This window comes from Hungatella hathewayi WAL-18680, from assembly GCF_000235505.1.
Lineage (GTDB): Bacteria > Bacillota > Clostridia > Lachnospirales > Lachnospiraceae > Hungatella_A > Hungatella_A hathewayi_A.
This window is the reverse complement of record NZ_JH379028.1, coordinates 81,358-139,028: the sequence shown is the minus strand read 5'-3', so window position 1 is coordinate 139,028 and position 57,671 is coordinate 81,358. Positions and strand designations below refer to the sequence as shown.

Here is a 57,671-nt window from a genome sequence, read left to right as displayed (position 1 = left end):
TACACGGTTGCTGTCAGTTCTTCTGGCAAGTCCAGTTCAGACTCCAATGTCCCCACCGGAACAGTCTGGTTTGCCACACCACTGTCCAGCGCTGCGAAGGATTGGATCGCTCCGTCCTCCGGCACGGCGGTTTCCGCCATTGCCACCGCTGGAAGCTGTGTCACTACCAGCGCGACGGACAGAAGCATCGCCCACAATCGTTTTTTCTGTCTAAGCATTTCTTTACCTCCTCTTGGATTCATACGAACTATTTTTGAAAGCTGCCTTCAACTGCCTTTACTCCGACTCCGTGGGCTTGGACTGCGATACAGCGGCTGCCACGGCATCCTGCAGCTCAGTGATGCGATAGGGCTTCGTCAGGTAGGCCGCGCCGCCCGCCTCCAGCCCCTCCCGCTTGAGCGAGAGTTCGGCGTGGCCGGTGAGGAAGACCACTGGGATGTCCGAGGTCTCCCGCAGCTTCTGGCAGAAAGCGATCCCGTCGCCGTCCGGCAGGTCCACATCCAGCACCATGGCATCCGGAGCGGTCTTTTCCAGCAGCTCACTCGCCTCCCGTAGTGTGGAGGCGGTGAGCAATTCATAGCCCTCCGACTTTAACACACGCTGGTTGATTTGCAGGATCTCCTTGCTGTCGTCCACCAGCAGGACCTTTTTCCCTTTGAATCGCATGGCGTCGGATTCCTGCGGGCAAGGCAGCCGCTTCATGCGGAGCTTTTTCAGTTCCCTCTGGCTCACCAACCCGGAGATGAAATTGGACAGCACCCCGAACAGCACGGAGATATGTTCCAGCTTCTCCGCCGGTGGGTTGTCCGCCCCCAGTAAACCGTGCATCTGCCCCTCGGTTAGCAGGGGGCTGAGGACAATGGAGCGGATGCCCTGGGGAATCAGGAACTCGTAGAGCAGCGGTTCCTCACACCGGATGGTCTCAATATCCTCCAGAATGATTTGCCCGCCGCTGGCGAGCTCCTGGTACCAGGGTTCCAGATCCTTTTTCTCCACATAGGGAAGCTGATCGATCCCGGAGGAGATTCCGGCCCTGAGCCATTCATAAGTGTTGCTGATGTGCAGGCGGTCCATTTCCTCAAACACGTAGACCCGGTCGCACCCCAGCCTCTCGCCCAGGTGCCGCAGGACGTCCCACAGCGCCGTCTCGGTGTCGGGGGCCGCGTGGATGCGCGCCAGACATTCCCCAGCCAGCGTCTCGTTTTGCAGCGCCAGCTCCCGCCGGCGCCACTCCTGCTCCGTGATACTTCCATTGAGTTTCATGTGCCATTCCTCCTTTCGCTCTTTTCCCGCCGAGAGGATCAAGCGATGGGAAAACGAATTTCAGTTTTATTACGAATCAATAACGCTTACTTCCACCATAAAATTCGCGTGGGAGATGCGATAGGATGTCCCATCGCAAATCAGTTCGATCCTGCCGTCCCACCAGCAATCGAAGTCGCCTGTCGGAACCGCGGCAAGAGAGATTTGCAGCATCCCCCTCTCATTGGATTGCAGGGAGATCTGCTCGGGCTCGATCCCGGAGTTCACGCCTTCGACGGCATTGGCCTCTGCCGGCGCTATCGACACACCGTCGGAGAGGGTGAGGGTGGGACTGGTCGAGATTGGATGGGGTTTATTGGGGAGCATCGACTTTGTTTGGAACAAAAATTTGCCGAACCGGTCTCCATCTGTCGGGAATTTCGCCCCGTCCGCCCGCATCTTGCCCACCGTGGTCGCCGCGCCGAACAGGTGGGAAACATCCAGCGTTACCGGGTCGCTGGTCACGCCGTTGTAGGTGGCGGTGAACGTAACGCCCACATAGGTCAAATCCGTTTCGTCAACGACATCCTGTGTATGGAAAGCCAACGTTTTGCCTGTGAGCTCTGCGTCGAAATCCACCACACTGCCGGGGCTGGCCGCGCCCGCCCGCACCTCGACCAGCGCGATGCCGGCGCCGGAGGTCAGCGTATCGTATCCCCCGGCATTGAAACAAAGGTGGGAAGAGTCGTTGTTTCCCACTGCAAAGCCTGTGATCTTCGCGGCCTCGGCGTTGGACGCCGCAAGGCTCCCCACGCGCACGGTGCAGGTGTCGGTTTGACTGCCGTCCGCCGTTGTCACGGTGATCGTGGCCGTGCCGGCGGAGTGCGCAGTGACAAGGCCGGTATCGTCCACATTTGCAACATCCGGCGCATCGGACGACCAAGTCACGCTTTTATCCGTGGCGTCGGACGGAGAAACGGTGGCGGTGAGCTGCCAAGTTTCAGGCAGGGACTGGCTGCCGTCCACCGACAGGGTCACGGCAGCGGTGTCCAGCGTCACGCCGGACGGGGCAATAGGCGCCACCGAAACGGTGCAGATGCCGTATTTCGTGGAATCGTAGGTGGAGGTGGCGCGGATGACCGCCGTGCCTATCGCGGCGTCCGCCGCCACGTTCAGCTTGCCGTCCGCATCTACCGTCACCTTGCCCGTGCCGGTGGTCCCCGCGTCATGCACAGACCACACCACGTCCTGAGACGCGCCGCCGGTCACACTCACGTTTGCCGTCAACTGCTGACCAATAATCGCCGTGCCCACCGTAGCGTCCACCGTCCCGGGCGTCACCGTTACGCTGTTTACCGAGGGCGTTGTCGGAGTGGCGCTGACCGACACGGTGCAGATGCCGTATTTCGTGGAATCGTAGGTGGAGGTGGCGCGGATGACCGCCGTGCCTATCGCGGCGTCTGCCGCTACGTTCAGCTTGCCGTCTGCATCCACTGTCACCTTGCCCGTGCCGGTGGTCCCCGCGTCATGCACGGACCATACCACATCCTGAGATGCGCTGCCGGTCACGCTCACGTTTGCCGTCAGCTGCTGTCCGGTAATCGCCATGCCCACCGCAGCAGTCACTGTCTCGGGCGTCACGGTCACGCTGTTCACTGAGGGCGTTGGATGCGTTGGGGTATATCCGCCGCCGCTTCCGGAAGAACTGGAATGAGATGAGTCACTTTTTTGTGGGAGCTTCAGCGTTTGACCCTCAAGAGTCAAATTGGGGTCTGTGATATTGTTGAGGTACACAATCTCGGCCACGGTGCAGCCGTGAGATGCCGCGATCCCCCAGAGCGTATCGTTTTTGCTTACCACAAAGTTGGTGTATTGTTTGCTCTCTGGCGCCACAGGGTCGATTTTTGTGAGTTGGCCCCTGTCGTCAAAATGGTAGGTGGTGCCATCGATGGTCTTGATGCCGACAGTGGGCTTGCCGCCCACATAGTACATCCATTTACTGGAATCGTTGCGATCCCAGCTCTGAGCCGTCTGTGGGTCGATGACCAGTTCCACATAACGATGCAGGACGGCCGAGACCTCAGCTCTTGTGGCAGTACCAGTGGGGTCAAAGCAATTGCCGTCTTTGCCCATCAGGACGCCCGCCATCTGCATGGCTTTCACGGCGTCCGCCGCCCAGCTTACGATAGAGGCGTTGTCCGTGAAGGTCACGGCCTCGCGGGTGCGTGGCAGGGTGTAGCCCATGATCTTAGCGTAATTGACCATGATAGCCGCCATCTCCTGGCGGGTCACGTCCTGGTCGGGGGCGAAGGTAGTGGCCGTGGTGCCGTTCACAATGCCCTTGGAGGAAGCCCACTTGACCGCACCGGCGTAGTAGGCGTCGGCAGAAACATCGGTGAAGACAGAACCTTCACCAGCGGTTTGCGGGGAACCCGCAAGCCTATAAAGCGCCGTCGCAAACATCCCACGAGTCATGCCAGTGTTGGGCGAGAATACCTTTTCGCCGGTGCCGTTCAAAAGCCCACGGCTGGCGGCAAACAGAATATCGTCCTTGGCCCAATGGCCCGCAATGTCGTTAAATACCGTGGGCTTCCGGGTGATACCGAACACAGTGAAGTGGTTGGTCCGGCCGATCATGGTGCTGCTGTCTGCATCGTAACTGGAATCGGTTATATACTGGACATTCCCCTCATCGTCCACCCAGACCATCTGAAGATTGCCGCCCTCTTCGTCCGCCTGGAGTGTATATGGCAGGGTGACGGTCACATAGCCGCCGAAGCTGGAGATTGTCTTCCCACTGCTGATGACAGTCAAGTCGTAAGCCGGGTAATTGCCCAAGACTGTTTTGGCAGCTTGGGTCAACTTGCTCTGGTCCACCACTACCGCATCGATGGTCACGTCACCACCGGAAGCATTATAGATGGTTTTCAGCGTCTCCAAGTCTAGTGATAGGGATATCTGAGGGGTCTTGATGCTCATGTAGTTGACAGCCGCATCCACCAGCTTTTTGTACGCTGACCTGCTCAAAGTCAGGGGAAGCTTGTTGAGGTCTGTGGATACGGTGATGCCGTTTGCCTCCTTGCCATCCTTCTTAGATTGGGCTGCCGCTATTTCGATGGCGTCCTGAATGTCCTGATCCGTGATCACTGCCTTGACGTTTCCGTTGTTGTCCACGGTGCCTGAGGGCTTGACGATGCCCTCAGTGGGTGCAGTGATACCCATTTCCGCCATTGCCACCGCCGGAAGCTGTGTCATCACCAAAATTGCCAATAGAAGCATCACACATAACCGTTTCCTTTTCCACTTCATTTTCGTTCCTCCTTTTATTTGGCGCAGCCATTGAAAGCCGCATAGTTTTGTCATCCACCGCGTTAGCTACGGCACTCTGCAATTCCTCCATCTGGTAAGGTCCTTCTGGCGCAGTCCTTCCTCCGCATCCGGAGCCGTTCTGATTTTCTTTAAACATTCCCCCACAAACCGCTCGTTGCGCACGGCACTTTTAAGTTCCATTTTTTCCTCCTCTCCCATTTACACAGAGGTATTCTGTCAAGGCGTTTTGTACAGTTTTCCTTTATTTTATGGTAACAAAAAAAAACGGCAAAAACGCGAAACTGACTAAAATGTCAGGTTCATGTTTTTGCCGTCCATATGTTTTTTTATTTCTCCTGCTTATCCTCCACAATTTCCAGAAGATAACCTTCGTTCCGAAAATTCATAAGGGAAACCCTCCCCTCGGAAACCGCCAGTTTGTTCTTCAGCCTTGACATACATTTCCAGAGGGCACTGGCATTCCCGGACATGGGCTGTTTCCATATTTCCTCATAGATTTCCGCCGCCGGAAGTATCCTCCCTTCATGTTTCAACAGATATAGGAGAACACTAAACTCTCGCGCCGTAAGCAGCATATCCTGTCCGCTCAAAAATGCTCTGAGCGCTACGGTGTCCAGCACCAGCGGTCCATGTTCCCATGTCTTTGCCTGCTCCATACCTTTCCGGGCTATCTGTGCAAAACGGAGCTGAGCCTTGACCCGGGCCACAAATTCATCCACGTCATAAGGCTTTGTGATATAATCACTGCCGCCAGCCACCAGCCCCTCAATGATTACGCTCTTTTCGTCCCGAGCCGTCAAAAACAGCACCGGTGCGGAGGTGGTGGAGCGGATTTTTTCGCAGAAAGCAAGACCGCTTCCATCCGGCAGCATAATGTCCAGCACCAGCACATCCGGCGTGTGTGTCCGAAGCAGCTCCCGCGTCTCTGCAAGTGTCCCGGCACACAGCACCAGAAAGCCTTCCCGCTCCAGGATACGGCGGTTGATCCGCTGGATATTTTTATCATCTTCCACCAGAAGAATTGTTCCCGTCCCGTTCATGCTCCACCTCCTTTACCGGCAATGTGAACCAGACCTCGGTTCCTTTGCCTTCCTTACTTTCAATTCCGATTTCACCGCCATGCTCCTCGATGATTGTCTTACAGATGGTAAGTCCCAAACCCGAACCTCCATCTTCCCCCCGCTGGAACCGCTCGAACACATGGGACAGCAGTTCCGGACTGACACCATCCCCGTTATCAGTGACGCTCACCCGTACCCTGTTTTCCTGGGTCCTTGCCTGAACCAGAACCACTCCGTTCCTGGTGTGCCGGTTCGCGTTGCTGAGCAGATTAATGAGCACCTGTACTAGCTGGTCGGCGCTGCCCTCCACAGGAGGCAGACCCGCCTCCGTATCCGCTGTCAGAATATTCCCCTGCCGCTCAAACATGGACTGATAAATGCGTACGGTTTCCTCCACCAGCGAATCCATGGCCAGAATCCGGTTCCCGGAATCAGCTCCCTGCATACGTCCAAGTCCCACCAGGCCTGTCACCATCTGGGCCAGCCGCCTGGCCTCCGTCGAGATGGCGTTTAAGTCCGTCACCGTCTCCTCATCTACCGCACCGACGCCGATGTTCTGAGCAGCAAACTGGGCATTGACTGAGATGACCGTCAGCGGAGTTTTCATCTCATGAGACATATCGGTGTAAAACTGGTTCTTCATGCGGTTCATCTCCACCAGCATTTCCTTTTCAACCGCCATGCGGGCCTCATTTTCCCTGGCCTGACGTACCTCCCGCATGGTATTGAAGAACAGAGCCGTCATGGAAAAGAGGACGAACACCGCCATTGCCATTTCGGAAATTGCAAAGCGTAAAGCAGGCAGCAGATAGATGTCCCGGTGATACAGCATATCCCACAGGGCCGCAAACAGCAGGAAAGCAACCCCCAAAAGTACAGCCAGCTGCCCAGTATCCGGCCGCCTCCAGCGAAGGAGGAGCCGGGCAAAGAAAAACAGGCCAATCAACCCTAATATCGCGACACGCCATACCATTGTGTGGGATATCAGCAAGGTGGGGCCGAATACGTCCACGGCGGCAAAAACACCACACAAGAAACTGGCGGCAGGTGGAAACCATTTTGGCAGCACGCCGGGAAAGAGCAGATATAAAAGCCACACCAGCAGGATACCGCTCAGAGGCATCGTTAAATATTCCAGACGGAAAATAATCGTCCATGGCAAGTCCGGCAGAATTGCTCCAAGCACTCGCTGGCCGGTTGCCCCGGTGCGTACAAACCAGGTCAGGCAGAACAGGGCAAACAGCAGGTTGGGCTTGTAGTCCCGCATGATTAAGTAAAAGATTAGATGGACCAAAAACAGCACCAGATAGCCGCCCATGAACAGCATTTCCGGCCAGAGATTCCGGGATACATATTGATTAATCTGTTCCGGCATGCCTATGTAGAGGGTTCCGTGAGTGCCATTGTCCTTATGAGTAAAGTTGGATACCTGCTGCACAATGACAATCTCTCCGTTTGCGTCAGGCGACACCGGAAGCACATAGAATTTCACACCCGGTGTGGTGCTCTCCCGGCTGTCACCCGGAACCCCCGCTTCCAGCAGAACTTTGCCGTTCACATACATGCGACTGGCAAAGTCCACGCTGTACCCACAGATGAGATAGTTATTTTGTGGAACTTTAAGGCGCATACGACTGGTGGCGTACTGGGTTTCACTTCCCGGCTGCCCCAGACAAATGTCCGCGCGCTCTGAAAACGCCTCTGGGGTCAAAAGAGCGTCCGGCACATATTCCACAGCGCCGGTGAGCCTCACCACTTTCTGCGCAAAGCCAATCTCAGACAATTCCCATACTCCGTCTGTTGAGGTTACGGTTATGGTTTCATCTGTGCGGGGCTTGACTCCCCAGACCACCAGCATCAAAACCACAATCAGCGGTAAAACAGCAGCAAGTATCAATATTTCTTTTTTCTCTGGCATTCCACCGCCCCTTTCCTATGGTTTTGGATAGATTATACCAGAAAATCACAGAGATATAAACTTAATTTTACCTACTCCGCCCACTCAAACCCCACCGGGTCGTCTGTCTCCACCTGCCATTCCCGCAGCCGTCTGCGCATCTCTGCCAATATATCCGCATACTCCGAATCATCGATATGGTTGACCAGCTCATACTTATCCTGTTCCAGGTTGTAGAGTTCATCCCGGTTGTTCTCGCCGACGGAAGCCACATATTTGTACTGTTTCCAGACAATCACACGGCTGGTGATCTCCTCGCCGTATCCGTGGCCGTAGGTCTCCGCCACCACCGTATCTGGCCAGTCCACCGGTTCCCCCGCATTTCCGGTCACCAGCGGCAGCAGACTTCTGGCGTGAACCTTGTTCTTTGTAAACGTAAGCCCCGCCGCATCCAGAATCGTGACCGGTATGCTCAAGCTGCTGACCAGTTCCTCCCGCTTCTGCCCCGGCGCAATATGGCCTTTCCAGCTGGCTGCCATGGGAATCCGCAGCACTTCCTGGGCCATGTAGGAGCCCTTGTCGAAATGGCCTCCCTGGCAGGCCAGACCATCCCCGTGGTCCGTGGTATAGATAATCAGCGTGTTCTCGTCCAGTCCCAGCTCTCTCACCTTGTCAAGAATCAGGCCCGCCGCCTCGTCCAGCATGGTGATCTGGGCCGCGCAGTATTGCAGCAGCTCATTGTAATAGGACCAGGGCATCGGGTTCGGGATAATGATGTGATAATCGTCCGTCCCCATAGGTGGATTCCTCTCCCTGAAATACGCGGCCGGTTTCCCCTCCAGCCCGCTGTTCCAGCTTGGATACTCCGAAAGTTTCATATCCTTGTACATGTCAAGATATTCCTGGGTTGGAAAATACGGCTGATGAGGCCCCCAGAAATCCACCCGCAAGGCAAACGGCCGGCTCTTATCCTCTCTCGCCGCCAGCTGCTCCAGCCGGTTACAGGCCAAATCCGCCAGGAAAAAGCTCTCCGTCGTCTCCTTCGGCGTGACCGTGATTCCCGCCGCATGCTCCCCGCAGTAATCCGGGTCCTTGCTCCGGTAATGATGATTCCCAGCCTTCAAATCATAATAGTATTTCGAATCCGGGTCTCCATACCCAAATTCCCGCACGTGGAAGCAGTGGCGCACCTCAAATTCCGCCGGCGGCAGCCCCTTCCGTTTCAGGTACTCCTGGTACTCCGGCCGGACATAGGGATTGCCGTAGGAGGTGTGGCAGAAGCCCTCACAGTGGTGGTCCAGCGCATTTCCCGGCCCTGCATGCCATTTTCCATAATAATAATTTTCATACCCTGCTTCCGCCAGCGTGTCCAGGTAAACCTCCTGCTCAAAAGGCGGGTCGGAATAATTGAAATACTGCTTGTGGGCATGGGGATACTGTCCGGTCAGAAGACTCCTTCTGGTGGGACCGCACAGCGGCGTAGTGCAGTACGCGCTGGTAAACTCTGCCCCCTCCGCCGCCAGACGCTCGAAATTAGGACGTTTCACCGTCTCCTTCCACTCCTGCCACTGATAAAAAGCCTGGTGGTCATTCTGTATGAAAATGATGTTGGGACGCTTGTTCATATGTATATTTTCCTTTCTATAAATGCTTTTGTACCATCTACTTCGTCCCCGCCACAACCGAGTAGGACTTCCCACTTGCTGCAGGCGCGGTGGCTCCCTTGATGGTAACCGTCAGCATAATCAAACTCGCCGCGTATGGAATCATCTGCACAAACTGGGACGGCACCGGAGAGTTGGGCAGTATCTGGAGATACAGCTGTAGAGCGTCAAAAAATCCAAAGCACATGGCCGCCCAGAACGCCCCCTTCGGCGACCAGCGTCCCATGATAACCGCTCCGACCGCCAGGTAACCACGCCCGGCAATCATGCCCTCCTGGAACATGTTCATGGTTCCGATGGACAAAAACGCGCCGCCCAGTCCGCCCAAAGCCCCGCTGACAATAACGCTGAAATATCGCAGTGCATTGACATTGATGCCAGCCGTATCCGCGGCCCTCGGATGCTCCCCGCAGGCCTGAATCCGCAGCCCCAGCGGCGTCTTGTAGAGCAGATGGTCCACCACAAACAACAGCACAAACGCCAGGTACACAATCGGCGAAATATCCGCCAGATACTTTCCAATCACCGGCACATGGGCCAAAAACGGCGTGTTGGGAATGCTGGCAACGTTATCCGAAAAACCGTTCCGGTTAAACACCGCCTGGAGTCCCACCGAGCAGAACCCGGTTGCCAGAAGAACCAGCGCCTGGGCGCTGACTGGCGGAGCGCCGCCGCAGGTGATGGTGACAAACCCGTGGATGATGGATATCAGGATTCCACAGATAATCGCCATCAAAATACCCACCCACACATTTCCCGTCCAGTAGGAGCCCACAACCGCCAGAAACGCGCCCATGGACATGATGCCCTCCAGTCCGATGTTGGGAATACCGGAACGCTCGGACAGACAGGCCCCCACGGCCGTCAGTGCAATCGGAGTTCCCATACGCAGGGTAGCTACAATCAGATATTCCACAATACTAGGCATGGACCATTCCCTCCCTTCCGGCTTTCACCTTCTGGTACAGCCAGCTGATTAAATTCTCCGAGCAGATAAAGATAATGATGAAGCCCTGCACAATGAAGACAAACTGGGAAGAAACCCCCGTCTTCATCTGCATCAGGGAAGCTCCGTTTTTCATACCTGCAAACAGGAACGAGGCCACAACGATGGCGAAGGGATTCCCCTGCCCCAGCATGGCAACTGCGATTCCCGTGGCCAGATAGCCAGGGTTGGCATTTTCCACCACACGAAGGGACAGACCACAGGCATCCGTAGCCCCGGCCAGCCCGGCCAGAGCGGCGCTGATTAACAGGGCGGCAAACATATTTTTCTTCACATTGATACCGGCGGAGTGTGCCGCATGCCGGTTCAGTCCCACCGCCCGCATCTCATACCCCGTGCGGGTCTTAAAGATAAAGATATACACCAGCACAACCGTCACCGCCGCAATCAGAATTCCGCTGTTGACTGCAAACGGCACCGGAAATAAGTTGGGCAGCGTGGCCGTCTCCTGCACCCTGGGCGTTGCCCCCAGATTGGGGATGTAGCCCGGGAACCCGATAATCAGGTAAAGCACCAGATACTTCGCAATATAGTTGAGCATAATCGTGCTGAAAATGACGCTGACATTATACTTTAAATGCAGCACCGCCGGCAGAATCGCCCACAGCACGCCAAACAGCACTCCCACCAGTATGGTAAACGGCAAGTGCAGAATCATCGGCATGCTGAACAGATTCCCCACCCAGACAGCCGCAAAACTGCCTACCAGAATCTGTCCCTCCACACCGATATTAAACACCGAGCACTTATTGCCCAGCGCGATGGCAAGTCCCGCGAAGATGATGGGAATCATCCGGTTGAGCGTTCCCGTCAACGCCAGCGGACTGCCAAAGGCTCCCTCAATCAGGGAGGTATAGACAACAAACGGATTATTGCCGAGAGCCGCCACGATGATGCCTCCCACGACAATGGACAGCAGAAGGGCAATCACGGATACGGCGAACCGATACCCCATCTTTTTCAGTTTTGCAATATCATACTTCCTGAGCATGAGCCGCCTCCTTCCCGCCAACACCCAGCATATAGGCGCCCAGCGTTTCCTTCGTCAGATGTTTGTTCTCCAGCACGGTGATGATTTCCCCTTTGAAAATAACCGCGATTCTGTCACTCAGCTGGAGAATCTCGTCAAGCTCCAGCGAAAACAGCAGGATGCCTTTTCCTAAGTTCCTCTGCTCCACCAGTTTTTTATGTACGAACTCAATGGCGCCCAAATCCAGACCTCTGGTGGGCTGCACCGGCATAATCAGCTTGGGATTGGAGCTGATCTCCCTGGCCAGAATGATTTTCTGCTGGTTACCCCCGGAGAGCGTGCCCGCCGGAGACTGCATGGAGCCGCACCGGATATCATACTGCTCAATCAGCCGGGCCGCATTTTCGTCCATCCTCTTTTTGTTTAGGAACAGATTTCTCTTGAGAAAATCCTTTTTGTCCTGATATCCCAGGATCAGATTTTCCTCCACGGAGTAGGGAAGCACCAGCCCGTCCTTGTGCCTGTCCTGGTAAATGGTGCTGAGTCCCAGATTCTTGATCTCCTTGATGGATTTCGTGCTCAGGTCGCTGTCGATAAAACGGATGGTGCCGGAGTCCGCCCTGCGTTTGCCGCAGATAATATCCACCAGCTCCTCCTGCCCGTTGCCGTCAACGCCAGCCACGCCCACAATCTCGCCGGCCCGCACCTGGAAATTGACTCCCCGCAGCTTCTGCACTCCCTCATGGCTGTATGAAACGTCCTTCAGCTCCAGCAGGGTATCCGGGTGGGCCACCGTCTCCCGCTGGCCCCCGCCCAGATGTGTCTCACGTCCTACCATCAGCACGGACAGCCGCTTCTCATCCGTATCCCCCACATCCTTTGTGGTAATCAGCTCCCCCTGGCGGATGACGGATATCCTGTCGGAAACCTTCATCACCTCCGCCAGCTTGTGGCTGATAAACAGAATGGTCTTGCCCTGCCCCCGCAGACGCATCAGGATCTCACAGAACTCGTCAATCTCCTGGGGAGTCAGCACAGCCGTCGGCTCATCAAAAATCAGAATCTCTGCCTCCCGGTAAAGGACCTTTAATATCTCAATCCTCTGCTGCATAGGCACCGAGATATCCGCCACCTTCGCATCCGGGTCAATGTTTAACGCATACTGCTCGGAAAGCTGCACCACCTTTTCTCTGGCAGATCGATAGTCGATATTCATCTTATTTCCCGGTTCCATGCCCAGAATAATATTCTGGACCACCGTGAATTTGGGAATCAGCATAAAATGCTGGTGCACCATGCCGAGCCCCATGGCAATTGCTTCTTTCGAAGAACTGAACCGCACTTCTTTTCCCCGGATGAAAATCTGGCCGGAGGTCTGGGGGCTCAGCCCGTAAAGGATGCTCATCAGAGTGGATTTCCCGGCGCCGTTTTCCCCCACGATGGAATGGATTTCTCCCCGGCGTATCTGAATGCTGATATCGTTGTTCGCGGTCACCCCGCCGGGAAACACTTTGCTGATATTCTTTAACTCAATGACATACTCTTCCTTCATAACCCGTCTCCGTTTCCTGCTTAGTTGAGTTCCTCCAGAGTGGCCGGCACTGTGATTTTGCCGCTGATAATGTCGGCGCGGATCGCTTCTATCTGGTCGCGGACTTCCTGTGGGATAAAGGCGGTCACGCTGTCGTCAGGATTGTAAACCATATCAACGCCCTCCTCCTTCAGCCCCATCACACGGGTGGTTCCGCCCTGGAAATTGCCTTCCATGAACTCCTTGATGCTGTCATAGGCCACATTGTCAATCAGTTTTACCTGGGAAACGATAATGCGGTCAGGCATCATATGGAACTGTCCGTCCGCGGCGCCACACACATAGTTGTCCCCGCCTAACTCCTTGGATGCCTGGAATCCGCCGGAATTGCTGGCGGCCGCACAGCAGGCAACCCAGTCATAACCCTGTTTATAGAGAAGAGTGGCTGTTTCTTTGGCTTTGTTGATATCGTTAAATCCAACCACGGCCACTGCCACCTCAGCATTTTCATTCACATATTTTGCACCGCTGCGGAAACCTGCTTCAAACCGAATCATGGTACCGCCCTCGCTTCCGGTCAGCAGACCGCACTTTCCAGTCTTGGACATCAGCTGGCAGAAAGCGCCTGTCAAAAAGGCAGCCTCCTGCTCACGGTAGGCAAAGCTCTCCACGTTTGGTCTGGATACCATCTCGTAATCCAGGCTGACAAATTTCACATCCGGATACTCGTCGCTTAAGATTTCCACCGCGTCCGCAAACTGGGCGGTTGATACGATAAAGAATCCAATCCCCTGCTGAATCAGGGAGCGGAACGTGTCGATACACTGGGCCGGCTCCACATTTTCCACCTTGATTAAGTCGATGTTGAAGTCTGCCGCCGCCCGCTCGCAGCCGGAGAGAACCACATCGTTAAAGCTCTGGGTTCCAAAGGCGGATTCCACTACCAGGCCCACCTTGACCGGCTCGCCATTCGTCTCCATGTCCGCAGCCGCCTCTGAGGACTTGCCGGCTGCCGTCGTCTTGCCGCCCTCCGTTGCACCTGCCGTCTCTGTCTTGCCGCCCCCCGCGCAGCCGACACATAAGGTCATCATAAGTACAACCGCCATCAACAGTGACATTACTTTTCTTCCTCTGTTTTTTAACATAATACTTTCTCCTTTTCTGTGATGATCATTGGTGATAATTCCTCTTTGTTGCTTAATATTGGTTTATCAGTTGTTTCATCAGTGCGGTAAATTTACCGCGATTGGCCCCCAGCGCCACATGTACGTTGGGTGTTCTGTCCGGAAATGTTCTGGTGTCGCAGATGGTCTGTCCGTCGGCGAAACCGCCGCTGATATCCACGTCCACCCGCATCAGCCGGACATTTTCCAGAACCTCCGGTTCTATCAGGTACGCCAAAGCCAGCGCGTCGTGAATCGGCGCGGAATCAGCCAGTTCCTGGGGCTGAAACGCGTTGTAGGCGGCCACCCGTTTCTCGATTATCGTAGCGAAGAAATCGGCGGCCGGTTTCTTCCATCCCCGCAGTTCCCCCGCATCCTCCAACGTAAAATTGGCTTTGTGGGTGGCATCCAGCGGCACCATGGTGATGGGCACGCCGCAGGTCAACACAATCTGGGCCGCCTCCGGGTCATTCCAGATATTAAATTCCGAGGCCGCCGTAGAATTAAATTCTTTAAAACCTCCTCCCATAAATACAATTTCCTCTATATGCTCCGTAATCCTGGCGTCTATCCGAAGCGCCATGGCCAGATTGGTCATGGGCCCGCTGAGCACCAGGGTAATCGGCTCATCGCTGTGAAGCAGGGTGTTTACCAGATAAAACACCGCGTGTTCCTCCTCCGCTCTGCCATGGGAAGGCGGCAGCGGCAGCTCATCCGTGTGGTATTCCAGCTTCTCCCCGTCTTCTCCCACTTCCTCGCCCACACCTGTCATCCCGTCGTAGTCCCCGTGACGATTGGGAAGCAGATTGCACACCAGCGGCTCCCTGCATCCGGAGTACACCGGAATCTTCACCCCCGCCAGTTCCAGAACCCTCAGTGTATTTTCCGTCGTGTACTCCAGCCGCTTGTTGCCAGCCACCGTGGTAATCCCTATCAAATCCAGCTCATCGGACTGGATGGCCGCCAGAATCGCGATGGCGTCATCTGAGCCGGTATCCACATCCATAATGATTTTTCTCATGAACCATTCCCTCCAAGAATCTCTTTTAACATCTTTGAAAACAACGCTCTGTCCGCCCCCAGGGCGACTTTCACATTGGGCACTGCCCGCTTGATCCGCCTGTCCAAATCAAAGATACTCTGTCCGTCCGACGCGCCTCCCCCGATGTCGATATCCGCATGAACCGGCACCACCGGGCTTAACACCTGCGGATTTAAGACCGCGCAGACTGCCAGGGCATCGTGCACCGGCACCGTATTGATATCGTCCATGGGCTGCCAGTTTTTGTAGCCGTTCCACCGATGCTCGATAATGTCGGCCGTCATCACGGACGCCTTCGTCCCCATCCTGCGAAGCTCCTTTGCATCTTCGATGGAAATGGCCGCCGCATGGGTGGCATCCAACGGCACCACCGTGATGTCACAGCCACTGCCAAAGACAATTTTCGCCGCCTCCGGGTCAATCCAGAAATTAAATTCCGCCGACGGGGTAATGTTCGCCTCCCGGCATCCGCCTCCCATCAGCACAATCTGTTTGATTTTCTCCGCGATGGCCGGCTCCGCCCGGAGGGCCATGGCGATGTTTGTGAGAGGTCCCACCGGAACCAGGGTGATGTCCCCCTCCGATTCCATCAGGGTGTCAATCAGCCATGACACCGCGTTCCCAGGCGCCGGTTTGATGGTGGCCGGCGGCAGGTCCACGTAATCGCCGTGAACATTGTCCTCCGGGTCCTCCGGTCCGGTGTAGGGAATGTTGATTCTTCTTCCCGGACTTAAGGTCGAAACCATAGGAAGGACGCAGCCTCTATGTACAGGAACCTGGGCTGCTCCCAGATACTCGACCACACGAAGGGTATTCTCTGTCGTAAATTCAATCCCGCGGTTGCCATTGACCGAGCAGATCCCTATCACATCCAATTCCGGTGACAGAAGAGCCAGCATGATTGCAATGGCGTCATCTGTACCGGTATCTACATCCAATATTACTTTCATCATTTGATTTCTTCTCCATTTCTCCGCCGTTTGGCGTACAGACAATTATCAATCAGGTCGGCTCCGCCAGAATCTGCTCCACTTCCTCTCTGGAAGGCAGTGACTTCTGAGCCCCATCTCTCGTCACGGCCACGGAGGAAGCAAGATTCGCAAACCGGATGGCCTCGTCCACCGGCTTCCCCTCCGACAGCGCCACCACAAAGGCTCCGTTGAAGCAGTCGCCCGCCGCCGTGGTATCCACGGACACCACCTTTCTTGCCGGGAACATGGCTGCCTCATTTCCGGAAACCAGCATGGAGCCCTGTTTCCCCATCGTTACGATGACATTTTTGATTCCCAGACCGCACAGCCTGCAGGCGCCTTCCCGGATGGAATCCATGTCCTCCCCGGACTGATTCGTCAGTTTCATAAGCTCCGTCTCATTGGGTGTCAGATAATCAATCATGGGCAGTATCTCTTCCGGCAGGAAATCCGGCGCCGGAGCCGGGTTCAGTATCACAACCTTTCCCAGTTCCTTCGCCCGCCTGATGGCATAGCATACGGCTTCCATCGGAATCTCCATCTGAAGCAGCACATAGGTGCATTGGCGGAATGCCTCGTCCATCTCCTTTAAGTAGTCGACGTCACAGTCGTGATTCGCCCCCGGGATAACGACGATACTGTTGTCCCCGCTGCTATTCACATAGATTGACGCCGTGCCGGTTGGTCCGGCTGTCCGCCGGATCTTTTCGCTGTCCACACCACAGTCTGCCAGGCTCTGTTTTAACGTACTTCCAAAATCGTCCTGGCCGACGCACCCAAGCATCAGGGTATGACCCCCGAGTCTGCCGGCCGCGCAGGCCTGATTCGCCCCCTTTCCACCAGGGATATAGGCTAACCCATCCCCAAAAACAGTTTCACCAATCACGGGCATCCTGCTCATATTGATGACGATATCCATGTTGAGACTGCCCGCAATAAGTATTTTCTTGTCCACTACGTTTCACCTCTCCTATCTATTTTTGTGATTTTTGTATAATAAAACATTTTAAAAAACTATTTTCCTTATGTCTTTTATACACCACTCATTGACTTTTGTCAATATATGCGTTATATTTTTTGTATGAAATATTTTAACGCCCTGACAGTTTTCACTCGATTGTGCGCAAAATATCGCAAAAGGAGAACAGGAATGACAATCAAAGATATCGCCCAATTAGCGGATGTTTCCATATCAACCGTGTCCAAAATCATGAACAACAAAGACGAGAACATCAATCCGGAGACCAGAAACCGGGTTCTGAAGATCGTGAAGGATTACAATTACGTCCCCTACGGTTCCGTCAAGAACACCTCGGAGGCCAAGACCTTTGTTCTGGGAGTTCTGCTCCGCTATATATCCAAAACCAACCTGTTTCTGAACGGGGTGATTTCCGCGGCCCAGGCGGAGGGGTACAGTGTGATGGTGTATGACAGCAACGGGGACATGGAGCATGAACTGAAAAATATTACCTCCCTGTGCAAGAATCACGTGGATGGGGTTATCTGGGAGCCGGTCTGTGAGCAGAGTCTGGAATACCGGCGTTATTTTGATGAGCAGAATATAGAAATCTGTCTGATGAATGCTGCGGAAAAGCAGCCCTGCTATTTTATTGATTTCGAGGAGATGGGCTATCAGGCCACCCAGGTACTGCTTGACTATCACCACCGGAAACTGGGCTGTCTGACAAAGGAGAACAGCCAGCGCTCCCGGATGGTTCTGGAGGGATTTCGCAGATGTCTGTTTGACAACAACATCCCTTTTTCCGAGGATATGAAACTGCCCGTGGAGAGCAGCGAGTGGTACAACCGGATTCTCTCCCATGTGCCCACCGGCATTGTCAGCTCCCACTACGCCTCCTCCATGATACTGATGGAGCAGCTGGGGAAATTCAAATTCAAGGTTCCCTATGACTTATCCCTCGTCAGTCTCCGCGACGACGTCAGGGAGGATATCCGGTTTCCTGGGATTTCCAGTATCAAGATTCCATATTATGAGTTTGGGAATTTTGTGTGCGGCCGCCTGATTCGTCAGTGCGAGAAGCAGGAGACGCCGGACGAGCCCTTCCGTGTGGAATACCCTCTTGAAAATACCTTCAGCCTGGGGGCTCCATTTTCCTCCCACACCAAGCGGATTGTGGTGGTGGGAAGTATCAACATCGACGTGACACTGAATGTAAACGAGCTGCCCCAGCCGGGCAAGACCATCAGTACCAACAAGCACTCCGTGATTCCCGGCGGCAAGGGAGCCAACCAGTCCGTGGGCGTCGCCAAGCTGGAAAATGAGGTGGCCCTGATCGGCCGGGTCGGCAACGATTACGACTCCACGCTGGTCTACACCTGCATGGAGGAGCACCACGTGGATATTCAGGGTATCCGGAGAGATATCCGGGCAGAGACAGGAAAAGCCTACATCCATGTGCAGAATGACGGGGAAAGCATGATCACCATTCTGGCGGGAGCCAACCAGAATCTGTCTCCCGCGGATGTAAACCACTATGAGGATTTGTTTGAGCATTCCGAGTACTGTCTTCTTCAGACGGAAGTCCCGGAGGCCGCCGTGTTCGAGGCCGCCAGGCAGGCCCATAAGCATGGGGTGAAAAATATCTTAAAGCCTGCTGCCATCAACCAGATCAACCATTCACTGATGCAGTATATTGATATTTTCGTTCCGAACCGGAAGGAGGCGGAGATCTTGTGCCCGGAGAAGCCGGACATCGAGAGCAAAGCGGAGGCCTTCCAGGCCATGGGTGCCAGGACGGTCATCATCACGCTGGGGCATCACGGATGCTATATCAAGGATGATTCCTTCTGCGGCTACCTCCCCGCCGCCGATTTTGTCCCGGTGGACACCACCGGAGCCGCCGACGCGTTTATCGCTACGCTGGCAGTCTATCTGCTAAACGGCCACTCCCTGGTAAACGCCGCCAAAATCGCCACCTATGCGGCCGGCTTCTGCGTCTCCAGACAGGGCGTCATCCCAGCCATGATTGACAGGAATTCGCTGGAGACTTATATTGCGCGGAAGGAGCCGGAGTTGGTGAGCACTCACAGCTGCCTGGTGTGAAAAATTATTGATATAAAAAATCCCGGGTCGGAGATATTTCTCCAAACCCGGGATTTACTATAACTGACCTATTCTTTTTTCATCGCCAGTCTGACTGCCTTCTGTGTGATTTCAGCCAGATGGGATATCGTGGTATGCTCATATCCACGGAACAGACTGTCGAACTTATCCCCAAATGGCGCCGTCCATTTCTCCGCAATTCCCGCATATCCGAACATAATTCCATAAATTGTCCCAATCTGCCCCGCATTGCAGTCCACATCCTGACCGCACATGGCACAGACATGCATGCACTCCTCGAAATCATTTCCACCAAAGTACAAGGACACTACTTCCGCCGCCGCGTTGGGATAGGTATGTATCCAGTTGTAGCGCTGGTACCGCTCCTCGCATTCCCGCCAGGCCGGCTCCCACTCCCCGTGACGCTCACAGGCATCCCAGGCAAATTTCACCACCGAGTAGTACTCACTGCGGGCAGGCATCATATCGATGGTCTTTTTCAACAGCGTCCTCACATCCTGTTCCACAAAAGCCAGTGACACCAAAATGGCATTGAACACCTCTCCCAGAACACCGTTATTTACGTGGGACACCGTGCCGTCCGTCCAGGCCAGCTTCGCCGCCAGCGCCGGCTCGCCAGGAGCCACCATACCGCAGACAGACCCTCTCATCTGGGCGCCTATCCACTCTCTCCAGGGATTGTTAGTGGTAGCGGAAAGAGGTGGGAAAATGCCCCGCTTCATATTCTTAAACGCTGCTTCCTCCCCGCTCCAGGTGTACTCAATCCGTCCCACCCATTCCAGACCGATATCCTCCGAGGTGACATCCCGCCCCTTCAGCAAGAACGCCTCCAAAAATGCCAGTTCAAACAGCACATCGTCATTGTAAGTATTGGGAACCCGTAAATAATCCCGGATCTCTCCAAAGGTCTTTCTCAGCTGGTCCGTGCAGTACCCCTCGATAATCGTTCCCAGAGCCGCACCGGCAATCTGGGCCAGCCAGCCGGCATGGAGTTTCTCAAACAACACCTCTTCCGAAAACTCCGGCGTCTCATAAACCGGGAATTCCACCTCACTGGCATGGTCCTCAAACCCGTTATAATACCGGTAATTCCAGTAAGGATGCCCCTCCACCTTGGGTGCCCGTCCCAGCACCTCAAACAATTTTGCCGTCAGCTTCAGCATCGTGACATCGTCATGAGTGTCGTAAGCCTCCTGGATGGCGGGAATCATGGCCTCCGCCTCGCTCACATCATAGCCCATATTCTCCGTCGCCTGAATTCCACCGATAAACACGTAATCCGGCGCACGGCTTCCCGGAACATTGGTTATCCACCGGATTCTGGTCTCCTCGATATCAATGTCACCGATACTTGTCTTTCCTTCCGTCCATTCCCTGTCCTCTTCCGTCTGCATCACCGGAACCGCGTTCCTGGTCATCTCGCAGGCGATTTCCCACGCTTTCTTACTCACGATGTCCCTCCTTTGCACGGTAAATGGCATCCACGGTCTTCTCTGTCAGCACCTTGAATTTCACAATCTCCATGCCTCTCACATAAGTCTCCATATAAGTTCCTATGGGTTCCGTCCATTTCTCGCCGATACAGGCGCTGCCCTGGATGACTGCCAGAATATTGGCAACCTGGGCCGCGTTACAGTCCACATCCAGACCACACATGGCGATTAAGCTGACCAGCTTATCGTAATCATTTTCACAGAAATACAGTGCCACCACCTCGGCGCAGGCGTTGGGGTAAGCGTGAATCCAGCAGTATTCCTTATATTTTTCATCACAGTCCAGCCAGGCATCACGCCAATTGCCGTACTTCTCACAGGCCGCCCAGGCGTAGTCCACCACAGAGCGGTATTCACTGTCCTCCGGCATCAGCCCAATAGCCTTCCTGCATATCTCTTTGACATCACGCTCCACAAAGGCCATGGATACCATCACCGCGTTGAATATCTCACCCAGTACCCCGTTGTTGTAATGGGACACGCTGGCATCCTCCCAGGCCAGTTTCGCCGCCAGCTTCGGATTGCCCGGAGCCACCATACCGCAGATTCCGCCTCTCATCTGGGCTCCAATCAGTTCATAGAACGGATTGCGGAAGGTAGCGCTCTCCGGCGGGTACAGACCGTTCTTAATATTCTTAAGGGCAATCCCCTCCGCCGTAAATGCGAACGGCAGTCTGGCCGCCCAGTCCTCCGCCACATCGGCCGCCGTCAAATCATAACCCTTCCGGATAAAGGTCTCCAGAAATGCCAGCTCAAAGGTCAAATCATCGTTGTACATCTCCGGGTCCTTAATATATCGGTCCACCCAGCCGTAAACTTCCTCCAGTTTCCTGGTATGATAACCTTCCACCGCCGTTCCCACGGCGCCGGCGCACACCTGGGCCAGCCAGCCGGCGTAAACCTTATCAAACAATTCCTCCCTCGACAGGCTAATCTCACCGTACTCCGGGAATTCCACCGCCGCTTCATACTGCTCAAACGTGGCGTATTCCTTGTAGGAAAAATGTCTGTGTCCTGGTATCTGTGGGGAATTGTATAACTCCCGGTACAGCCGGCAGGTATGGCGGTATAGGGCGATATCCTGCTTCGTCCTGTTTAACTCCAGCCCCTCCTCCAGCATGGCCTCCGCTTTGGAGACATCATATCCAAGGTTTCCATACTCCTGGATATACATGGCAATGAAAAACAGCGGCATCAGGGATTCCGTCACATTTCCTCCCCACACGTATTTCATATTGTCAAGATCCCGGACTCCATCCCGGATTACCTCATCCCAGGACACCCGTCCCGCCCGTTCCGGAAATGGTTTTTCCCTCTCTATAATCTCTCTTGCGTACTCCCAGGCCCGCTTCTTCTGTTCCATATAAACACCTCTCACTTTCTATCGGTAACTATCACATTTTTTTCATCCGGTTAATCTCTTTCTGCTGTTTCACAACCGAGAAGACCACCAGTCCTAGAATCGTTGTTATGTAAGGAATGGACTGCACCACCTCCGACGGCATCTGCATAGCCTGAAGGTTATTGGCCAGGGAATCCGCCATTCCAAAGATAAGGGTGGCCCCCAGTGTACCCGTGGCCGTCCCCTGTCCCAGCTGCTGGGCCGCCAGTGCGATAAATCCTCTTCCTGCAATCATATCTCTGGAAAACCAGGACACATAGCCCATGGACATATAAGCTCCGCCCATGCCGGCCAGAACACCGCTGATAATCATGGCGATAAACTGGTATTTCACCGGTTTGGCTCCCACAGAGAGAGCCGCCTGCTCATTCTCCCCAACAGCGCGGATCCGAAGGCCCACAGCCGTCTTGTTGAGCAGAATGTAGGTGAAGGCCACAGCCAGAAAGGCCACGTAGGTAAGCACATTGTGCCCGGAGATAATATCTCCCAGCACCGGAATATTCTGAATCACCGGAATATGGATGGTCGGCAGCACCTTGCTGGCCAGGGAGGAAGAAATCCCCTTGTCCTTGCATACCAGATACAGAATAAACACGGTACATCCCGAGGAAAACATATTGATGGCGATACCGGTCAGTGTAATGTGGGACTTCAATACCAAGGCCACATAGGACATCAGCATGGCAATCAGAACCCCGGTTATCACCGCTACCAAAAGCCCCACAAAGGCGCTCTGGGAATAGGCGCTGAAGATAACTCCTGACAATGCTGCAAACAACATAATACCTTCCAGTCCGATGTTAATCACGCCGGCCTTTGCCGTAATCAGCGCTCCCATGGCGGCAAAGATAATCGGTGTGGAAATGCGGAGAATGGAATAGAAAAAATCGGTTGAGAAGATAATATCACTAATTTGCTTCATGCTCCGACACCTCCTTCTGCTCCAGTTCACGCCTGGAATATTTCACAATCTGTTGATGCTTAAACTTGTTTAAGAACATCTTGGCAACCACTAGCATAATGATGGCTGACTGAATTACAGATATAATCTCATAGGGAACATCGCTGGTCCGGTTCATGATATCGGCGCCGGTACGGATGTAGGACAGGAAAATCGCCGCCACCGGAACAAGAGCCGGATTATATTTGGCAATAATCGCGATCAGCATTCCGTCAAACCCGTACTGGGGAAGTCCCTGGTACTGGAAACGGTTATACATTCCCGTCATCTCCACCGCTCCACCAAATCCTGCCAGCGCTCCGCCAATCACCTGCGCTCCCAGCACGGTTGCTCCCACGCCGATTCCCGCATATTTGGCAAAATTCTGGTTCTGTCCGATGATTCGTATGGCATATCCCAGCTTTGTCTTATACATCATGAACCAGCAGATGATCACCGCCGCAATCACAAACAGCAAACCCAGGTGAAGTCTCGTGCCTGGTATCAGGTTCGGCAGAGACGCCGTATCCCGAAACGGCAGGGAGGACGTAATCCCCAGGGAGGTGTCAAGAACCTTCGTCCGTATCAGATAATTGCCCATATAAAGACAGATATAATTGAGCATCAGGGAGGACACCAGCTCGTTGGCCTGCCATTTCAGTTTCAGGATAGCCGGAATGCTCATGATGCAGATTCCCGTCGCCGTACCGGCCAGAATACAGACAAACGCATGAACTCCTCTTGGCGCTTCCACCAGAACCGCCACCACAGAGCTGACCGCACAGGCCACATAGAAGGAGCCCTCCGCCGCCATATTGTTCTGTCCGGCCGCAAACACGATGCTGACAGCCAGTCCACAAAACATTAACGGAATCGACAGTTCAATCACATTGGCAAACCGTCTGGGGCTGGTCAGCGGCCCTATCAGGAAATTGTAGAGGGCATTGCCCGGATTATCGCTGACAATGATGATAATCACCAGCGCGATACCGAGAGAGATGGCAATGGCCAGCAGGGTTCGTATCACATCAAACCGTTTTTCAATTGTCTTACTGTTCATGCATACACCTCCCTATCTGCTTCTCATCCATCGTCTTGATTCCCAGCATATACTCGCCCAGTTCCTCCGGGCTTAATCCGGTGACATCCGGCAGATAAGCCGCCACACTGCCGTTGTGCAGCACGATAATGCTGTCGCTCAGCTCCATAACCTCCGCCAAATCGGCGGATATCAGCAGAATAGCAGTTCCCCCGTCCCGAAGCTCCACCAGCTTGTTTCTCACCAGCTCCGCAGCCCCCACATCGATGCCTCTCGTGGGCTGGTTGGCAATCACCAGTTCCGGACCGGAGGAGAATTCACGGGCCACTACCACCTTCTGCATATTTCCTCCGGAAAGCATGCTGACCGGCTGGTCCCTGTCATCACATTTCACACCGTAATCCTGAATCAGGCGGTCGGTCTCACTCTCAATTTTCTTCCGGTTTAACAGGATCCCTTTGTTGAATTCCCGTTTATAGTAGCGGTCCGCTATCATGTTATCCTTGACACCGGCCGTACTGACCACTCCATACGTCATTCTGTCCTGTGACACATGGGAGACCTTCAGTTCCCTGACCTTCCGTATGGATTTCTTTTCAATACTCACGCCTCCGATTTTGATGGAACCGCGTTGCAATTTGCTCATACCGGTAATCAATTCGCTCAACTCATTCTGTCCATTTCCCTCAATACCGGCAATTCCAAGAATCTCACCTTGGCGCACCGACAGACTGATATCCTTTAAAATGTCCCTGCCCGCCATGTCGTGATAGCTCACATGCTCCACCACCAGCTTAACCGCCCCCGGTTTCGCCGGTTTTTTGTTGGTCTTTAAATCAATATCCCGTCCAATCATCAGCTTCGATATCTCCTGCTCCGAAACTGACGCCACATCCCTGACCGCCACCGTTCTGCCATCTCTCATGATGGTAATCCTGTCGCAGATTTCTTTAATCTCATTCAGCTTATGGGAGATGAAGATAACCGTATGCCCCAGTTTCCGTAAATGCTTCAGCTCCTCAAATATCTCCACCGTCTCCTGGGGTGTCAGCACGGCTGTCGGCTCATCCAGTATGAGGATATCCGCTCCACGCAGCAATGCCTTTAAGATTTCCACCCTCTGTTTTAGCCCCACACTCAAATCCATCACACGGGCATGGGCATCAATGGGCAGCCCGTATTTCTCCGCCACTTCCATGGTCCGTCTCACCGCTTCGTCGAATCTGATAAATCCAAACTTCTGCGGCTCCAGACCCAGCACCATATTCTCCGCCACTGTCAGGGATGGAACCAGCATAAAATGCTGATGCACCATTCCGATTCCCATATCAATGGCCGTAAGCGGACTGTCAATCTGGACTGGCTTTCCCTTGTAGATAATCTCCCCCTCATCCGGCCGTTCCTCTCCAAACAGGACCTTCATCAGGGTGGATTTCCCCGCTCCGTTCTCTCCGGCCAGGGCGTGAATCTCACCTTTTCTCAATTGGAAATCCACATTTTTATTGGCAACAAAGCCATTGGGATAAACCTTTGTGATGTTGCTCATCCGCAGTATCTCTTCCCCTGCACTGCCATTTGGATTCTCCCCAACTGCATTTCCCATCGTTCCACCTTCTTTCAAGGCTGCCGGCACCTTTTCGTTTGCCATCGGATGCCGGCAGCCTTTCCTTTATCACGGTATCAAAAGTTCCATTACGGCGCTACTTCGTTGCGGATGACTGCAAAGTCTGCGGTATCCATACCGATTGCGGAGTCAACGACGATCTCACCGTTGATAATCTTCTGCTCCAGGTCTTTGACCAGCTGCTGATTCTCCGCCGATAATTCTCTCTCAAAATTCTCTCCGTAAACGATTCCCACACCAAGCTCTTTCAGACCGACAACTTCTGTCTGGCCCCATGTGAGCGTGCCTTCCTCCGCCATCTTCACGGCTCTGAGCAGGGACTGGTCCACACGTTTCATCATGGATGTGACGATCACCTCGGCCATAGCCGGGTCAGAATCCTTAAATGCCGCCGCCTGGTCGCCGTCAACGCCGATCGCGTAGAGGCCAAGCTCCTTCGCCGCATCGAGAACACCGATTCCTGTCTGGGACGCTATCTGGTAACAGATATCCACCTTCTGCTGATTCATCTGTGACAGTGCAAGCTCTTTTCCCTTTGTGGAGTCTACGAAGGTTCCCGCATAGGAAACCGCCACCTTGATATCCGGTTCCACATACTGGGCGCCTCTGATATATCCCAGCATAAAGTCGTTGATGATAGGAAGATCACCGCCGCCAATACAGCCGATAATCTTCTCCGGATTGGCATTTTTGCCCTCTGTTGTCATGATTGCCGCCACGGCGCCTGCCAGGAAGCTGCCCTCATTCTGCTTATACTGCACACAGTACAGGTTCTTGAAATCTCCCTTGCTCCAGTCCACCTCCGTATCGAACATGATAAACTTCTTGTCCGGATACTGTGGAATCAATGTCTCGGCCACTTCCACTGCCGGTGAAGAACCGACTATGATATAATCCCAGTCCTGCTCTGCCACATCCCGGAAATACGGCTCATATTTGGACGGGTCCTGCCCCATCTCGATAGTCTTTACTTCCGCTCCCAGCTCGCTGGCTATCAGTTTCATACCGTCATTGGCGCTGTCATAGAAGCCCTTATCGCCAAGGTTGCTCGTTATCAGCAATGCTACTTTCAGCTTGTCATCCTCCGCCGCTTTCTTCTGTCCACATCCGGCCATGCTAAACACCAGGGCCGCCGCCGTGATAACCGCTGCAATTCTTCCATACATTTTCTTCATGCTTTCTCCTCCTTAATGTTCCCCGCGCGTGGTACGCTGGGGATTCTCCTCATGTAACAGCTTCTTACCCCATGTAATCGTAGGAGCCATAATCGGCCCCACCGCTACAATCCCAACAATAGTTCCAATAAACACAGTCCCTCCGAGCAGCCATCCTGCCGCCGCCATCACCGCGTCAAACAGAATTCTCTCCACTCTGTAAGGAAGACCTGTCACTCTCACGATGGTCTGGTTAATCCCATCCGTAGGCCCGATTCCAAGCTCTGCCGCCTGGTATAATCCCAGCCCAAATCCAATCGCGGCCGTCCCCAGCACCAGCACGATAATCCGGCTGGGCATTCCCGGAGCATTTCCCAATACGGCTGTCAGCAGAGCGGATGACGCATCCACAAAAATGCCGAGCAGCAGCGTGTAGAGAATGGTGCCGATATGAATCAGCCTGCGTCCCACAACCAGTAAAATCAGGAACGCCGAAACATTTAATACGTTCGTGGCCATTCCCGGGGAAACATGCAGTACTTTTCCAAGTCCCTGAATAAATGCCGTCACCGGGTCGGAGCCTAAATTTGCCTTCATATAACAGGCACAGCCGAACCCGGCCAGGAACACCCCCATCACAATGACGATACAGCGTACCACAATGCTTTTCTTTGAATATCTCACTTAGCTCACCTCCCGGCAGGCCTTTTGGACCGCGTCCACTTCCTCCCTTGTCGGCAGGGAGCTCTGTGCCCCTTTCCTTGTCACCGCGATGGATGAAGCCGCATTGGCCAGCCGGATGGACTCTTCTACATTCATCCCCTCCGCGAGCGCCGTGACAAAGGCTCCGTTAAAGCAGTCACCGGCCGCTGTGGTATCCACGGATTCCACCTTTCTTGCCGGGAAGACCTTTGTCTTTCCATCACCAGCCAGAAAACAGCCCTGGTCTCCCATAGTGACAATCACATGCCTGGCACCCATCTCAATCAGCCTCCGGGCCCCTGCCTCAATGGACTTGACATCGGTTCCTTCCAGACCGCTTAACTTGGCAAGCTCCGTCTCATTAGGTGTCAGATAATCCACTTTCTCAAGAATCTCCCGCGGAATCTCCTCCGGCGCCGGAGCCGGATTTAAAATCACGGTCTTTCCCAGCTCCCGTCCTCTTCTGACGGCGTAGTACACCGCCTCCGGCGGTATCTCCATCTGAAGCAGTATGTAACTGCATTCCTGAAAGGCGTCATCCATCTCTTTTAAATATTCCACACCACAATCGTGATTTGCTCCCGGAACCACCACAATGCTGTTATCTCCGTTTCCATCCACATAGATGGAAGCTGTTCCGGTGCAGCTGCCGGTCTGTCTCAGTCTGGAACTGTCTACCCCGCTATCCGCCAGACTCTTTTGCAGCACACCGCCAAAACTGTCCCGGCCGATGCATCCAAGCATCACCGCGTCTCCGCCAAGCTTTCCGGCCGCGCACGCCTGATTTGCACCCTTCCCGCCGGGAACATTGGCCAGCTCCTTCCCCAAAACAGTTTCACCAATCACAGGCATCCTGGTCATGTTGATGACGATGTCCATGTTTAAGCTGCCTGCGATAAGGATTTTTCCTTTCAATCCCCTCACCTCCTTATTTTTCTGTGTGCATTGTTGATTTTGTATGGTAAAACATTTTATTAAATAAGTTTCTTTATATTATTTATACTCCATTCATTGACTATTGTCAATATTTGGAGTATATTTTTTATAAGAAATATTTTTTATCAAATACTTTCTTTAAGCGTATTTGATAATCGATATTCCAAGAAGGATATTTTAAGGGGATAAAAGAATAAGAATAATACAGAAAGGACTTGAGTTTATGACTATAAAAGATATAGCCAGACTGGCTGACGTCTCTATCTCTACCGTATCCAAAATCGTCAACAACAAGGATGAGAACATTAATGTAGAGACAAGAAACCGGGTTTTAAAAATTGTAAAGGATTATAACTATGTACCTTATGGCTCCGTAAAAAGCACTTCGGAGGCCAGAACCTTTATTCTTGGCCTACTGATTCCTTCGCTCTCCAGGACGAATCTGTTTCTGAACGGCATCATTTCCGCGGCTCAGGAACATGGTTACAGTGTTATGGTCTACGAAAGCGGCACGGACCCTGCCAATGAGTTAAAGAATATCTCCTCTCTGTGCAAGAACAATGTAGATGGGGTCATCTGGGAGCCGGTTCACGCGCAAAGCCTGGACAACCGGCATTATTTTGAGGAGCAGAATATCGAAATCTGCCTGATAAATTCAGATGAGAAACAGAATTCTTATTTTATTGACTTTACCGAGATCGGGTATCAGGCCACACAGATGCTGGTAGATTATCATCACAGAAAGCTGGGTTGTCTGCTGAAGGAAAACAGTCCCCGCTCCCAGGCGGTGCTGGAGGGATTTCGCAAATGTCTTTTTTGACAACAACATCCCCTTCTCCGACAGCATGATTCTTCCGGCCGAGTCAGGTTCATGGTACAACGGGGTTCTATCGCACACGTTTTCCGGAATTGTGAGCCCTTACTACGACTCCGCCACAATCCTGATGGAGCAGCTGGGCAAATTTAAAATTTCTGTCCCTTACGACCTCTCTCTCATCAGCCTTCGGGATGATATGGGAGAAAATACCCGCTACCCGGGAATATCAGGTATTAAGATACCCTACTATGAATTTGGCCGCTTTGTCTGCGAGAGACTGATTGATTCATGCGAAAAACAGGAGAACATGTTACCGGCGTTTGAGTCCGCTTACCCGCTGGACCACACCCTCAGTCTGGATATTCCATTTTCCTCCCATTCCAAGCGGATTGTGGTGGTGGGAAGTGTTAATATTGACGTGACTTTGAACGTCAATGAACTGCCGCAGCCGGGCAAGACCATCAGCACCAGCAAACATTCCGTCATTCCCGGAGGCAAGGGAGCCAACCAGGCCGTGGGAGTCGCGAAACTGGAAAATGAGGTATCCTTAATCGGGCGGGTCGGCAATGATTACGACTCCAGTCTGGTGTACTCCTATATGGAAGAATACCACGTTGATATTCAGGGGATCAAGCGGGATTCTCTGGCCGAGACCGGAAAAGCCTACATCCATGTGCAAAATGATGGGGAAAGCATGATTACGCTGCTGGCAGGAGCCAATCAAAACCTGACTCCGGCTGATATTTCCTGTTATGATGATTTATTTGAGCATTGTGAATATTGTCTGCTTCAGACAGAGGTGCCGGAAGCGGCTATATTGGAAGCGGCCAGGCTGGCTCACGCCCACGGAGTCAAAAATATATTAAAGCCAGCCGCCATCAACCGGATTGACCGTTCCCTGATGCAGTATATAGATATCTTTGTGCCCAATCGAAAAGAAGCTGAAATGTTATGCCCGGGCATGCCGGATGTGGAAAGCAAAGCGGATGCATTTCTCGCCATGGGCGCCAAAACAGTGATCATCACGCTGGGACACCATGGCTGTTATATCAAAGATACTTCCTTCTGTGGATACCTCCCCGCCGCTGACTTCATCCCGGTAGACACCACCGGGGCAGCTGACGCATTTATATCTACACTAGCCGTCTATCTTCAAAACGGTTACTCTCTGGTCAACGCCGCCAAAATCGCCACCTATGCGGCCGGCTTCTGTGTCTCCAGACAGGGCGTTATCCCGGCTATGATTGACAGAAACTCTCTGGAAGCCTACATTGCCAGAAAAGAACCGGAGCTTATCAACTGCTCGGCCAACCGGCTGCTGCCAAAATTGACGGAGACTCTATAAAAACTGCTCCTCATCCGGCGCCATTTCCCGGGCCAGCCCGGCAAGAATCTTCGGCTCCCTGATGAGATAACCGCCACCCTGTTTGCCTATCAGGCCGTCCCGTTGAAACTGTGCCAGAACGTAAAGCAGATGACGGTAGGATACTCCCAGATACTCCGCCGCCTGAGTGTGTTTTTCCTGGTAAACGCCTTCATTTTGGGTAAGCAGGATAAAGGCGGCCAGACGATTTGCCAGCGGAAAGGACTGATTCTGCGTGGCGGATATGATATTGCGGTAATTTTTAACACTTAGCAGAATACAGAGACTGCGCAGAAATATCACATCGTTTAAAAGCTGGTTCCGGTGCTGTTTCATCCCAAGTGCCAGACACCAGCTTGTTTCAATTGCCTGTACGGCCCTGACCTCGAACTCTTCATTGAGTAACTCCATCTCCCCGATAAAACAAGGGGACGTAAAAAAATCTATGAGGGATACACGTCCGTTTGGCATGGTCACATATAGCTTGGCTCTGCCCTGTGCAAGATAAAACAAATAATCCGGACGCTCCCCTTCTTTTACAATATATTCTCCCGCCTCTATCCGAAACAGCCGGGTGTGTGATGTCATGTCGGTTGAAAACTGCTGCAAATAGCCGGAGCTATCCATCAGCTGCTGCTTTTTTGTCTCATTTTTTACTTCTTTCATGTTTTCTCCTTCCAGTATGAGATTTCTCATATTTAGTATATCGTTTCCGTTGTTATAATGCAAATAGAACGAGGTGGAGAATCACCGCAGATGCGGTGATAAGAGAAAGGAGAACTGAAAATGGAAAAACGGAAAATCATACTGGACTGTGACCCAGGGCACGACGATGCGATTGCTATCATGATGGCAGCCAGACATCCTGCCATTGATTTGCTGGGGATTACTATTGTAGCAGGTAACCAGACGCTGGACAAAACACTGGTAAATGGGCTGAATGTCTGCCAGAAACTGGGGATTCAAGTACCAGTGTATAAGGGCATGCCGAGGCCTCTGATGCGGGAGCAGATTGTGGCAGGCAATATCCACGGGGAAAGCGGTCTGGACGGTCCGGTATTTGAACCGCTGACACGCAAAGAGGAGAAGATTCATGCCGTACAATACATCATTGAAACTCTGATGGCAAGCGACGGGGATATCACTCTGGTTCCGGTGGGACCACTCACCAATATCGCTGTATCCATGCGTATGGAACCTGCCATCATACCTAAAATCCGGGAGATTGTACTGATGGGCGGCGCCTATGGCACCGGTAATTTCACACCTTCCGCAGAATTCAATATCTTCGCGGACCCGGAAGCGGCACGGGTTGTCTTTACCTCCGGGGTGCCGCTGGTGATGATGGGGCTGGATTTAACCAACCAGACAGTATGTACCCCCGACGTCATTTCACGCATGGAAAATGTAGGGAATGCCGCCGGGCAGCTGTTCAGTGACATCATGAATTTCACACTGAAAACGCAGTTTGAAAATTACGGACTGCCCGGGGGGCCCGTGCATGACGCCACCTGCATCGGCTATCTTATCAATCCGGGCTGTATCAAAACCAGAGATATGTTTGTGGAAATCGATGTGAACAACGGACCGTGTTATGGACGTACTGTGTGTGACGAGCTGGGCGTATTGGGACATACTCCAAATGCCAAAGTCGGGATTTCCATTGATACTGGATGGTTTTGGGATTTAGTGGAGGAATGTATCAAGATGTATGATTAATACATAAAAGTGATGCCACCACACGTAGTTGATATTCAACTATATGTAACGGCATCTATCTGGTTTTTATTAAGTTTGAAGTTATGACAATAGGAATATCCGCTGTAAATCTGATTTCCTGGACGATCTGCCGCGCCAGCCGAAGTTCCCGCTCCCCATCCGCCTGATTCAGCACAATACGGTAAGGGCGCTCCCCAGCGTGTTTTCTGGTGCCGTTCCAGCTTGTCAGAATGTAAGCGACATCTTCGGGGCGAATGGCAGCTTCCGGCTTGTGTCCTGCTGCTTCCAGCAGCTCCACCGCCAGTTCCGGCCGGAAACAGCCCGCCTCCCATGCCTTTCCGACACTGGTCAGCCCGGCGCATCCAATCACCGCGTCAGTCTCCGGTATGATGACTGGTTCATGGCTGGCCGGCGCTTTCAATGGAAGTCTCCTGGAGCCGTCTGCTTCAATCAGCAGCACATCGCACCAGGCCGCAAGGCCGGCGATGTGGGAGGCTTCCATTCCACACAGCTTGCGGCATGCTTCCCCACTCTCCGGCATGCTTGCTTCTTTCACAGAGCCGCCGGCCACAAGAATCTTGTCTTTCCACGTCACTTGACTTAACCCGGACGCCTGCTCTATCAACACGGTCTGATAATTCTCCGGATATAAGATATGGGTACTCGTGGTGACTATCACCCGTTTCCCCATCGCTTTCAATTCCTCCGCCAGCCGGAACATCACGCTGGTCTTCCCCCCGGCGCCGGTGATGGAGATGATTTTCACTGTCTCATCCAGCTCTAACGCTTCCCACAGGTTTGACAGTTCGTTTAACCGGCTCTCACCGTTGATGGTATCTACTCGATAAATGCTCATATTCCCTCATTTCCCTTAATTCTATATCTATGTCTCTACGCATTTTCATAAATAAATGGTCTCATACTACCATACAAATATTTGACATTTTTCAGGATATCTGCTATGATGGAATTGTAAAAAACAGGTACTACCGATAGACGGTTAGCCCTTATATGTGATTATAACGAAAATAACCGCACACTTAGGCAAGGGGCGGTTATTTTCTATTGCTCATTTTGTATGAAAAACTCGCAACTGCAATCAGTACTAACACGAATTGAAACAAATCCGAATAAGTCACCATCGCATACCCTCCTTTGGCAAAGATTTCCCCACAAGGAGATATCTATGTAAACAGAGGGTCCAGTCCCTCTGTAACGAGGGCTAACCGCCTACCGTTCTGGTAGTACCTGCCATTATTTTACCAGATACTCCAAAGACTGACAATACATCGACTTATTAAATTTTCATAACCCTTCAATCAATCTCCGTCCGAGTCTTCCTCCTCACATACCTTCCCTCAAACTCCTTCACCACACGCCCATCTTCCACGACCAGTTCGCCATGCAGATACACCTTCTCCGCCTTTCCCTTCACTTTAAACCCTTCATACGCCTGGTAATCCACATTGGCCATCTGGTTATCCTTGGTCAGGGTCCACGCCTCATCCGGTTCCCACACCACGATATCGGCGTCGCTTCCCGGTGCGATGCATCCTTTCTGTGGGTACATCCCGTACAGCTTTGCCGGGTTCTCCGACAGCAGGCGGCACATCTGCTCAATCGTCAGTTTTCCAGTCAGAACCCCGTAGGTATAAATCAGCACCGGCCGCGTCTCAACGCCTGCCATGCCGCCGGGAATCTTCGTGAAATCATCCTTTCCCATCTCCTTCTGCGCCAGCGTAAAGCTGCAGTGGTCCGTGGAAATGGTGTGAATGTGGTCCTTCCTCAACGCGTTCCACAGCCTTGTCTGGTCCTCCACTCTCCGGAGCGGCGGCGCGATAATATATCTCCCGCCCTCAAAATCCGGCAGCCGGTATTTGCTCTCATCCAGTAGCAGATACTGCGGGCAGGTCTCCAGATACACTTCCTGGCCCCGCTCCCTGGCGTACTTCACTTCCTGGTACCCGGCGCCGGAGCTCAAATGCACAATAATCACCGGCGTATCCACGATAGCCGCAATCTTTAACAGCCTGCTGATGGCCTCCGCCTCCACCACCGCCGGTCTTGTGGCGGAATGGGCCGACGTGTCCATGTGTCCTGCTGCCTTCGCTTCCTTCACCATGGCCTTGATAATCCCGCTGTTTTCACAGTGCACCCCGGCAATGCCGCCGAGCTCTTTCAGTCTCGCCAGCACCTCATAGATGGCCTCGTCATCCAGAATCATATCATCATACGTCATATATAACTTAAACGAGGAAACGCCGTCGGCCACCACTTTGGCCAGCTCCTCACAGATGTCATCGTTCCAGTCCGAGATAGCCAGGTGGAATCCGTAGTCACAGGAACTGACCCCGTCCGCCTTCTTATGCCAGTTGTCCAGCGCCGTCTGAAGGGACTCCCCTTTATACTGGGTACAGAAATCCAGAATCGTGGTGGTTCCGCCAGAAATCGCCGCCTTCGTCCCCGTCTCAAAATTGTCCGCCGTCACCGTCCCAGCCACCGCCAGATCAAAGTGGGTGTGGGCATCAATAAACCCGGGAAACAGCCATTTTCCGGATACATCCACCACCGCATCCACGTTCTTCATCTCACAGGTCAAATCCGCTCCCACCCGCTTGATGATTCCGTCCTCGATCAGCACATCCTCCTGTGCCCAGCCTTCGCCTGACACCACATTACCGCCTTTTAACAACCGTTTCATAATCCGCATCCTTCCTTTCTGCCAGCTATCGCATAAAACACGTTCAGGGACGCGCCCTCCATTGGAGTTCACGTCCCTCAAAGCCTTATTTCTTCTTACTATACGGCGTTCTCTCAAGCGGAAGTTTCGTTCTAAACTCCCCGTCAAACCGGTAGTAAGCGCCCTGCACCGCCGGAGCCGTCGGAATCGAAGTGATTTCCCCGATGCCCACCGCGCCAAATGCAAGTGTATCCTTATTCTTTTCCACGATGATGCTCTTCACATCCGGCGTCTTATCCGCACGGAAGAGTCCCAGCGTGCCAAACTTCGCGGTCGGTCTGCCCTGCTCCAGCGGATAATCCTCCGTCAGCGCATAGCCCAGTGACATCACCACGCCGCCCTCAATCTGGCCTTCCACCGACAGCGGGTTGATCGCTTTCCCCACATCATGGACCGCCACAATCTGCTCCACGGTTCCGTCCTCCCGAAGAAGAGCCACCTGGGTCGCATAGCCGTAAGCCACATGGGACACCGGATTTTCCTTATCCGCCCCCATCTTGTCTGTGGCCGCCAGATACTCCCCATAATACTCTCTGCCGTTCAAATCCGCAAGCGTTTTTCCTTCCAAATCCGCTTTCAAATCATCACAGGCCCGTTTCAGCGCCTCCCCTGTCACCAGAGTCTGGCGGGAACCGGAGGTGGTACCGGAATCCGGAGCCAGATTCGTCTCCGCCGGCACATACACGATATCCGTGTCCGAAATGCCCAGAGCCTCGCAGGTCATCTGAACCAGCACGGTGCCAAGCCCCTGCCCGATACAGGAAGCGCCGGAACGGATATGTACCTTTCCGTCCTCCACCGTCAGGCGGCAGCGCCCCCAGTCAGGAAGCCCTACGCCCACGCCGGCGTTCTTCATGGCACAGGCAATGCCCGCTCTCGGATGATTCTCATAAATCTCTTTCACCGCCTCCAGTGTTTCCACCAGCGCGGTGCCCGGAAATGCAATCTGTCCGTTTGGCAGCACCTGCCCCGGACGGATGGCGTTGCGATAGCGAATCTCCCACGGGGAAATGCCCACCTTCTCCGCCAGCAGGTTTAAATTACATTCCGTTGCAAAACAGCTCTGCGTCACACCGAATCCCCGGAACGCGCCTGCGGGAGGATTATTGGTGTAAACCGCTTTTCCGTCAATGTCTATATTCTGATAATTATATGGCCCGGCCGCATGGGTACAGAGTCTCTGAAGCACAGGTCCACCCAGGGATGCATAGGCGCCGGTATCCGTCACCACCACCGCCTTCATGCCTAACAGATAGCCGTCCTTATCACAGGCCGTCGTGAAGGTCATCTTCGCCGGATGGCGTTTCGGATGCACCATAATGCTCTCTTTTCTCGTCAGCTTCACCTTCACCGGCAGTCCCGTGTGGTAGGAAAGAAGGGCCGCATGGTGCTGCACGGACATATCCTCCTTGCCGCCAAAGCCGCCGCCCACCAGCTTGTTGATGACATGAACCTTGTCATTGTCCCATCCAAGCATTCCGGCACACTCGTGCTGGGTGTCATAGGTTCCCTGGTCCGAGGTATATAACAGGGCTTCCTGCCCATCCTTATCCACGATGGCAATAGCGCACTCCGGCTCCAGGAACGCATGCTCCGTAAACGGTGTCTCATAATCCATCGTCACCACGTAGGCCGCATCTTTTATGGCCTGCTCCACATCGCCCCTCACCAGATGCTCGTGAGCCAGAAGGTTGCCGGTCTCATGAACCAGAGGCGCTCCCTCCGCCAGAGCTTCCTCCGGGGAAAATACTCCCGGCAGCTCCTCATACTCGATTTCCACCAGTTTCTTGGCTTCCTCCAGTATTTCCGGGGTGTCCGCCGCCACCAGACAGACAGCGTCGCCCACATAACGGGTAATGCCGCCCACCGGAATCATGGTATCCCAGTCTTTCTTTAAGTGGCCAACCTTATTATTCCCGGGAACATCCTCAGCTGTCAGCACCGCACGGACACCCGGCAATGCCAACGCTTTCGATTTGTCAACCGACAATACCCGGGCGCGCGGATACGGCGTGCGGATGGCGCTTCCGTAAATCATATGCTCAATTTCCATATCATCCACATATTCGCCGTAACCCAGCACCTTCTCGCGCACATCCACCCGGTGGGCTCTCTGGCCCACGCCGGTGATATGCTCCGCCTTCAAGTCCTTGACGTCCTCCCGGAACAGCTTCGCCGCCAGCTCCACCGCGTCAATAATCTTCTTGTATCCGGTACACCGGCAGATATTGTTGCGAAGCGCCGCCGCAATCTCCGTTCTGGTTGGATGATCATTGACATCCAGAAGACCCTTGGCACACATCACCATGCCGGGGATGCAGAAGCCGCACTGAACGGCTCCCGCTTCTCCAAAGGCGTAGACAAACACTTCTTTTTCCCGATCCGTAAGTCCTTCCACCGTCACAATGGATTTGCCCACGAATTTTGATACTTTCTGTACACAGGCTTTCGTCGGTTTCCCGTCCACCAACACCGTACAGGTGCCGCAGGCGCCTTCGCTGCAGCCGTCTTTCACAGATTTTAGATGACAGTCATTTCTGAGAACATCGATTAATTTCCTGTCCTCCGCCACCGTCACGGTCTTTCCGTTAATCTGTAACGTGAATCCACCATCCATGCCATCACGGGCAGTTCCCGCGTCGCTCGTCAATGTACACATAAGTTCACCTGCTTTCTTATCCTAACAGATAGTTATAATCCTGGCATACCGCAGCGATGATTCTGCGAAGCCCTTCCGGCACCCTGCTGTCTTCATCCGAAGTCTTGCAGGTATAGATATCGCCTAAATATCTCACCTTACACTCGCCGCTCTCCGCGTTCAATACCACAAAGCCCTGGTTTTTGCTGTTCTCCATATCGGCTTCATTGGCAAACAGTGTAAATTTATCAAGATACGGTGCGCTGTCATACGGGCAGAAGCTCTTGCAGTTGCCGCACTCATTACACATATAATCTACGTGGATAATCTGGTGTTTCTCCATACCGGGTACGGTGATGGTAATGTTGGCCCGGTTCGGACAGACATCCACACAGTTCTCACAGATATTGGAGCATCCCAGACAACGGGTGCAGTCCTCCTTGTCTTCCTTCGTCTCCACAAGGGTTCCTCTTCTGTCATACAGCTTCGACAAATCGCTGACCGTATCGTCAAAGTCCATGGCCGCCGGTTTTCCGAGAATCGCTTCCGCCGCCTTTCTGGCATCTCTCATGGCTTCCACCACGGTCGCCGGGCCGCCCAGTCCGTCACCGATGACAAACACGCCTTCCCGGCTGGTCTCCAGAGTCTCCTCGTTGACAAGAGCCTTTCCGCGCTCGCTGACATTGATTCCATTCTCCTGATAGAAGGAAGTCGGAACCTGCTCGCCCACAGCCGCAATCACGGTATCCGCCGGTATCTCCACCGTTTCCCCCGTCTTTGCCACTCCGCGCCGTCCGGAAGTGTCCATATCGGACAGCTTCATCACGTCACACAGCAGCCGGCCGTTTTCTAACTTCACCGGAGCCAGCAATTCTTTAAACTCTACGCCGTCCTCAACCGCCATCTCCAGTTCTTCCGCATCCGCCGGCATATAGCGTTTCGTTCTTCTGTATACAAGATACACATGCTCCACGCCGGTCGTCCGCTTCGCCGCTCTGGCCGTATCCATGGCCGTATTTCCGCCGCCGATAACCACCACATTGCTTCCAATATCCAGCCTGCCTTCCTTCGCCTTAAACTCCGCCAGGAAATCAAGGGCGTTCACCGTCTCTCCCGCTTCCAGTTTCAGCACGCCAGGTTTGGAGGCCCCTGTCGCCAGGATAATATAGTCATATCCCTCCGCCTTCAACTCATCCAGGCTGGATACCGTCGTGTGGTACTTCACTTCCGCCCCGTAAGCCGTCACGATGGAGGCATCCTTCTCAATCGCCCCGTCCGCAATCCGGAATCCCGGTATCACATGCTTCACAACGCCGCCTAAGCTGTCTTTCTGCTCATAGATCGTGGCAGGCAGACCGTTCTTTGTCAGGAAGTAGGCTGCCGCCATACCTGCCGGGCCGCCGCCCACAATGGCTGTTTTCTTTCCGGATAATGTTCCCGCCTTCACCTCTTTCATCAGAGCGTCATACCCGCCCTCGGCACAAACCAGCTTCACGCCGCGGATATTCACCGGGTCCTCATAGAAGTTGCGGTTACATTTGCTCATACAGTTGTGGGCACAGATGGTTCCCGTGATAAATGGCAGCGGATTTTTCTCCGTTATCACCTTCATGGCCTCCTCATACTTTCCGGCCCCGGCCAGCTGTAAATAGGTGGTGATATCCTGATGAATCGGGCATCCCTCCTTACACGGTGCGAAGAAGCAGTCCACCAGCGGCACATTTCCATCAATTTTTCTGGATGGAAGCGGCTTGATATCCTTCACATGGTGCTTATCCGTGATGGCATTCTCCGCCAGCTTCGCGGTTTTCTCCGCGCTGACGCCCTCGAAGGCCCCGTTCTCTTCCTGCACCAGTTCCGCCATCTGGGACATTCTCTGATATCCGCCCGGCTTTAACAGTGTGGTAGCCACCGTCACCGGCCAGATACCCGCATCCACAATCTCCTTGATATTAAAGAAGTCCGCACCGCCGGAATAGGAGATGCGCAGCTTCCCGTCAAACTCCTTCGCCAGCTTCGCCGCCAGGGAAATGGACAGCGGATACAGGGATTTACCGGACATATACATCTCTTCACTTGGCAGCTCATTCTGCTTCACATCCACCGGGAAGGTGTTGGTGATTTTCACGCCAAACTCCAGATTCTTTCCATCCGCCAGCGCCATCAGGCGTTTCAGCATCGGTATCGCATCCTCGTACTGCAAGTCATCCAGGAAATGGAAATCGCCAAAGGCCACGTAATCGTACCCCATCCGATCCATGGTTTCCCGCGCAAACTCATAACCCAGCAGCGTCGGATTGCATTTGATAAACGTATGTAATCCCTTCTCTTCTATTAAATATGTAGCAATCCGCTCAATCTCCTGTGGCGGGCAGCCGTGGAGGGTCGACAGAGTGACCGAGTTACAGATATTCGGGGAAATGTTCTCGATATCTTCTTTCGTCACATGCTTAAACTCTCCCACATGCTCCAGCAGATACTGTCTGCACGCCTGGTAAGTCTCCGTCCCCGACGCGTCCTTCATGGACTCGATAAAGCTGTCAATCTTCGGAGATTTGATGCCCTCCAAATCATAGCCAACGCTCATGTTGAACTGGAAACCGGCGCCGTCCGCACCGCCCAATCCGTATTCCTTTGCCAGCACATGGAGTAAAAACCATGCCTTGATGTACTCCTCCTGGGCCTGGGGAACATACAGCTCCGTGGACCACTCACAGTTGTAGCACTCGTCATCCGCCTTGATACATGGCTTGCTCACCGGCAAATCTTCTCCGTCGATAATCTGAACGGTTTTTAACTCAAAGAACCGGCTTCCCGCATAGTAGGCGGCCACAATATTCTGTGTCAGCTGGGTGTGAGGCCCCGCAGCAGGCCCAACCGGCGTCTCCAGCGTGCGTCCAAAAATGGTTCTGTTGTACTTCTTATCCGCCCGGTACGGCCTTCTGATTCCAACTACGGCCCCCTTGCTCTTCTCTTCCTCTAAGATCCATTCCACCATCTGTGAAAATGGGATTGGTGTCATTCTATCAGACATCTCCATAACCTCCTAAGTGTTATATATTTTAAATACTATCTGGAATTGATATCCCGCGCCAGCTCAGCCGCCGCCTGACGGCAGTCTGCCATCACTTTCTCCTCGTCCACGCAGGTCAGCACACGGTCCTTCATGAGAACCTTTCCGTTTGCCACGGTCGTCACGACACTGCGCCCTGTCATGCCAAACAGAATATGTCCGTTCACATTGTCGGCCGTCATCGGTGTCAGCGGGTTATAGTCGGTCACAATCACGTCCGCCGCCGCTCCCTCTTTCAACACGCCGAGAGGAGTCTTGAAATAACGGGCCGCAATCTTTGCATTTCCCTCAAACAGCATCTGGGGAACCTCGCTCCAGGCTGCGTTGGCGTCGCACAGGTGATGCTTGTGCAGCACGTTGGCCACCTTGTAGGACTCCGTCATATCGTGGGTGTAGCCGTCCGTTCCAAGTCCGGTCAGCACGCCGGCATGTACGATCTCCATGGTCGGAGGACAGCCGCAGGCATTACCCATATTGGATTCCGGATTATGTACCACCATGGTATTTGTATCGCGAATCAAATCAATCTCATGCTTATTCACATAGATACAGTGGCCAAGCAGTGTCTTCTCCCCAAGGATTCCACAGTCCATCAGTCTGTCCACAATCCGCTTCCCGTGTTTCTTCAGGCAGTCGTGCAAATCCTCGATGCCCTCCGCCACATGGATGTGATATCCCACGCCGTCCGGCTTGTTGGCCGCCGCCAGCTCCATAGTCTCATCGGAGATGGTGAACTGGGCGTGCATGCCCATCATGCCGGCTATCATATCGCTGTCATCCGCCAGCGCGTGTTTGATAAATCTGGCATTTTCCATGACGCCTTCCCTGGCTTTCTCCATGCCGTCCCGATCGGATACCTCATAACACAGACAGGAGCGGACGCCCATCTCCTTCGCCGCTTCTTCTATCTTAAATAAGGAGTCCGTGATATGTCCAAAGCTTGCATGGTGGTCAAATACCGTGGTCACGCCATTCTTAATGGAATCAATATAGGTAGCCATCGCCGACAGTCTCGTCTGCTCCAGCGTCAGATGACGGTCAATGGTCCACCACATTCCATCCAGGATGTCCAAAAATCCCTGCGGATTATATCCGTTAATACTGAGGCCTCTGGCAAAGGAGCTGTAAATATGCTCGTGGGCATTGATAAACGCCGGCATAATCACGCCGCCTTTCGCGTCAATAAACTCTGCATCGGGATAGGCCGCCTTCATGTCATCAAGAGTTCCTACATTCACAATTTTGGTCCCCTCCAACACTACTGCGCCATTCTCAAAAAACGGCTGTGCCGGGTCTCTGGTGACCATCCTTCCATTTCCAATAATAATCATAGATATTCTCCTTTTCTGATGATATTCCTGTGATTGCGAAGCAAATGCCTCATTTTCTTCAACTGACACAATGCACATAAGTCCTTCCCCAAGCCTTATGTTTTATTTTCACAATTTGTACATTCTTTTTATTCAATATACATATATTTTATGCAGAATATACCATAACTGCTTTGATAACTACAGTTTATCATCTATATATAAGAAATGCAAGAGCGAAATACAAAAAATTTTAGATTATCTTAAAAATTTTTAGAAAAAGTATTGATTTATAATTTTTTTATGTTATGATGGGTCTATAAGAAGCAGCGAAGGGGGAGCGGATTCATGCAGAATTTGGAATTATTAAAACAGCTCGCGCACGGTGTGGCAACCCAGTTCGGCAGCTCCTGTGAGGTCGTCATTCACGACCTGACCCGGAACGATTTGGACAGTTCCATCGTCTACATTGAAAACGGGCACGTGAGCAACCGGCAATTGGGGGACGGACCTTCGGAGATTGTACTGGAAACCTTGAACAGCAGCCCGGAGCGGCTCCAGGATAAGCTGTCCTATCTGACAAGAACCGACGACGGACGCATTTTAAAGTCAAGCACCATGTATATTCGCGGCGATGATGCCCGGGTGAACTACATCTTTTCCTTAAATTATGACATCACCGGACTCATCACCATGGATAAGGCTCTGAAGGATTTGATTTCCACCAACTCGGAGCCTGACAAACAGCCGCGCAAAATCACCCACAACGTCAACGACCTGTTGGATGCCCTTATCGAGCAGTCCGTTGCACTGGTTGGAAAGCCGGTGGCCCTGATGACCAAGGATGACAAAGTGACCGCCATCCAGTTTTTAAACGACTCAGGCGCCTTCCTGATTACAAAATCCGGCGACAAAGTATCATCCTACTTCGGAATCTCCAAGTTCACGCTTTACAGCTACATGGATTCCGGCAGGGAGAGCAAAGACACCAAAGACAATGAGTAAGTCACTGGCCAAAGCCAGACAAATAAGAGGAGGATATCAACATGGATTCAATCAAATGGGCAGTCAACCAGATGCCAAAGACCGATGACAGTCAGCTTCCGGTTATGGCTCTCACAGAGATTCAGAAGGCAAGAGCCTTCCACGAGAGTTTCCCACAGTACACACAGACACCGTTAGCCAAGCTGGACCACATGGCGGCGTATCTGGGAGTCAATCAGGTATTTGTGAAGGACGAATCTTACCGGTTCGGTTTAAACGCCTTCAAGGTATTAGGCGGTTCCTTCGCCATGGCCCGCTACATCGCCAAGGAGACAGGAAAAGACGTATCCGAACTGCCCTACGCGGTTTTAACTTCCGATAAATTAAGAGAAGAATTTGGTCAGGCCACCTTCTTCACCGCCACTGACGGCAACCACGGCCGGGGCGTTGCATGGGCAGCGAACCGTCTGGGACAAAAGGCCGTTGTACATATGCCGAAGGGCACCACACAGACCCGTCTGGAAAACATCAAAAAAGAAGGCGCATCGGTGGATATCACCGACATGAACTATGACGACTGTGTTCGTCTGGCAGCCAAAGAAGCGGCCGAGACTGAGCGCGGCGTCGTGGTACAGGATACGGCCTGGGACGGCTACGAGGAAATCCCGGCCTGGATTATGCAGGGCTACGGAACCATGGCCGCGGAGGCTTCCGAGCAGTTGAAAGCTGCCGGCTGCGAGCGTCCGACCCACGTGTTCGTGCAGGCTGGCGTTGGTTCCTTAGCCGGCGCGGTGGTTGGCTACTTCACCAACCTTTATCCCGATAACCCGCCTACCTTCGTGGTTGTGGAAGCGGATGTTGCCGCCTGTCTCTACAAGGGCGCGGCCGCCGGAGACGGCAAGCCGAGAATTGTGGATGGCGATATGCAGACCATCATGGCCGGCCTGGCCTGTGGCGAGCCCAACACCATTTCCTGGGATATCTTAAAGAACCATGTAAAAGTATTCATCTCCGCTCCTGACTGGGTAGCCGCCAAAGGCATGAGAATGTTAAGTGCTCCAATCAAAGGCGACCCGCAGGTGACATCCGGTGAGTCCGGCGCCGCTCCATTTGGCGCTCTGGCAGCCATGATGACCATGGAGGAATATAAAGAATTAAGAAATGACATCGGCCTGGATGAGAATTCAAAGGTACTGCTCTTCTCCACCGAAGGCGACACAGACCCGGAACGCTACAAGAACATTGTCTGGGAAGGAAAAGAAAGATAATCACCTTATAAAATTTCAAAATCATGGAGGGTAAGAAAATGGATTACAACAAAATCAAGGAAGCAGCCAAAAACTATGAGGCAGACATGACCAAGTTCCTGCGGGACATCGTGAAATTCCCAGGCGAGAGCTGTGACGAGAAGGCGCACATCGACCGCATCGCGGAGGAGATGAGAAACTTAGGCTTCAATAAAGTAGAGATTGACCCTATGGGCAACGTGTTAGGCTACATGGGAACCGGCAAAACCTTAATCGGCTTTGACGCCCACATCGACACCGTAGGAATCGGCAACAAATCCAACTGGAACTTCGACCCATACGAGGGCTACGAAAATGAGCTGGAAATCGGCGGCCGCGGCGTGTCCGACCAGTGCGGCGGTATCGTATCTGCCGTATATGGCGCCAAAATCATGAAAGATTTGGATATGTTAAGCGACAAGTACACCGTTCTCGTTACCGGTACGGTTCAGGAAGAGGACTGTGACGGTCTCTGCTGGCAGTACATCATCAACGAAGACAAGGTTCGCCCTGATTTCGTGGTATCCACCGAGCCGACAGACGGCGGTATCTACCGCGGCCAGAGAGGACGTATGGAAATCCGCGTGGATGTCAAAGGCGTTTCCTGCCACGGCTCCGCACCGGAGCGCGGCGACAACGCGATCTACAAGATGGCCGATATCCTTCAGGATGTGCGCGCCCTCAATGAAAATGACGCCGCTGACGACAAGGAAATCAAGGGCCTTGTAAAAATGCTGGATGAGAAATACAATCCGGAGTGGAAGGAAGCCAACTTCCTTGGACGCGGTACGGTTACCGTATCCGAAGTATTCTTCACCTCCCCAAGCCGCTGTGCGGTAGCGGACTCCTGCTCCGTATCCTTAGACCGCCGTATGACAGCCGGCGAGACCTGGGAGAGCTGCTTAGATGAAATCCGCGCCCTTCCGAATGTAAAGAAATATGGCGATGACGTAACGGTATCCATGTATGAGTACTCCCGTCCTTCCTACAAGGGACTGACCTACCCGATCGAGTGCTACTTCCCGACCTGGGTAATCCCGGAGGATCACGAAGTAACCAAGGCTTTAGAGGACGCTTACAAGAATCTGTACGGCGATGCCCGTATCGGCGCTCCTGAGACATTGGAAATGAGAACCGCCCGTCCGCTGACAGATAAATGGACCTTCTCCACCAACGGCGTTTCCATCATGGGCCGCAACGGCATCCCATGTATCGGCTTTGGCCCAGGCGCGGAAGCCCAGGCTCACGCACCGAACGAGAAGACCTGGAAACAGGATTTGGTAACCTGCGCCGCAGTTTATGCGGCACTTCCGGCTACCTACTGTAAGTAAGAATCACGTATTTTTTATTGTAGTATTTCATGTAGTATTTCATCCCGGACGGAAGGGCTGTTCCTTCCCCAAATTAATAGCTCTTCTGCCCGGGTAACGGAATAAATTTAAAAACCAAACACATTTTAATCAGGAGGATGAACCTTTTATGAAAACCTTACAGGACTACATCGACAAATTAAACGCATTGAACTTCAAAGAAATGTATGAAAATGACTTCTTCTTAACCTGGGAGAAGACAGACGACGAGCTGGAAGCGGTATGGACCGTTGCTGACGCTCTTCGTTTTATGAGAGAGAACAACATTTCCACAAAAGTATTTGAGAGCGGCCTTGGAATCTCCTTATTCCGCGACAACTCCACACGTACCCGCTTCTCTTTCGCTTCCGCCTGCAACCTGCTGGGCCTGGAAGTTCAGGATTTAGACGAGGGCAAATCCCAGGTAGCTCACGGCGAGACCGTCCGCGAGACAGCCAACATGATTTCCTTCATGGCTGACGTGATCGGTATCCGCGATGACATGTACATCGGCAAGGGAAATGCTTACATGCACGAAGTGGTTGACGCGGTAACCCAGGGCCACAAGGACGGCATTCTGGAGCAGAAACCAACTCTTGTAAACTTACAGTGCGATATCGACCATCCGACCCAGTGTATGGCTGATATGTTACATATTATCCACGAGTTTGGCGGTGTGGAGAACTTAAAGGGCAAAAAGCTGGCTATGACATGGGCTTACTCTCCTTCCTACGGAAAACCATTATCCGTTCCCCAGGGCGTCATCGGCCTGATGACACGTATGGGCATGGACGTTGTTCTGGCTCATCCGGAAGGATATGAGGTGATGCCTGAGGTTGAGGAAGTGGCAAAGGCCAACGCGGAGAAATCCGGCGGTTCCTTCACAAGAACCAACAACATGGCTGAGGCCTTCAAGGACGCCGATATCGTTTATCCAAAGAGCTGGGCTCCATTTGCAGCTATGGAGAAACGTACCAACCTTTACGGCGAGGGCGACACCGATGGCATCAAGGCTCTGGAGAAAGAGCTGCTGGCTCAGAACGCCAACCACAAAGACTGGTGCTGTACCGAAGAGCTGATGAAGACCACCAAGGACGGCAAGGCCCTGTATCTGCACTGCCTGCCAGCTGATATCAACGATGTGAGCTGCGTGGACGGCGAGGTGGAAGCATCCGTATTCGACCGTTACAGAGACCCGCTGTACAAAGAGGCAAGCTACAAGCCATATGTCATTGCCGCTATGATTTTCCTGGCTAAATTCGCTGACCCGGCTGACATTTTAAAGAAGCTGGAAGAGAGAAAAACACCTAGAATTTTTGAGTAAATCATCTGAATAGTGTTTCACTGCACTGCCGGAGCCGCCTGCATTTCACACTTCGCAGGCGGCTCTTTGTGCGCTTTATTTTCAAGAACAGAACCCAATTTGGAGGGGAACTTATGGACAAGAAAAAACGTATTGTAATTGCTTTAGGGGGCAATGCGCTGGGCAACACGCTGCCTGAGCAGATGGTGGCCGTCAAAATCACGGCAAAAGCCATCGTGGATTTGATTGAGGAAGGCTGTGAAGTCATCGTCGCCCACGGCAACGGCCCGCAGGTCGGCATGATTAACAATGCCATGGCCGCCCTCTCCCGCGAGGACGCCAACCAGCCCAACACCCCGCTCTCCGTCTGCGTCGCCATGAGCCAGGCTTACATCGGCTACGATTTGCAGAACGCTTTGAGAGAGGAATTATTAAACAGGAACATCGACAACATTCCTGTCACCACTATGATTACACAGGTTCGTGTGGATGAAAATGACCCGGCCTTCCAGGCTCCGTCCAAACCCATCGGACATTTTATGACGGCCGAGCAGGCCAAGGAAGCAGAAGAAAAATACGGCTATATTATGAAAGAAGACTCCGGGCGCGGCTACCGCCGTGTGGTTGCTTCCCCAAAACCAGCCCAGATTATTGAGATTGGCGCGATCCGCTCTCTCGTGGATTCCGGCCAGTTAGTCATTGCCTGCGGAGGCGGCGGCATCCCGGTTACCTTGAAGGGCAACCACCTAAAGGGCGCCAGCGCCGTGATTGACAAAGACTTTGCCAGCGAGCTGCTGGCGGAGGAACTGGATGCTGACTTCCTCATCATCCTTACCGCAGTAGAAAAAGCAGCTATCAACTATGGAAAACCAGATGTGAAATGGTTAAGCGATATCACCACCGACGAGGCGAGACAGTATATCGAAGAAGGACATTTCGCACCAGGCTCTATGCTCCCTAAAGTTCAGGCGGCAGTCAAATTTGCCGATTCCAAAGAGGGACGTACTTCTCTCATCACCTTGCTCGAAAAGGCCAAGGAAGGAATCCAAGGACTTACAGGAACGAAAATACACCAATAATCCCTAAGGAGGAACTTCCCCGTGAAACAGACAAGTGATTCATCAGCGTTATTTGATTTTTATGGAAAACCAAGTTTTAGCCAGGCATTCCCACTGGCGCTTCAGCATGTAGTTGCAGCCATCGTAGGCTGTGTAACCCCTGCCATCATCGTATCAGGAGCGGCCGGCTTAAGCCCCGCTGACAAGGTGTTCTTAATCCAGGCGGCCTTGGTGGTCTCCGGCTTATCCACCCTGCTTCAGCTCTTCCCTATCGGCAACAAGAACGGCATCCATATCGGCTCCGCACTTCCGGTTATCATGGGCATCAGCTTTGCCTATGTGCCCAGTATGCAGGCCATTGCCGGACACGAAAGCGGTCTTGGTATCCCCATGATTCTGGGCGCCGAGATTGTCGGCGGTATCGTGGCTATCCTGGTTGGTTTTTCCGTTAAGAAAATCCGCAAACTGTTTCCGCCGTTAATTACCGGTACCGTAGTTTTCACCATTGGTCTTTCCCTCTACCCCACCGCCGTCAACTACATGGCAGGCGGAGCAGGAAAACCTCTGGCAAGCGAGATTGGAAAACTTGGCTTCGGTTCCTGGCAGAACTGGACCGTGGCGCTGATTACCTTAGCTGTCGTTACTGTATTGAACCATTACACAAAAGGAATTTTGAAACTGGCTTCCATTCTGATGGGCGTCATTGTCGGATACATCGCGGCTCTGTGCTTCGGGCTGGTGGATTTTTCCGGCGTGGCCACTGCCGGACTGTTCCAGTTCCCGACACCGCTTCACTTTGGCGTTATTTTTGAACCGTCAGCCTGCATCGCCATCGGACTTTTGTTCGCCATCAACTCCATTCAGGCCATCGGCGATTTCTCCGCCACGACTACCGGTTCCATGGACCGCATGCCGGAGGATAAGGAGCTGCAGGGCGGTATCATCTGTTACGGTATCTCCAACATCGTTGGCGCTGTGCTTGGCGGACTTCCTACCGCTACTTACAGCCAGAACGTAGGTATCGTAGTGACCACTAAAGTTATCAACCGGATTGTACTCGGCTCCGCCGCTGCCATCTTACTGGTAGCCGGCCTGATTCCGAAGTTTTCAGCGGTTCTGACCACCATTCCCCAGTGTGTACTGGGCGGTGCAACCATCAGCGTCTTCGCTTCCATCGCTATGACCGGTATCAAACTTGTCATGACGGAAGAGATGAACTACCGCAACACCTCCATCGTCGGACTCTCCGTCGCTCTTGGAATGGGTGTGACACAGGCCGCCAACTCTCTGGCCGCCTTTCCAGACTGGGCTACTACCATCTTTGGCAAGTCCCCGGTTGTGGTTGCTACCTGCGTGGCGATTCTGCTGAATGTCATTCTTCCGAAGGAAAATGCACAGAAGGCGAAATAATTGCGATTCACATGGTTACATATAAAACCCGGGATACCTTTCAGGCATTCCGGGTTTTCCCATTTCCTGCCTTCCTGATGAATCATTTCTTCCTGACGAATCATTTTGATACGGATACACATACTACTCTCTGAAAAAGAAAGGAGCGATGCGTTTATGAATCTGGATAAAACCGTATGCTACTGCATGAAAATCACATACAGAAAAGTCAAAGAAGCCGTGGACTCCGGCGCCACAACCCTGGAGGAGGTCCAAAAAAAGACCGGCGCCGGCACGGTATGCAAAAAATGCTGCGAGAATCTGGAGCGGCTGGTGGAGGATTTTGCTGCTGATCATAGAGCCTGAAGGTATGAAAAAGCGGCTGTGATAGACTTCTTTTATCTATCACAGCCGCTTTTTTACCCAAAATCCAATTTCATCACGCTATAATCATCCAGCTGACGAAGCATTTCCATCTCATGTAATACAATAATCATTCCTCTATGTTCCGAGTTTCTTTTGTTAATTATTTCACACATCAGTTTTTGTCCATCTTCATCGACTCCGGCAAACGGTTCATCCAGCAGGTACCAGGATTTATCCAAAGACATAATCAGAAGAAAATAGAGCAGTTTCTTCTCTCCTCCCGACAACATTCCTATCTGTTTCTCCCACAATTTGTCCAAATCAAAACGGTTCCCATACGCTTCATTAAAAGATACCAGCGTTTGTCTATAATTTTTAATATTGTCCAGCCTATAAAAGAACTTAACAAACTCATGGACACGCAGACGGTCAAAGAAGAACATGCTCTGGTTCATATATACCAGGTTTTCATTCCCTGTAATCACGGTTCCTTTTTCTTTTTTCAGCCCGGATATATAATCCAATAATGTAGTTTTCCCAGAGCCATTTTTTCCCACAAGAACGTTACATTTTTTCTCAACAGAGATATCTATGGCCATATCGGAATGATACACTTTAAAATTATTAATCTTCAGCACAACACTACCTCCACTCATTGGACAGACAGGTATAATTGGAAACACTGTACAGACTGCACAGAATTATGACAATCCCTGTAAGCAGATAAATTAGTATCCGCTTCCAATCTGTCTCAATCACCAGATTCGATATCACATACAGGGGATTGATTCTATTCCAGATACTATTCATACTCATAAAAATAAATAAAACAAAAATGATAATACTGGCAATAGTCTCCAGAGTTCTCACATGAACATTCCGCAGCAACGTAAGATTATAGCCTAAAAATCCAATAGGAATACAGTAAACCACCGCTCTCATGCTATACCCCATAGCCCCGAAATAATTGACACCAATTAAGAAATAAGCAATCAGATTAAACACTCCTAAACAAATAACACTGTATAATATCTGAGTCAAAAAATTGCCTCCAAAAAATGTCCACGGATTGTTATTTACTGAAAACACCACACGCATGATCCCGCTTTCCTTTAGCTGCAATGCATAAATTCCTATCCCAAACAGAAAGGAAGACACAATAATATACACCCACCAGAACCGCAAGTCCTCATATCCTCGAACATTCCCTCGATTGGTAAGCAGCATAACCGTCGGCAGCACAATTGACCATATAAATGAAAGTTTGTCTTTCACCAACAATTTCATATTTACTTCCACGAAAGCCAATACTTGATTCATACATTCCCCTTTTAACCGTATTTTTTCTTTTAGCATAAATAAATTATAAGCAGTAATCGTAATTCATGCAAGATAAATACGATTTAATGCGGTGTAATGATGGTATTTTTATGTTGATTCGACACATTTTTCATAAATATTAATAAAAACGTAATTTTCACCTGTAAAAATTATGAATTCTGTTATATAATAGAATATATTTATACAGGGGAGAAACGAGATATGAGACGCAGTCACATTTTGAAGAAAGTTGCCGCGGCCCTTCTTTTTGTCAGTCTGCTTTCCGGCAGTGTGGGGGAGACGCAGGTTGATGGTCCTGTTCTTGTACAAAAGATGGGGATTATCCGCAATACTACCGGTCCTTCGAATAAAGTGTTTAATGGGGGGACTTTGACAATGCTGGCCAATGCGGCCGGGAGACAGCTGTTGTCCATGGTGCTTCAGTCTTCGGACGGAAGCGTGGTGGTGATTGACGGCGGTTGGACGATGGATGCCTATCATCTGACGGAAGTGCTGGAGGAGATGGGAGGGCATGTGGATGCCTGGTTTTTGACACATCCCCATTCTGACCATGTGGGCGCATTTATCGACATTGTCAATGACCCGGACAGTCCGATTACGATTGACAATGTCTATTACAATCTGACGGACCAGTCCTGGTATGACACCAGAGAGAGTTTCCGTTCCGAGATGGTGGTAAACCTCTATGATGCTTTGAAAAAGCTGCCTGCGGAAAAGCTGCACGGGAATATGCACAAAGGCCAGAAGATTCAGATTGGAAATATTTCCGCCGAGGTGATGAATGATATCTACCTGCTGGATGAGACTTCGGTCAACAACAGCTCCATGGTGGTGAAGTTCATTATGGGTGGAAAGAGTATTATGGTTCTGGGTGATTTGGGTCCGGAGGGCGGCAAGCGGCTTTTGGCCGACAATGGCGCCAGCCGGTTAAAGAGCGACGTTGTGCAGATGGCCCACCACGGCCAGTACGGTGTGGAAAAAGACGTGTACGCCGCGATTGACCCTGACATCTGTCTGTGGCCGACTCCAGGCTGGCTGTGGAACAATGATGGCGGTCAGGGGAAAGGAACCGGCGACTGGTATACGATGGAGACCCGCACCTGGATGGATGAACTGGGCGTCAAACATCATTACAGCGTCAAGGACGGTGACTGGGTGCTTCAGTAACTCTGACAGGACACCGGAACACAGGAGGATACATTTGGAAGATACGCATGATTATATCCCTGACCGCAAGCCGGTGACGTGCCGCTCCATCACAGCGATGGAGGCGGCACACAGGGATTTTCATTTTCACGAACATTATGAGATATATCTGCTGTTGGAGGGAGAAATCGCCTACTACGTGGAGCAGTCCCGCTGCCCCATGAAGCCAGGTGATTTAATTCTGTTTACGGACCAGGAGATTCACAAGGCCGTCAATCTGAAGGATACCCCCTACACCCGGATGGTGATTCACATTGACCCATTGTATGTGTGGCAGTTCTGCACGTCACAGACCAACCTGCTGCGGTGTTTCCACCAGCACAGGCCGGGCGTCAACAATATTATCTCCCTGACGCCGGAGCAGCTGGCCCTGTTTCAGGAGTGTTTTCACCAGATGGAGGAGAGCCAGGTGTCCGAGGAGTACGGGGCCGATATCCAGGGGATTGCCGCCCTGATGCGGCTTCTTCTGATGATAAATGAGACCTTCCTCTTTCTGCCCGACCAGGACCCGGAGTTCTACTCCCACCGTCTTCAGCCTGTGATGGCCTACATCGACAGCCACCTGGCCGAGCCCATCACGCTGGACAGCATTGCCCAGGTGTGCTCGCTGGATAAATATTATCTGAGCCACTTATTCAAGAGGGAGACCGGCTCCACCATCTTCCAGTATATTCTGGTGAAGCGGATTGCCATGGCAAGGGAACTTCTGTCCATGGGAACTTCCGTCGCGGAGACCTGCGTGCAGTCCGGATTTGGCGATTACGCAAACTTTATCCGAACCTTCAAAAAAGTAACCGGCAATTCGCCGGGCCACTTCAAAAAAATGAGCCGCGATGCACTTTGACCTCCTGTTTTTTTCGCAGGCTGCCGTGCATGGCGGCTCATTCCATATCAGATGAATCCCATCAAATTCCTTGTGTTAAACTCTTTTAAAATACCGCCGGCACCACGCTCTGGCTGTCCACATCAATCACTCCATATGTATTCAGCCGCAGCTTCGGAATCACCGGCAGACTCACAAATCCCAGGGTCATAAACGGGTCCACCGTCTCCGGAATCCCCAGCTTTCTCAGTTCCCCTTTCAGATATTCCAGCGTCTTCTCCACCTCATCTGCCGAAGCACCAGTCATCAAGCCGCCGATGGGCAGCGGCAGCTCCCCAATCAGCTTTCCATCCACCACAACCGCCAGACCGCCCCGGTTTTTCCGGACGCAGTTGCCTGCCAGCACCATATCGGCATCGTTGGTTCCCGCGATAATCAGATTGTGGGAATCATGGGCAATGCTGGAGGCCACGGCCCCCTTCTTAAGCCCATAACCGCCAAGGAAACCAAGTCCCACATGGCCGGTGTGATGATGACGCTCAAAGACCGCCAGTTTCACAATATCCTTCCCGATATCCACTCCCGGAGCCAGACAGCCCGCTTCCACCGGCTGCATTTCCCCGGACGCATCTGGCGCATACGGCACCAGCATTTCCGTCGTAATCAGCTGGTCCGGCATCAATCCGATCACCCGCAGCGTCTTCCCGGCTCCGCCGTCCGCCAGTTCCGGAATCACCAGATGCTCCTCTTTTATCTCCTCCATATGGAAGGAATGGAACACCCGGTCTTTGATATTGTCATCCCAGTTCTTCTCCTCCACCGGCTCCGCCAGGCAGACTCCGTTCTCCGCCACGACCTTCCCGGCCTTCCAGACCCGGAGCACTTCAAAGGATTCCAAATCCTTCAACAGCACCAAATCCGCCAGATACCCAGGCGCCACCGCCCCCCGGTTCTTAATCCCAAAATAGGAAGCCGTATTAAAACTACCCATCTTAATCGCTCGGACAGGGTCCGCCCCTCTCTTCACCGCCGAGCGGATAATGTAATCGATATGTCCATACCGGATCAAATCCCCAGGGTGCTTGTCATCCGTCACCAGCATACTCCGCTGGTAATACGGCGCCTCAAACAGCGGCATCAACGCTTCCAGATTCTTCGCCGCGGTGCCTTCCCGCACCATAATCCACTGCCCTCTGGCATATTTCTCCCTGGCCTCCCCAATATCCGAGCACTCATGGTCCGAGGTCACCCCGGCCGTCACATAGGCATTTAACCCGGTCCCACCAAGGAATGGAGCATGCCCATCCACCAGCTTCCCGGAAGCCAGGGCCGCTCCTACCTTCTCCAGAATTCCCGCATCCGCCTTCACGGTCCCATAGGAATTCATCAGCTCCGCCAGCCCCAGCACTCTCTCACTTTTATAAAATGGCTCCAGCGCCGCCGCGTCCAGCACCGCCCCGGACTCATCCAGCCCTGTGGACGGCACGCAGGAAGGCAGCATGAAAAACACATCCAAATCCAGGTTTTCCGTGGCCTCCATCATATACCGGATACCGGCCGTCCCCGCCACATTCGCAATCTCATGTGGGTCCGTAATCACCGCCGTAGTCCCATGCGGCAGCACCGCCCGGCAGAAATCCCCGGGAGATACCATGGAGCTCTCCAGGTGAATATGTCCGTCCATAAATCCGGGACAGAGAATCATCCCGCCCAAATCTACTTCCTCCGCTCCGTCATAGGAACCGACGCCCACGATGAAACCGCCTTCAATGGCTACATCCGCCTCCTCCAGCGTCTCCGTAAATACATTGACTACTCTGGCATGTTTCAGCACCAGAGAAGCTTTTGATGCCCCGGAAGCCGCCAGAATCCGCTCCCCCAGAGTCCTGTTACAATTCATAGCAAACACTCCTTTCTTACTCCATATTATCCGGTATTTTTGCCCAAATGTCCAGTAAGGTTTTTTATTGCAAAATAAGACACTCATTCGTACGAATAAATGTCTTATTTTACATTAGTTCTTATTTTCCTACCACCTTGTAGGTCTCTTCCACAATCCGCTCCATAGCGTTCAAAATATTCTCATAGCCGGTACAACGGCACAGGTGTCCCGATATCATCTTTCGAAGTTCCTCCCGGTTGTACCGCTTTCCGGTGCCTACAATCTCCACGGCCGTCATAATCAGGCCCGGCGTGCAGAAGCCGCACTGAACCGCCGCCTCCTCGATAAACGCCTTCTGGATACTGCTCAGCTCCCCGTTAGGCCCTTTTAAGCCTTCCACGGTCATAATACGCCGGCCCTCTGCCCACATGGTCAGATAGATGCAGCTGTCGATGGCCTCGCCATCCACCAGCACCGTACAGGCGCCGCACTCTCCCACTTCACAGCCTTTCTTCACACTGGTAAGTCCCAGCCGGTCCCGCAGCGTCTCCAGCAGAGACTCCCTCTCATCCACCGCCAGCTCCACCGGTTTGTCATTGACCGTCATATGAATGATTTTAAGCATCTGCCTCACCTCCTGCATTGATAATCGCCTGTTTCAAGGCACGTTTTCCAAGCTCCTCCACTAACTGAAGACGGAACTCCTTGGAAGCCCTCCAGCTGGAACGGGGATTCACTTCCTCAAGGGCTCCCTTGCCCACAGTCTCGTAGAGCGCCTCTCCAATCTCCATGCCCTTCACTTTCTCTTCCGTCTCAAAACAGCGGATTGGGGTGGGGGCCGCCACGCCGTAGCCCAGATGCATTTCCTCCACATGGCGTTTGTCATCGCTCAGTTTCACGGTCACCGCGCACCCAAGGGTGGCAATCTCCATGGCGTTCCGCTTGCCGTACTTGATATAGTGGCCGCCGAAGCCCTCGTAGCTCTCTCTTCTTATCTTAATGGCTGTCAGCACCTCTTCGTGCTCTCTCACCGTTCTGCCTGGGCCTGTGTACCACTCCCGAATCGGCACCTCTCTGGTCCCCTTCGGCCCTTCCAGCACCAGGATGGCATCCAGCACACAGAAGCTGGACGCGCTGTCCGCACTGGTCACGCCGTTGCACACATTACCGCCCACGGTTCCGATGTTGCGAAGCTGGGGGCCGCCTGCCTGGTCGACCGCATTTCCCAGAATCGGGATATGTTTCATGATTATGTCATTGTTGGTCACATGGGAAAATGTGGTCGCCGGGCCGATGACGATGGTTCCGTCCTCCTCCATCCGCACTCCCTCAAGCTCCGGAATTCCGTGAATGCTCACCAGGGAGCAGCCGGCAAACTTGCCTTCCCGAATCTTAATCAGCACATCGCTTCCCCCAGATATAATCACTGCTGACGGGTCCGCTTCCAGCGCCCGGATGGCATCCTTCACATCCACCGCCTGATAAAATTTTTCGATATCATACATTGAACTGTCACCCCTTTTCTCAGATTAATCCAGCCGCTTTGAAATGCTCTACCATTTTCTGCGGGTCTAACGGCAGGGAATCCACTGCCACACCGGTTGCGTGAAGCACCGCGTTACGAATTGCCGGAGCTACCGGAATGGCCGGCGGCTCTCCCAGCGCCTTGTTGCCAAATGGCCCTGTCGGGTCTTCCAGCTCCACAAACTCCACATGTAAATCCGGTGTGTCCATGGCCGTCGGCAGCTTGTAATCCAGCAGGTTGTCGTTGAGCGGTCTGCCCGACTTGTCAAAGAGCAGCTGCTCGCTAAGGCCATAACCCAGTCCCATGCTCATACCGCCGTGAACCTGGGCCTCCGCCAGTTTGGGGTTAATCAGCATGCCGCTGTCGTGGACATTGGTAATCTTCGTCACCTTAATCTGTCCCAGCGGGATATCCACCTCCACCTCGGCAAAGCAGGCGCCGGTGGCAAAGGTATTGTCCTTGCAGTGGCTGGTGGCCTCCGCCGTGATATGCACCGATTTGTCCAGGCTGTAAAATGCCGTCGTCGCCAGTTCTTCCATGGAAAGCAGAACCTCCCGGCCCGTCTTATCCACCACCTGGTTATTTTCGATATCCATGGTATCCGCCGCCCGGTCAAGCATGTAGGAAGCGTAATCCAGAATCTTTTCCTTCAAAATCTCACCGGTCATCTTCACCGCCTTGCCGCTGACATAGGTCTGGCGGGAGGCGTAAGCTCCGGTGTCAAACGGCGTGATATCCGTATCCTGGGTGGAAATGATGTGGACTCTGTCCTCGGTGATTCCCGTCACCTCCGCCGCCATCTGGACGAACACCGTATCGGCGCCCTGGCCAATCTCCGTAGCGCCCATCTGAAGCTGGATGGAACCGTCCTGATTCAGTATCATACGACAGGAAGCTGTCTCCAGGGAGATGGGGTAAACGCCGGTCTTGTAGCAGAAGATAGCCATTCCCACACCTTTGCGGACCGGACCGGTCTGGTTTTCATACTCTTTTCGTTTCTCATCCCAATGGATATATTCACGTCCTTTTTGGATACATTCCTGAAGGCCGTAGGTGTTGCATTTTACCTTGGTATGAGGGTCCACATAGCCGGGTCTCATACAGTTTTTCAGCCGGAATTCCAGCGGGTCCATATGGATGGCCGCCGCCAAATCATCCGCCATACACTCCGCCGCAAAGGCCGCCTGTGGGATGCCGTAGCCTCTCATGGCGCCGCCGGTGGTGATATTGGTATAGACAGTCCAGGC

At 52.8% G+C, this 57,671-nt stretch carries 47 protein-coding genes (1 of these 47 running past the window's edge); 13 read left to right on the top strand and 34 right to left on the bottom strand.

Going from position 1 to position 57,671, the window contains the following annotated elements; all coding sequences use genetic code 11:
- The 14 genes from HMPREF9473_RS16545 to rbsK (HMPREF9473_RS16485) form a co-directional block, all read right to left on the bottom strand.
- Positions 1–218, bottom strand: the 5' end (the start) of a protein-coding gene (locus tag HMPREF9473_RS16545) for an S-layer homology domain-containing protein (RefSeq protein ID WP_006781313.1). It extends 4,984 nt beyond the left edge of the window; the window shows 218 of its 5,202 coding nt (coding positions 1–218); it begins with the start codon at positions 216–218; its stop codon lies beyond the left edge, outside the window.
- A 58-nt stretch (positions 219–276) separates the two neighbouring features.
- Positions 277–1,263: a response regulator gene (locus HMPREF9473_RS26400; RefSeq protein WP_006781312.1), complete on the bottom strand. Its 987-nt coding sequence runs from the start codon at positions 1,261–1,263 to the stop codon at positions 277–279.
- Between the two features lie 69 nt (positions 1,264–1,332).
- Positions 1,333–4,551, bottom strand: a complete 3,219-nt coding sequence (locus HMPREF9473_RS26395; RefSeq protein WP_006781311.1) for an S-layer homology domain-containing protein — start codon at positions 4,549–4,551, stop codon at positions 1,333–1,335.
- Between the two features lie 66 nt (positions 4,552–4,617).
- Positions 4,618–4,752, bottom strand: a complete 135-nt coding sequence (locus HMPREF9473_RS28410; RefSeq protein ID WP_006781310.1) for a hypothetical protein — start codon at positions 4,750–4,752, stop codon at positions 4,618–4,620.
- A 146-nt stretch (positions 4,753–4,898) separates the two neighbouring features.
- Entirely contained in the window at positions 4,899–5,612 is a 714-nt protein-coding gene (locus HMPREF9473_RS16530; RefSeq protein ID WP_006781309.1) for a response regulator transcription factor, read from the bottom strand.
- Positions 5,575–7,551, bottom strand: a complete 1,977-nt coding sequence (locus HMPREF9473_RS16525) for a sensor histidine kinase (RefSeq protein ID WP_006781308.1) — start codon at positions 7,549–7,551, stop codon at positions 5,575–5,577. The genes HMPREF9473_RS16530 and HMPREF9473_RS16525 overlap by 38 nt, the downstream gene beginning before the upstream one ends.
- A 71-nt stretch (positions 7,552–7,622) precedes the next feature.
- Positions 7,623–9,155, bottom strand: coding sequence for a sulfatase-like hydrolase/transferase (locus HMPREF9473_RS16520; RefSeq protein ID WP_006781307.1), 1,533 nt, complete (start codon positions 9,153–9,155; stop codon positions 7,623–7,625).
- A 37-nt stretch (positions 9,156–9,192) separates the two neighbouring features.
- Complete coding sequence (locus HMPREF9473_RS16515) at positions 9,193–10,122, bottom strand: ABC transporter permease (RefSeq protein ID WP_006781306.1); 930 nt, start codon at positions 10,120–10,122, stop codon at positions 9,193–9,195.
- Positions 10,115–11,191 carry an ABC transporter permease gene (locus HMPREF9473_RS16510; RefSeq protein ID WP_006781305.1) on the bottom strand — a complete coding sequence of 359 codons (1,077 nt, stop codon included), beginning with the start codon at positions 11,189–11,191 and terminating at the stop codon, positions 10,115–10,117. The genes HMPREF9473_RS16515 and HMPREF9473_RS16510 overlap by 8 nt, the downstream gene beginning before the upstream one ends.
- Positions 11,175–12,722, bottom strand: a complete 1,548-nt coding sequence (locus HMPREF9473_RS16505; protein ID WP_006781304.1) for an ABC transporter ATP-binding protein — start codon at positions 12,720–12,722, stop codon at positions 11,175–11,177. The genes HMPREF9473_RS16510 and HMPREF9473_RS16505 overlap by 17 nt, the downstream gene beginning before the upstream one ends.
- Before the next feature lie 20 nt (positions 12,723–12,742).
- The gene (locus tag HMPREF9473_RS16500; protein ID WP_006781303.1) at positions 12,743–13,846 is read right to left on the bottom strand and encodes a BMP family lipoprotein; all 1,104 of its coding nucleotides are present in this window, start codon (positions 13,844–13,846) and stop codon (positions 12,743–12,745) included.
- A 52-nt stretch (positions 13,847–13,898) separates the two neighbouring features.
- Positions 13,899–14,885 carry a nucleoside hydrolase gene (locus HMPREF9473_RS16495; RefSeq protein ID WP_006781302.1) on the bottom strand — a complete coding sequence of 329 codons (987 nt, stop codon included), beginning with the start codon at positions 14,883–14,885 and terminating at the stop codon, positions 13,899–13,901.
- Entirely contained in the window at positions 14,882–15,859 is a 978-nt protein-coding gene (locus tag HMPREF9473_RS16490) for a nucleoside hydrolase (RefSeq protein ID WP_006781301.1), read from the bottom strand. Before HMPREF9473_RS16490 ends, HMPREF9473_RS16495 begins: the two co-directional genes overlap by 4 nt.
- A 49-nt stretch (positions 15,860–15,908) precedes the next feature.
- Complete coding sequence (rbsK, locus tag HMPREF9473_RS16485; RefSeq protein ID WP_006781300.1) at positions 15,909–16,832, bottom strand: ribokinase; 924 nt, start codon at positions 16,830–16,832, stop codon at positions 15,909–15,911.
- A 195-nt stretch (positions 16,833–17,027) separates the two neighbouring features.
- On the opposite strand from rbsK (HMPREF9473_RS16485), the gene HMPREF9473_RS16480 reads away from it, so the two are divergent.
- Entirely contained in the window at positions 17,028–18,941 is a 1,914-nt protein-coding gene (locus HMPREF9473_RS16480; RefSeq protein WP_006781299.1) for a PfkB family carbohydrate kinase, read from the top strand.
- Between the two features lie 68 nt (positions 18,942–19,009).
- On the opposite strand, the gene HMPREF9473_RS16475 is transcribed toward HMPREF9473_RS16480, so the two are convergent.
- The 8 genes from HMPREF9473_RS16475 to rbsK (HMPREF9473_RS16440) form a co-directional block, all read right to left on the bottom strand.
- On the bottom strand, positions 19,010–20,413 hold the full coding sequence (locus HMPREF9473_RS16475) for an ADP-ribosylglycohydrolase family protein (RefSeq protein WP_006781298.1): 1,404 nt from the start codon (positions 20,411–20,413) through the stop codon (positions 19,010–19,012).
- Complete coding sequence (locus HMPREF9473_RS26945) at positions 20,406–21,818, bottom strand: ADP-ribosylglycohydrolase family protein (RefSeq protein ID WP_006781296.1); 1,413 nt, start codon at positions 21,816–21,818, stop codon at positions 20,406–20,408. The genes HMPREF9473_RS16475 and HMPREF9473_RS26945 overlap by 8 nt, the downstream gene beginning before the upstream one ends.
- 31 nt (positions 21,819–21,849) lie before the next feature.
- Positions 21,850–22,779: an ABC transporter permease gene (locus HMPREF9473_RS16465; protein WP_006781295.1), complete on the bottom strand. Its 930-nt coding sequence runs from the start codon at positions 22,777–22,779 to the stop codon at positions 21,850–21,852.
- Entirely contained in the window at positions 22,766–23,857 is a 1,092-nt protein-coding gene (locus HMPREF9473_RS16460) for an ABC transporter permease (RefSeq protein WP_006781294.1), read from the bottom strand. Before HMPREF9473_RS16460 ends, HMPREF9473_RS16465 begins: the two co-directional genes overlap by 14 nt.
- Positions 23,847–25,439: an ABC transporter ATP-binding protein gene (locus HMPREF9473_RS16455; RefSeq protein ID WP_006781293.1), complete on the bottom strand. Its 1,593-nt coding sequence runs from the start codon at positions 25,437–25,439 to the stop codon at positions 23,847–23,849. The genes HMPREF9473_RS16460 and HMPREF9473_RS16455 overlap by 11 nt, the downstream gene beginning before the upstream one ends.
- 89 nt (positions 25,440–25,528) lie before the next feature.
- Positions 25,529–26,635: a BMP family ABC transporter substrate-binding protein gene (locus tag HMPREF9473_RS16450; RefSeq protein ID WP_006781292.1), complete on the bottom strand. Its 1,107-nt coding sequence runs from the start codon at positions 26,633–26,635 to the stop codon at positions 25,529–25,531.
- 12 nt (positions 26,636–26,647) lie between these two features.
- The gene (locus HMPREF9473_RS16445) at positions 26,648–27,298 is read right to left on the bottom strand and encodes a YczE/YyaS/YitT family protein (RefSeq protein ID WP_006781291.1); all 651 of its coding nucleotides are present in this window, start codon (positions 27,296–27,298) and stop codon (positions 26,648–26,650) included.
- A complete protein-coding gene (rbsK, locus tag HMPREF9473_RS16440; RefSeq protein WP_434059277.1) occupies positions 27,299–28,240 on the bottom strand; it encodes a ribokinase in 942 nt (313 codons plus the stop codon).
- 235 nt (positions 28,241–28,475) lie between these two features.
- Between rbsK (HMPREF9473_RS16440) and HMPREF9473_RS28575 the strand changes: the two genes are divergently transcribed.
- Together HMPREF9473_RS28575 and HMPREF9473_RS16435 are read left to right on the top strand one after the other, a co-directional pair.
- On the top strand, positions 28,476–29,072 hold the full coding sequence (locus HMPREF9473_RS28575) for a LacI family DNA-binding transcriptional regulator (RefSeq protein WP_006781289.1): 597 nt from the start codon (positions 28,476–28,478) through the stop codon (positions 29,070–29,072).
- A gap of 25 nt (positions 29,073–29,097) precedes the next feature.
- Complete coding sequence (locus HMPREF9473_RS16435) at positions 29,098–30,414, top strand: ribokinase (protein ID WP_006781288.1); 1,317 nt, start codon at positions 29,098–29,100, stop codon at positions 30,412–30,414.
- Here the strand turns inward: HMPREF9473_RS16435 and yeiL are convergent.
- Entirely contained in the window at positions 30,409–31,098 is a 690-nt protein-coding gene (gene yeiL, locus HMPREF9473_RS16430; protein WP_006781287.1) for a transcriptional regulator YeiL, read from the bottom strand. The two genes, HMPREF9473_RS16435 and yeiL, sit on opposite strands and share 6 nt — an antisense overlap.
- Before the next feature lie 120 nt (positions 31,099–31,218).
- Here yeiL and rihB point away from each other — a divergent pair, with 120 nt between their 5' ends.
- Positions 31,219–32,151 carry a ribosylpyrimidine nucleosidase gene (rihB, locus tag HMPREF9473_RS16425; RefSeq protein ID WP_006781286.1) on the top strand — a complete coding sequence of 311 codons (933 nt, stop codon included), beginning with the start codon at positions 31,219–31,221 and terminating at the stop codon, positions 32,149–32,151.
- 55 nt (positions 32,152–32,206) lie between these two features.
- On the opposite strand, the gene yqeC is transcribed toward rihB, so the two are convergent.
- The 5 genes from yqeC to ssnA all read right to left on the bottom strand — a co-directional run bounded on the left by yqeC (position 32,207) and on the right by ssnA (position 41,933).
- On the bottom strand, positions 32,207–33,007 hold the full coding sequence (yqeC, locus tag HMPREF9473_RS16420; RefSeq protein WP_006781285.1) for a selenium cofactor biosynthesis protein YqeC: 801 nt from the start codon (positions 33,005–33,007) through the stop codon (positions 32,207–32,209).
- A gap of 459 nt (positions 33,008–33,466) precedes the next feature.
- Complete coding sequence (gene hydA, locus HMPREF9473_RS16415) at positions 33,467–34,852, bottom strand: dihydropyrimidinase (RefSeq protein ID WP_006781284.1); 1,386 nt, start codon at positions 34,850–34,852, stop codon at positions 33,467–33,469.
- Positions 34,853–34,937: 85 nt separating this feature from the next.
- On the bottom strand, positions 34,938–37,550 hold the full coding sequence (gene xdh, locus HMPREF9473_RS16410) for a selenium-dependent xanthine dehydrogenase (RefSeq protein ID WP_006781283.1): 2,613 nt from the start codon (positions 37,548–37,550) through the stop codon (positions 34,938–34,940).
- 16 nt (positions 37,551–37,566) lie between these two features.
- On the bottom strand, positions 37,567–40,563 hold the full coding sequence (gene ygfK / locus HMPREF9473_RS16405; RefSeq protein WP_006781282.1) for a putative selenate reductase subunit YgfK: 2,997 nt from the start codon (positions 40,561–40,563) through the stop codon (positions 37,567–37,569).
- Between the two features lie 35 nt (positions 40,564–40,598).
- Positions 40,599–41,933 carry a putative aminohydrolase SsnA gene (ssnA, locus tag HMPREF9473_RS16400; protein WP_006781281.1) on the bottom strand — a complete coding sequence of 445 codons (1,335 nt, stop codon included), beginning with the start codon at positions 41,931–41,933 and terminating at the stop codon, positions 40,599–40,601.
- 327 nt (positions 41,934–42,260) lie between these two features.
- Between ssnA and HMPREF9473_RS16395 the strand changes: the two genes are divergently transcribed.
- From HMPREF9473_RS16395 to HMPREF9473_RS16365, 7 genes are all read left to right on the top strand, one after another.
- Positions 42,261–42,917: a helix-turn-helix transcriptional regulator gene (locus HMPREF9473_RS16395; protein ID WP_006781280.1), complete on the top strand. Its 657-nt coding sequence runs from the start codon at positions 42,261–42,263 to the stop codon at positions 42,915–42,917.
- A gap of 41 nt (positions 42,918–42,958) precedes the next feature.
- A complete protein-coding gene (dpaL, locus tag HMPREF9473_RS16390) occupies positions 42,959–44,164 on the top strand; it encodes a diaminopropionate ammonia-lyase (RefSeq protein ID WP_006781279.1) in 1,206 nt (401 codons plus the stop codon).
- Positions 44,165–44,202: 38 nt separating this feature from the next.
- Positions 44,203–45,513, top strand: coding sequence for a YgeY family selenium metabolism-linked hydrolase (locus tag HMPREF9473_RS16385; protein ID WP_006781278.1), 1,311 nt, complete (start codon positions 44,203–44,205; stop codon positions 45,511–45,513).
- A gap of 148 nt (positions 45,514–45,661) precedes the next feature.
- Positions 45,662–46,855 (top strand): knotted carbamoyltransferase YgeW, encoded by a 1,194-nt coding sequence (gene ygeW, locus HMPREF9473_RS16380; protein WP_006781277.1) that lies wholly within the window; start codon positions 45,662–45,664, stop codon positions 46,853–46,855.
- 113 nt (positions 46,856–46,968) lie between these two features.
- On the top strand, positions 46,969–47,913 hold the full coding sequence (arcC, locus tag HMPREF9473_RS16375) for a carbamate kinase (RefSeq protein ID WP_006781276.1): 945 nt from the start codon (positions 46,969–46,971) through the stop codon (positions 47,911–47,913).
- A 21-nt stretch (positions 47,914–47,934) separates the two neighbouring features.
- The gene (locus HMPREF9473_RS16370; protein ID WP_006781275.1) at positions 47,935–49,302 is read left to right on the top strand and encodes a uracil-xanthine permease family protein; all 1,368 of its coding nucleotides are present in this window, start codon (positions 47,935–47,937) and stop codon (positions 49,300–49,302) included.
- Positions 49,303–49,458: 156 nt separating this feature from the next.
- A complete protein-coding gene (locus HMPREF9473_RS16365) occupies positions 49,459–49,647 on the top strand; it encodes a (2Fe-2S)-binding protein (RefSeq protein WP_006781274.1) in 189 nt (62 codons plus the stop codon).
- A gap of 53 nt (positions 49,648–49,700) precedes the next feature.
- Here HMPREF9473_RS16365 and HMPREF9473_RS16360 read toward each other — a convergent pair whose 3' ends face one another.
- The gene (locus HMPREF9473_RS16360; RefSeq protein ID WP_138669565.1) at positions 49,701–50,330 is read right to left on the bottom strand and encodes an ATP-binding cassette domain-containing protein; all 630 of its coding nucleotides are present in this window, start codon (positions 50,328–50,330) and stop codon (positions 49,701–49,703) included.
- A complete protein-coding gene (locus HMPREF9473_RS16355; protein WP_006781272.1) occupies positions 50,290–50,967 on the bottom strand; it encodes a hypothetical protein in 678 nt (225 codons plus the stop codon). The genes HMPREF9473_RS16360 and HMPREF9473_RS16355 overlap by 41 nt, the downstream gene beginning before the upstream one ends.
- A 222-nt stretch (positions 50,968–51,189) precedes the next feature.
- Here HMPREF9473_RS16355 and HMPREF9473_RS16350 point away from each other — a divergent pair, with 222 nt between their 5' ends.
- Both HMPREF9473_RS16350 and HMPREF9473_RS16345 read left to right on the top strand, forming a co-directional pair.
- Entirely contained in the window at positions 51,190–52,155 is a 966-nt protein-coding gene (locus tag HMPREF9473_RS16350) for a ComEC/Rec2 family competence protein (RefSeq protein WP_006781271.1), read from the top strand.
- 34 nt (positions 52,156–52,189) lie between these two features.
- Entirely contained in the window at positions 52,190–53,038 is an 849-nt protein-coding gene (locus HMPREF9473_RS16345; RefSeq protein ID WP_006781270.1) for a helix-turn-helix domain-containing protein, read from the top strand.
- 85 nt (positions 53,039–53,123) lie between these two features.
- On the opposite strand, the gene ade is transcribed toward HMPREF9473_RS16345, so the two are convergent.
- From ade to HMPREF9473_RS16325, 4 genes are all read right to left on the bottom strand, one after another.
- Positions 53,124–54,917 carry an adenine deaminase gene (gene ade / locus HMPREF9473_RS16340; protein WP_006781269.1) on the bottom strand — a complete coding sequence of 598 codons (1,794 nt, stop codon included), beginning with the start codon at positions 54,915–54,917 and terminating at the stop codon, positions 53,124–53,126.
- A 121-nt stretch (positions 54,918–55,038) separates the two neighbouring features.
- Complete coding sequence (gene xdhC / locus HMPREF9473_RS16335; protein WP_006781268.1) at positions 55,039–55,524, bottom strand: xanthine dehydrogenase subunit XdhC; 486 nt, start codon at positions 55,522–55,524, stop codon at positions 55,039–55,041.
- The gene (xdhB, locus tag HMPREF9473_RS16330; protein WP_006781267.1) at positions 55,517–56,404 is read right to left on the bottom strand and encodes a xanthine dehydrogenase subunit XdhB; all 888 of its coding nucleotides are present in this window, start codon (positions 56,402–56,404) and stop codon (positions 55,517–55,519) included. Before xdhB ends, xdhC begins: the two co-directional genes overlap by 8 nt.
- Before the next feature lie 19 nt (positions 56,405–56,423).
- The coding region (locus HMPREF9473_RS16325) for a molybdopterin cofactor-binding domain-containing protein (RefSeq protein ID WP_006781266.1) at positions 56,424–57,671 on the bottom strand (1,248 nt) is incomplete at its 5' end.

Coding starts and splice junctions, on each gene's coding strand:
- HMPREF9473_RS26400 (WP_006781312.1), bottom strand. CDS start 1,263: ATGAAACTCAATGGAAGTATCACGGAGCAGGAGTGGCGCCGGCGGGAG.
- HMPREF9473_RS26395 (WP_006781311.1), bottom strand. CDS start 4,551: ATGAAGTGGAAAAGGAAACGGTTATGTGTGATGCTTCTATTGGCAATT.
- HMPREF9473_RS28410 (WP_006781310.1), bottom strand. CDS start 4,752: ATGGAACTTAAAAGTGCCGTGCGCAACGAGCGGTTTGTGGGGGAATGT.
- HMPREF9473_RS16530 (WP_006781309.1), bottom strand. CDS start 5,612: ATGAACGGGACGGGAACAATTCTTCTGGTGGAAGATGATAAAAATATC.
- HMPREF9473_RS16525 (WP_006781308.1), bottom strand. CDS start 7,551: ATGCCAGAGAAAAAAGAAATATTGATACTTGCTGCTGTTTTACCGCTG.
- HMPREF9473_RS16520 (WP_006781307.1), bottom strand. CDS start 9,155: ATGAACAAGCGTCCCAACATCATTTTCATACAGAATGACCACCAGGCT.
- HMPREF9473_RS16515 (WP_006781306.1), bottom strand. CDS start 10,122: ATGCCTAGTATTGTGGAATATCTGATTGTAGCTACCCTGCGTATGGGA.
- HMPREF9473_RS16510 (WP_006781305.1), bottom strand. CDS start 11,191: ATGCTCAGGAAGTATGATATTGCAAAACTGAAAAAGATGGGGTATCGG.
- HMPREF9473_RS16505 (WP_006781304.1), bottom strand. CDS start 12,722: ATGAAGGAAGAGTATGTCATTGAGTTAAAGAATATCAGCAAAGTGTTT.
- HMPREF9473_RS16500 (WP_006781303.1), bottom strand. CDS start 13,846: ATGTTAAAAAACAGAGGAAGAAAAGTAATGTCACTGTTGATGGCGGTT.
- HMPREF9473_RS16495 (WP_006781302.1), bottom strand. CDS start 14,885: ATGAGAAAAATCATTATGGATGTGGATACCGGCTCAGATGACGCCATC.
- HMPREF9473_RS16490 (WP_006781301.1), bottom strand. CDS start 15,859: ATGATGAAAGTAATATTGGATGTAGATACCGGTACAGATGACGCCATT.
- HMPREF9473_RS16480 (WP_006781299.1), top strand. CDS start 17,028: ATGACAATCAAAGATATCGCCCAATTAGCGGATGTTTCCATATCAACC.
- HMPREF9473_RS26945 (WP_006781296.1), bottom strand. CDS start 21,818: ATGGAACAGAAGAAGCGGGCCTGGGAGTACGCAAGAGAGATTATAGAG.
- HMPREF9473_RS16465 (WP_006781295.1), bottom strand. CDS start 22,779: ATGAAGCAAATTAGTGATATTATCTTCTCAACCGATTTTTTCTATTCC.
- HMPREF9473_RS16460 (WP_006781294.1), bottom strand. CDS start 23,857: ATGAACAGTAAGACAATTGAAAAACGGTTTGATGTGATACGAACCCTG.
- HMPREF9473_RS16455 (WP_006781293.1), bottom strand. CDS start 25,439: ATGGGAAATGCAGTTGGGGAGAATCCAAATGGCAGTGCAGGGGAAGAG.
- HMPREF9473_RS16450 (WP_006781292.1), bottom strand. CDS start 26,635: ATGAAGAAAATGTATGGAAGAATTGCAGCGGTTATCACGGCGGCGGCC.
- HMPREF9473_RS28575 (WP_006781289.1), top strand. CDS start 28,476: ATGACTATAAAAGATATAGCCAGACTGGCTGACGTCTCTATCTCTACC.
- HMPREF9473_RS16435 (WP_006781288.1), top strand. CDS start 29,098: ATGATTCTTCCGGCCGAGTCAGGTTCATGGTACAACGGGGTTCTATCG.
- yeiL (WP_006781287.1), bottom strand. CDS start 31,098: ATGAAAGAAGTAAAAAATGAGACAAAAAAGCAGCAGCTGATGGATAGC.
- rihB (WP_006781286.1), top strand. CDS start 31,219: ATGGAAAAACGGAAAATCATACTGGACTGTGACCCAGGGCACGACGAT.
- yqeC (WP_006781285.1), bottom strand. CDS start 33,007: ATGAGCATTTATCGAGTAGATACCATCAACGGTGAGAGCCGGTTAAAC.
- hydA (WP_006781284.1), bottom strand. CDS start 34,852: ATGAAACGGTTGTTAAAAGGCGGTAATGTGGTGTCAGGCGAAGGCTGG.
- xdh (WP_006781283.1), bottom strand. CDS start 37,550: ATGTGTACATTGACGAGCGACGCGGGAACTGCCCGTGATGGCATGGAT.
- ygfK (WP_006781282.1), bottom strand. CDS start 40,563: ATGTCTGATAGAATGACACCAATCCCATTTTCACAGATGGTGGAATGG.
- ssnA (WP_006781281.1), bottom strand. CDS start 41,933: ATGATTATTATTGGAAATGGAAGGATGGTCACCAGAGACCCGGCACAG.
- HMPREF9473_RS16395 (WP_006781280.1), top strand. CDS start 42,261: ATGCAGAATTTGGAATTATTAAAACAGCTCGCGCACGGTGTGGCAACC.
- dpaL (WP_006781279.1), top strand. CDS start 42,959: ATGGATTCAATCAAATGGGCAGTCAACCAGATGCCAAAGACCGATGAC.
- HMPREF9473_RS16385 (WP_006781278.1), top strand. CDS start 44,203: ATGGATTACAACAAAATCAAGGAAGCAGCCAAAAACTATGAGGCAGAC.
- ygeW (WP_006781277.1), top strand. CDS start 45,662: ATGAAAACCTTACAGGACTACATCGACAAATTAAACGCATTGAACTTC.
- arcC (WP_006781276.1), top strand. CDS start 46,969: ATGGACAAGAAAAAACGTATTGTAATTGCTTTAGGGGGCAATGCGCTG.
- HMPREF9473_RS16365 (WP_006781274.1), top strand. CDS start 49,459: ATGAATCTGGATAAAACCGTATGCTACTGCATGAAAATCACATACAGA.
- HMPREF9473_RS16355 (WP_006781272.1), bottom strand. CDS start 50,967: ATGAATCAAGTATTGGCTTTCGTGGAAGTAAATATGAAATTGTTGGTG.
- HMPREF9473_RS16350 (WP_006781271.1), top strand. CDS start 51,190: ATGAGACGCAGTCACATTTTGAAGAAAGTTGCCGCGGCCCTTCTTTTT.
- ade (WP_006781269.1), bottom strand. CDS start 54,917: ATGAATTGTAACAGGACTCTGGGGGAGCGGATTCTGGCGGCTTCCGGG.
- xdhC (WP_006781268.1), bottom strand. CDS start 55,524: ATGCTTAAAATCATTCATATGACGGTCAATGACAAACCGGTGGAGCTG.
- xdhB (WP_006781267.1), bottom strand. CDS start 56,404: ATGTATGATATCGAAAAATTTTATCAGGCGGTGGATGTGAAGGATGCC.